This window comes from Streptomyces sp. WMMB 714 (assembly GCF_900090125.1).
Classification (GTDB): Bacteria; Actinomycetota; Actinomycetes; order Streptomycetales; family Streptomycetaceae; genus Streptomyces; species Streptomyces daqingensis.
On record NZ_FMHJ01000003.1, the window covers coordinates 171,959 to 229,629 of the forward strand.

Genomic DNA, 57,671 nt, shown 5'->3' on the forward strand with positions numbered 1-57,671 from the left:
GAAGCTCTACGCGCGTCGACGCAAGTCGGTCATAACGGCCGCTCTCGCTGCTCCCTGCGCCGGGTTGCTGCTGTTCATCGGCGCCCCCGCCCAGGCCGAGCCGCCGGCACCGCCGAGCGCTTCCGAGGCGAAGACCATGCTCGACGGCCTCACCGAGCAGGCCGAGGGCTCGATGGACGGTTACGACCGCGAGAAGTTCCCGCACTGGAGCGACCAGGGCGAGGGATGCGACACCCGCGAAGCCGTCCTCAAGAGGGACGGAACCGGCGTGGAGACGGGCAGCGACTGCCGCCCGACGAGCGGCACTTGGAAGAGCCCGTACGACGGCGGCAGCTGGACGGACCCCTCCGACGTCGACATCGACCACATGGTGCCGCTGGCGGAGGCCTGGACCTCGGGCGCCAGCGAGTGGACGGACACCGAGCGCGAGAAGCTCGCCAACGACCTGGACATCGCGCAGCTGCTCGCGGTCACGGACAACGTGAACCAGTCGAAGAGCGACCGCGACCCCGCCGAGTGGATGCCGCCGGAGTCCGGCTACCACTGCACCTACGCCCGGATGTGGATCTGGGTGAAGGACACCTACGACCTGACCGCGGACTCCGCCGAGAAGGGCGCCCTCACGGAGGCCCTGGGCACCTGCTGACGCAGCGAGCCCCGCTCCAGTCGTAGAGCACTGCTCCAAGGACATCGGCTGTAGAGCAGGACCGTAGCGCGCTGGTGACAGCGCATCGGGCGTGGAGCACTGCTCCGGGTTGCGCCGCTCCCCCAGGGGATCGGATCGCGGTCCGGAGCAGTGCTCTCTTCGTGGAGCGGCGCAGCGAGGCGGGGCGGCGGAGCACTGCTCTCGCCGTGAAGCGATGCGGTGAGGCGATGCGGTGAGGCGGCGCGGCGGAGCACTGCTCCGTCGTAGAGCGGGGCGCTAATGAAGGAGCGGCGCGCTCGTCACGGGCCAGCGCGAATGCTGCAGAGCAGCGCGCACGTCCAAGAGCAACGCTCCACCTCCGACCTGCCGCACACACCGCAGAGCACCGCTCCAACAGGCCCACCAGCCCGTAACGCGAACACCGCCCTCACCACAGAGCAGCGCACACACCCAAGAGCACCGCTCCACCCCCGAACCCCCGCACACACCGCAGAGCACCGCTCCAACAGGCCCACCAGCCACAACCGAGAGCAGTGCTCTCCTCCGCTGCTGACCCCAGGCGGCGCCCCAGAGCAGCGCTCACCTCAGACCGTCGCCCGAGTCCGAGGCACCGGGGGAGGCACCGGAGCGAAGCACCGGGACGGCACCCGGCTTCACCCACCCCCGGCCCCCACCCCCACTCCCGGCACGACCCCTGGGCCGCCACGGCTCGCCCCCCAGCCCCACACCCCGATCAAGGCCGACACCCCACGGCCAAAAGTCACGAAAAAGTACAGAGGAACGTTCCCTGCGTAGGAAACTCGCCGATCTCCTCGGTCGTTCCGTAGCGTTGCAGAGCGACGGAGGGAGAACCCCCATGGTCAGGCTTCGCCTGGGACCGCTGCTGCGCTACCTCGACGAGGACACGGCGACGATCTGGATCGAGACCGACGGCCCGTGCGAGGCGGAGGTCGTCTGCGAGCACGGCGGTGCGGGCGGCAGCGCCCGCACCTGGCAGATCTCGGGCCATCACTACGCCCTGATCACCGTGGTGGGTCTCGAACCGGGCACCGTCACGGCCTACCGCGTACTCCTCGACGGCGCCGAGGTCTGGCCCGAACCCGGCTCGTCCCTCCCGCCGAGCACCATCCGCACGCCCTCACCGGGCACCGGCACCCTCGACGTCGCCTTCGGTTCCTGCCGCTGGGCGGCACGCCCCTCCGCGAGTTCGCACGACCCCGCCGGCCCCGACGCTCTCGACGCCCTCGCGCAGCGCGCCCTCGCGGGCGGCGAACGTCCGGACGTCCTGCTGCTGCTGGGCGACCAGGTCTACGCGGACGAGACCTCGGAACGCGTGCGGGCCGGGCTCGCCGAGCGGCGCGACCTGTCGGAGCCGCCTTGGGAGCAGGTGGCCGACTTCTCCGAGTACACGCTGCTGTACGACGAGTCCTGGCTCGACCGGGAAGTGCGCTGGCTGCTCTCCACGGTGCCGAGCTGCATGATCTTCGACGACCACGACGTGATCGACGATTGGAACACCAGCGACTCCTGGCGCCGCGAGATGCGGGAGACCGGATGGTGGCGCGAGCGCATAGTGAGCGGGCTCGCGTCGTACTGGGTGTACCAGCACCTGGGCAACCTCTCGCCGGGCGAGCTGGCCGAGGACCCGGTCTTCGCCGCGGTGCGGGAGGCGGAGGACGGCACGGCGGCGCTGCGCGAGTTCGCAGCCCGCGCGGACCTGTATCCCGAGAGCGTCCGCTGGAGCTACCGCCGCGACCTGGGCAGGGTCCGCATGATCATGCTCGACACCCGGGCCGGGCGCGTCCTCGACGAGCAGAAGCGCGCGATGCTCGACGAGCGGGAGATGGCGTGGCTGCGCGAGCAGATGCTGACGGCGCTCGACGGCGGCGCCCCGGGGCACGATGCGGCCCACGACGCGGGGCGCGGCACCGGACCCCGCGCCCGGGGCGCCGTCGGCACCGCCGCGGCAGGCGGCGGACAGGGGTACGACCACTTGCTGATCGGCACGTCGCTGCCCTGGCTGCTGCCTCCGGCCATCCACGACGCCGAAGCGTGGAACGCCGCTCTGTGCCGCGGCTCCCGCGGTCCACGCTGGGCACGGCTGGGTGAACGGCTGCGCCGCGAGGCGGACTTGGAGCACTGGGCCGCCTTCCCGGACTCCTTCGACGCCCTGACGGAGCTGTTCCACGAGGTCGCCTCAGCACACGGGGCCCCGGCGACGCTGAGCGTCCTCTCCGGGGACGTGCACCACGCCTACACGAGCGAGCCCCGCTTCGCGGGCACCGTCAACTCGCGTGTCCTGCAGCTGACTTGCTCCCCCATGCACAACAGCATTCCCGCCGTGATGCGCTGGGGTTTCCGCTTCGGCTGGAGCCGGGCCGGACGCTGGCTCGGCCGCGCGCTGGCGCGGCACGGACGCGCCGGGCGCCCGCCGGTCAAGTGGCGGCGCACGGGCGGTCCGTGGTTCGGCAACCAGCTCATGACGCTGCGGCTGAGGGGCCGTTCCGCCGAACTCTCCCTGGAGCAGGCGCGCGCCGTGCCGGAGGGCGCTGACAGCCCCGGCGGGGTGCCCGGCGAAGGCCGCGGCAGCAGTTCGCGGCTGGACTGCGTGTACCGCACGCCGCTCGTCAGCGCCCCCGAAGAAGATCCGCGGGGCATGTGACATCTGAGACAGAGCCGAGATCATTCCCGCACGCCCCGGTCACCACACCGGTGCCGCTCACGCGTACTCTGTCCCGACGCAGTTGAACGCTCGGGGGACGGACGCAAAGGGGACGAACGGGGGAGACAGTGCTGGAAATCCTGGGGTCCGTGACCGGATCCCCATGGATATACGGGGTGATCGCCGTATCCGTCCTGCTGGACGTCTTCGTTCCAGTGCTGCCGAGCGGGGTGCTGGTCGTCGCGGCGGCTACCGCCGTGGCCGGGACCACCGCCGCCGATGCCGCCGGCCTGCCGGGCCATGCGCGCCGTGCCGCGGAGAGCCCGCATCTCCCCGAGATCCTGGCCCTCGTACTGTGCGCCGCGACCGCCTCCGTGGTGGGGGACCTCGTCGCGTACCGCCTCGCCCGGCGGGACGGAGGTCGCTTCGGCAGAGTGCTCTCCCGCTCCCCTCATCTTCGGGCGGCCCAGGAGAAGTTGGGGCACGCTCTGGCGGGCGGCGGAGGCGCGCTGGTCGTACTGGCCCGGTTCGCTCCGGCGGGACGTTCGGTGGTGAGCCTCACCGCGGGTGCCGCTCACCGGCGTGCGAAGGACTTCGTGCCCTGGTCGGCTCTGGCGGGGCTGACGTGGGCCGCGTACAGCGTGAGCCTGGGGTATTTCGGGGGCCGCTGGCTGGGGGCCTCGTGGCTCGGGACGGCCGTGTCGGTGCTGGCGCTGTTCGCGGCGGGGACCCTGGCCGCGTACGTGCTGCGCCGCAGGCCCCGCGGCGACGTCGCCCGCCCGGAAGGAAGCGGCGAACCCGACGCGGAAGGCGAGGAGTTGGAGGCCGCGCAGCCGGTGTGAGGCGCGGCTTCCCGAAGCCGCGGCCACCCGCCCCCGCCCCGGGACGCCACACGCTCCGCGCGTTCCTCTCTCCTCTACGACCCGGGCCCCCGCCCACCGTGGCCCGGCGGCACGACGGTTGACGTCCCCGCGGGAAAACCACGTGCCCCTGCCTCCCCGGGAGACGACGATGAGCAGCATGAGCTCACCACCGGACTCGCGAGGCCCTTCCTGGACGACCCGCGCCGAACGTCCTGGGGACGCCGCAGCCGTGCGGCGCGTCAACCTCGCGGCCTTCGGCACCCCGGACGAAGCCGACCTCGTCGACGCGCTCCGCGAGGACCCCGACGCCTGGCTCCCGCACCTGTCGCACCTGGCCCTCGCCGGGGAGGACGCCGTCGGAACCGCGCTGCTGACCCGGTGCCGCATCGGTGGCTCTCCCGCTCTCGCCCTCGCACCCTGCGCCGTCCTGCCGGAGCATCAGGGGCGCGGCGCGGGCAGCGCGGCCGTCCGCTCCGTTCTGGACGCGGCACGAGCGGCGGGCGAACGCGCTGTCGTCGTCCTCGGACATCCGGCGTACTATCCGCGCTTCGGCTTCACCCCCTGCTCCGGGTTCGGCATCGTGCCCCCACCGGGGCAGGAGTGGCCCGACGACGCGTTCCTGGCGCTCTCCCTCGACGGAGGCGAACTGCCGCGCGGCACGGTGCACTACGCACCGGCGTTCGGGCTCTGACAGCCCCCGGCCGCTCGGGCACGTCGGACGGGCTCGGAGAGGGCGTCCCCGGCGCACCTGCCGCCGGGGAACACCCCCACGGCCCCCCCTGCCGATTCGGCGGAGGGCCCAACCGGTCTGCTCAGCGCCCGTGTTGAGCCAGCACCCGGGTGTACTGCCACGGCTCCTGGATCATCCCGGAGCACGCGTCCTCGGCAGGGTAGGGCCGCGACCCGCACGGACGGTCCCTGTTGACGGACCAGAAGGTGAGCCGCCCCAGCCCGTGCTTGCGTGCGTGCGAGGCGATCGTGCGGAAGTGCTCCGCCGTGATCGTCTCCCCCTCCCCGGTGATCCCGTTCATGGAGGAGACACCGCTGTGCGCGTACGCCTCCTTCTCGGTGTAGCCGTACGCGCTGCGCAGCCGGTCCTTCAGCCCGTCCACCGCCCGCGTGCTGATGAGGCCCATGTCCTCGCCCTTCGCGGACGGGACGAAGGAGAACGGCATGATGCTCCACGCGTCCGGCTCCACCTTCATCGCGGCCGCGCGGTCGATCAGGGAGCGGTCGGGCCCGGAGCGGTAGCTCGGGAGCGTCACGTACACGACGAGGCCCGGATTGGCCTGCTGGACGATGCTGAGCGCTCCCAGCGTCTTCCGCTGCGCGGTCTCGCTGCGGTACGCGCCGGCCTCGATGTCGACGTCGATGGCCTTCAGCCCGTACGCGTCGATCACCTTCTGGTACGCCTCGGCCAGCGCCTCCGCGTCCGCGCAGCTCTGCTCCAGCTTCTTCCCCAGGCCGCCGCCGAAGGACGGCATCACGTCGCCGCCCGCCTTGCGCACGGCCTTCACGGTGCGTTCGTCGACTCCGCCGGTGAGCGGCCGGTACCCGTCCCAGCGCGGGGTGCAGGTCCCCTGGCTGAGGACGAACGCGAGCGTGAACCAGCGGACCCCTGTGGCGGCCATGACGGTCTCGACGTCCGGCGGGCTGCCCCAGCCGAGGGAGAGGTAGGGCGCCACCGCCATCGGCGCGGGCGGCAGGCCGGGAGCCTCCGAGCGCGGCGGCAGCGGCTGGGACTGCCGCACCGGCTGGGGCTGCTGTACCGGCTGGGGCTGCGACCACACCGCCGGGAGATGCTGCCTCTGTTCCGGCCGCGGCGGGGCGGCATGCGGGGTCGCGGCGGCCGTGGTCGAGGCGAGCGCGGCGACCACGAGTGCGGCGACAGCTCCCGTACGGGTCGGACGGCCGCGTCTGTTCGTGCCTCTCCGCCACGTGAGGACTCCCGTTCGGGAGGGCCGCACGCCGTTGGGCGACCGCCGCGCGGCCGGGGCCCGGCGGTGGGAGCGAAGGTCAGTCAGATTCCGTGTTCTCATCCGGTTCCCTCATCTCGGCCTGGGTTTCCCGCCCCGTACCGAGATGGTGATCACACCGGACGATCGACGCCCGCACCCGCGCCGGGCGTGTCCCGCGCCCGGCGCGCACCGCAGCCCCAGCCACCCCCGGCCCGGCCCCCCGTCCGCCCAGCCCCCGTCCACCCTGCTCCGGGGCGTGACGGGCGAGGCCGGACTGGTCACTGGCCCTCGGTCTCGACGATCTCCGAGAAGCCCTCGCCCCGGGTCCAGCGCATCGTGTAGAGGCCGAAGTCGCTGTTGTAGACGAACAGGACCTTGCTGCCCTCGCCGGTGATGGAGGAGTCCTCCCAGCCGTCGAAGTCCTCGGCGACGTCGATGTCCCAGTCCGTGAGGTCCTCCGTGCCGACCCCGGCGAGGGACTCCGTCGGCGGCTCACCGTCATAGCAGAACCGACCGAAGTCCGCGATCAGCGAGACGGTGCCGTCCTTCTCCTGGAGATCGACCCCCTGGCAGCGGTCGGACTCCGTCTCGTAGAGCGTCTGCCACTCGCTCCACTTCTCCGAACCGGCGGTGGTGTGACGCTCCTGTGCGCCCGTCCCCTCGACCAGACGCACATGCACCTTGCGGCCGTCACTCAGCTCGAGCGTCGACTGGAAGTCGTCGTCGGGCGCGGCCGGCCCCTCCTCCTGCGGACCGGCCCCCGCTCCCAGCCCGCCTGCCTCGGCCGGCTTCGGACCGGTCCCGGCGCTCGCCGTGCCGTAGCCCGCTGCCAGCAGACCCAGTGCGGCCAGTACGGCGAGCCCGGCCCTGTGCGCCTTGCGTATCTCCACGGTGCGCTTCCCCTCTTCGACGGTCGGTCGTGGTCGTCCACGCATCCGCAGCGCGCAGGGGCGGATCATGTTCCCCCTCGCCACGGACATCTGCGGAGGACGCGTCCCGCCCGCCCCCGGTTCCCGGCCCGGCCGGGAGGGCGACCGGGCCGGCGCGAACCCCCGCCGGACAGCCCGGCCCTCACTGGCACAGACCGCAACCGCCGTTCCCCGTACGGGACTTCACGACGTCCCGCCCACGTGGATGAGCGCCCCCGGAGAGACGAGATACCCGGACGCCGGTCCCCTCCGCCGCGGCCCTCGGAGCCGCACACGGCTCAGCCGTGCCGTGACGACGAGCCCCCGCCTGGCTCCCTGTTTGCTTCCCCACCACGGCAAGCGCTCGAAGGGCCGTCCGCGCTGCTGCGTGGACGGCCCTTCGGCTGCTGATCAGATGGGTTCTGTGGTGGGCACAACTGGGATCGAACCAGTGACATCTTGCTTGTAAGGCAAGCGCTCTACCGCTGAGCTATGCGCCCGTGGGGATCGAGGCCACAGACTACCCTGTCCCGCCCCACGGGGTACAAACCGCGACCGCCTCCCGACAGGCCGCGACCGCCGCCTTCCCGGTGCCCGCGTGCCGGCCGTGCTCCCCCGCACCGGCGCCCGCGGCAACCCCGTCCCGGCGATCGTGAACGATCCGGCCCGTGTGTTCGTTGGCACGTAGTGGGACAATGGCCTGTGATCCACTGGTGCGCATGGGGATACGGGGAGAGGTTCGGTGGCGGCTATGAGCGGCGGCGGCACACGCCGTTGGGGCTGGGGCAGTGGCCGTACCGAGGATCAGCGGGCCGGAGCGCAGGAGTCCAAGGACGCGGCCGCGGCCGCTTTCTACGAGCTGGACACCGCCCAGCGTGACCTGCGGATCTCGATCGAGACCGTCGCCGCCGTCGACGACTCCCCGGCCGCCCGCAAGGCCGTCTCGGACTTCCAGCAGTTCGGGGCGCGTATCGACCAGGTCAGCCACGAGTACATCACGGCGGTCGACGCCCACGACCTGGACCGCGACGACCTGGACGCCTCCACCGCCGCCCGCGCCCGGGCCGAACTGGACAGGACGCGGCAGGACCTGGAGCGCGTCAAGGGCGAGCTGGAGCGGTTCGGGCAGAGCCTGGGGCCGCTGCTGTCGAAGGCGGAGACCCAGCTGGCGCGCTTGGCGCCCGCTGTCGAGCGGGCCCGGCAGGGGCTGCTCGCGGCGTCGAACGCGCTGGACGCCGTACGCGACGCGGGGCTGAAGGCCGACAGCCTGGCCGCGCGGCTCGCGGCGCTCTCCCCGGAGCTGACGAAGCTCAACGAGGGCGCCGGCCGGCACGGCGTCCAGGACACGCTGCACAGGGCGGACCGCGTGGTGCGCGAGGCGGAGGCCGTGCGCGAGGAGGCGCAGCGGCTGCCCGAGCGGGTGAAGGAGATCGACAAGCGGCTCGCCTCGCTGCGGACCCGTACCCAGGCGCTGCACACGCGGGCGGGCCAGGTCGAGCCGGTCCTCAGTGAGCTGCGGAGGCGTTTCAGCGCCGCGTGCTGGCAGGACCTGCAGCAGGTGCCGGAGCAGGCGGCGCGCTCGGTGCGGCAGGCGGAGGAGAAGCTGGCCGAGGGCCGCAAGGCACGGGACGACCAGCGCTGGGCGGACGCCACGGCGCAGTTGTCGACGGTGCGTGCGCTGCTCAACACGGCGGACGAGGGGATCAAGGCCGCCGGGGACAGGCTGCAGCGGCTCAACGAGGTCTCCTTCGACAAGACGCAGGAAGTGGAGCGGACGCGGTTCGCGATCCGTGACGCGCAGCGGCTGGCGATGGCGGGCCGGAGCACGCCCGATCCGAGGCACGCGGGGCCGCTGGACGACGCCGTGGCGCGGGTGGATCGCGCGGTCGCGTCGCTGTCGGGCCGTCACCCGGACTACTGGCATCTGCTCACCGAACTCGACGCGGTGAAGGAGACGGTGCAGCAGGTCGTCGAGAAGATCCGGGAGGACCGGGCCGCCGGACGGTGAACCGTCCTGCGCCGGCGCAGCCGGTGCGGCGGAGGGCGCGGGATCCGGTCCCGACCGGTCGGGGAACGCTCCGTACAGCCGCGCGGGCCGTTCCGGCTGCCGGATACCATTCCGCCATGCCTCGTTACGAGTACCGCTGCCGCCAGTGCGACACGCAGTTCGAACTGAGCCGCCCCATGGCGGAGTCCGGTGCGCCCGCGAGCTGCCCGGACGGGCACGAGGACACCGTGAAGCTGCTCTCGACCGTCGCGGTCGGCGGCTCGTCGTCCGCACCGGCCGCGAGCGCGGCGCCGGCGGGCGGCGGAGGCGGGTGCTGCGGCGGCGGCTGCTGCGGTTGACCCGCCGCGCCCGCCGCACCCGCCGCGTCCTACGTGCCTCGGCCGTGTGCCCAGTGCGCGGGCCTGGCGAGCCGTCCGGGAATCCTGGTGGAGCCGTCGCCCCTGGCCGAGTCGAGCTGCGGCTGCGTGAGGAAGAGGCTCCCGGTGAGGTCCGCGCCGCCCAGTTCGGCGTCGCGGAGGTCGGCGCCGAGAAGGTCGGCGTCCCTGAGGTCAGCGCCGGTCAGGCGGGCCGCGATGAGGGCGGCGCCGCGCAGTGACGCTCCCCTCAGCTTCGCGTTCGCGAGTGCCGCACCGGTCAGGTCCGCCCCTTTGCGGTCCTTCTTCCTGCCCGGTACGCGCGACCTGGCCTTCTCGCTGGCCCTGAGCAGCAGAGCGCCCGTCCTTTCGCGGTGCGCGGGGACGTCCACGCGCAGAACCTCCTCGGCGCTGCCGCGCGTCAGGCGCTCGACGCGCTCGTACGCGGTGCGCAGCTCCCGCAGCAGCGGCTGTCCGACGGGGAGGTCCGCGGCCTCGGCGAGGTGGAGGAGCAGCTCGTGGAGGTGGCGCATGACGGCGAACACCTCGAACATCTGGGGGGCGAGGGCGGGGTTGTCGCGCCAGTTGCGGGCGCCGTAGGTGACGCGGGAGACCTTCTGGCCCGCGCCGAAGCAGTCGAAGACGGTGCAGCCGGGGAAGCCGCGGTCGCGCAGCTGCGCGTGGATGCCGCAGCCGAAGTCGGGCCGCAGGTTCTCGCACGGCTGTCCGGCGTCCTTGTCGACGGCGAAGTCCGCCGAGGCGGCGAAGGGCAGGGCCACGCAGCACAGCCCGGCGCAGTTCGCGCAGTCGGCCCGCAGTTCGGGGCGCTGCCGGTGCGCGGCGCGGGCGGGACTGTCCTCGGTCACGGGTATCGGCTCCTGCGGGCTCGGCATCGCCGCCGGTCACCGGGTGCGCCGGGCGCGGCGTCGTCCGCCATTCTCGCACCGGGCGCGCGGCGGCCCGGTCCGGGACAGATCCGGGACGGACGGGCAGTCAGGGCACGGCGGCTGCCGCGCGGCACGCGAACTGCGCGGAGATCCCCGCCTATCCGCGGACCCTGGCCACCGCCCCGTAGGAGCCGGCCCGCGGGTCGTCGTCGGCGAGGTCCTGCTCGGTACGGTCCGAACCCCACCGGTGCACGAGCACGATCCCGGGCTCCACCAGCTCCAGCCCCTCGAGCAGCGAGGCCGTCTCGTCGTACGTCCTCAGCCGCAGCGGTACGCCCGCCTGCCGGCGGTACTGCTCGCGCACGGCTTCCATGTCGTCCGGGCTGTGGTCGGCGGTGAGCTGAGTGAGCGTCACGAAGCTGCCGGGGGCCAGTACGGAGGTGAAGCGGCGGATCGTCTCGTGCGCCGCCTCGTCGTCGGCGATGTACGGGAGCAGCCCGACGACGGACAGCGCGACGGGCTCCTCCAGGTCGAGGGTGCCGGTGACCTCCGGGGAGGAGACGACCTTGTCCGTCTCCGTCGCGTCCGCCAGGAGGAAGGCGGTGCGGCCCTGGGGGCTGCTGCTCAGCAGCGCCTGGGCGTGGGCGTGCACCACGGGGTCGTTGTCGACGTAGACGACCCTCGCGGACGGCTCCACGGACTGGACGACCTGGTGCAGGCTGGGCTCGGTGGGGATGCCGGCGCCCAGGTCGAGGAACTGCGTCACGCCCGTGTGGCCGGCGATGTAGCGCGCGGCGCGGAGCATGAAGCCGCGGTTCTCGCGGGCCATCATGGCGACCGACGGCGCGGCGTCGACGGCCTCCTGGGCCGCTGTCCTGTCGGCGGCGAAGTTGGTGCGGCCACCGAGGAAGTAGTCGTACACGCGCGCGGGGTGCAGCCGGTCGGTTCGCGGTTCGCTGCCGGGGGCGGCGCCGGACTGCTCGCGGCTCTCCCCGTCGCCGTCTGCCTCTCCGCGCGTCAGGCTGGCGGGGCGGACGCGGCCGGTGACGTACAGCGCCCAGAGGAGGTCGTGCACCGCCGCCGGTCTGTCCCTGGTCAGGGGCAGGTGGGTCAGCGTCCCGGCCTCCCGCAGCCACCCCCACAGCGTCTCGCCGGTGATGCCCAGTTCGCGGGCGGCCTCCTGTTCGTCGAGCCCGTGGTGCACCCAGGTCGTGACGGCGGACAGCAGCCGCGGGGACAGCCCGGCGAGCACGCCGCTGCCCCACAGGGCCGCGCCCTCCTGGGCGAGGACGGCGCGGACCCCGCCCGCCGGGGGCACCGTCCCGGGCACGGGCGGCGGGAGGCCGGCCAGCCGCAGCGCGAGGTCGAGGGTCACGCGGTCCCCCAGGCGCGTGCGGTCCAGGCCGGTGCGGAACGTCAGCTCGTCGAGCCGGGCCTGGACGGTGTCGGGGTGCAGGCCCAGCAGCCGGCCGGCGCCCGCCGTGCCCATCGTGATCGCCGCCTGGCAGACCTCGAGCAGCCGGCGCCGCTCGACCTCGGCCAGGTTCTCCTCGATCGGCGCGAGCAGCTCACGCGCCCAGGCGCGCGCAGAGGCGTCCAGCAGCTCCGCGAGCGGGGGACGCCCGTCGTGCACAGCCACGCCCCCCGCTGTGCGCCGCGCCGCCTCCACGCTGACCGCGGCGGCTTCGTACAGGCGCGCGGCATGCTCCAGGGGGCCGCTGCCGCTCACCCCCACGGCCCGCTGGGCCTGCGCCTCCGCGACGGGTTCGAGGACGGTCTGTACGGGCGCCTGCGCGCCGTCCCAGATGACGATGATCTGCTCCCGGTCGACGGGGCAGAGCACGGTCAGCGAGCGGCCCCACTGCAGCGCTTCCTCCACTTCGGCGGCGACCTCCTCGCGGTCCTCGCCGGGTGCGATCTCGATGACGGCGAGCTGGACGACACCCGCTGCCGTGAGCCCCGGCGCGAGGGGTTCCACGGCCCGTCCGGCGGACGTCACGTCCCCCACCATCAGGTACTGGAACCCCGACGTCCGGGCGGCCAGCACCGCGGCGCGCAGCCGGTGCTCGCGCTCCGTGACCTCCTGCTCGCGGAGGAGCCCGGCGACCATCACCGCGGTCTCCTCCAGGCCCACCCTTCCCCGCCCGCTCCAGGGCTTGGTGTGGGAGACGACCAGCAGCCGGTGCGGCGGGCCGACGCCCACCGGCCACACCTCGACGTAGCGTCCGTCGGCGGAGCCCCGCACCGGTCCGCGCTCCCGGCCGCGGACCAGTTCCCGCAGCAGCACCGACTGCCGCCGCACCTCTTCCGGCCACGTCTGCTCGCGGTGGCCGTCGACCACCGCCACCCGGGCGCCCGTCTCCCGCTCGATCCACTGGAGCACGGTGTCGGGCCCGCCGCCCTCCGCCATGGCCTCCGCCGCGAGGTGCACGTACTCCTCGATCTGCCGTATCTGGTTCTGGAGCGACGCGACGTGCATGCCGGAGAGGGCCTCCGCGACGCGTACGGGAGTGCCGGGGAAGGTCGGCCTCAGCACCGGCACGAAGCCGCAATCGCCCGGGTCGGGCTCCTCGCCGTCGCCGCACAGGACGACTCCCGCGGCGTCCTCGGCCCGCAGCCGCACCCAGGCCAGGCTGTGGCCGGCGGGAAGCACCATCAGGGCACGGGCGGTGCGCTCGCCGATGGGCGGTCCGTCGGGACCGCACCGCATGACCTTGTCGATGACGCGGCTCGGGTCCTCGGGCGCATCGTCGTTGCAGGCCCACCGCAGCAGCGGCCGCTCGCCCGAAGTCAGATGGCCCAACGTCAGCATGGCTCCAGCGTCCTGCTGACCAGCCGCGATCGCATGTCGAGTCTCGCTGTCCGGACGTTCTCCGGCACCCGCCGGGCTCCGTACGCCGACGCTCGCGGCCCTCGCCGACCGTCACCCAGGAGGCCGGGAGCGACGCGTTGCCGTGGGTATCGGTGCGTTGCGACGCGTTGCGGCGCGTTGCGGTGCGCGCAAGGCCCGCGCAGGCTCCCGGAAGCCGGAATATCGCGCTCCACCGGACTGCTGTCCTGTCCGGCCCCAGCGCCCGTGATCGCTGCCGTGCGCCGTACCGAACGCCGACCACCGAAGGGACGTCCCGTGACCACGCCCCCCACCCAGCCCACCGCCCAGCCCGCCGCTCTGACCGTCTCGGAACTCCGGCCGAGGCTCGGCCATGCGGACGTCATCGACGTGCGCACCCCCGCCGAATACGGCTCCGGGCACATTCCGGGCGCGCTCAACGTCCCCCTCGACCGTCTGGACGAGGCGCTGCCCGCCTTGCGCGCCGCGTCGTCACGCAATCCCCTGGTCGCGGTCTGCGCCTCCGGCAGCCGGTCGGTGACAGCGTGCGCACGGCTCGCGGCGGCGGGCGTCCCCGCCGCCTCGCTCGACGGCGGAACGGACGCCTGGGCGAGCGGCGGCCACCGGCTGGACCGCCCGTCGGACGCAGGCCGGGCCGTGTGGCCCATGGAGCGCCAGGTCCGTCTCGCTGCTGGGTCACTCGTGGTGCTGGGTGTGCTGCTCGACCTGGCCATACCCGGCGCCCGGGTCCTCTCGCTGCTGATCGGGGCGGGGCTGGTCTTCTCCGCGCTCAGCAACACCTGCGGCATGGCGGTGCTGCTCTCCAAGCTCCCGTACAACCGGCGGGCCGGCGGCGGCATGGGCTGGGACGCGACTCTGCGCACCCTGGCGGACGGCCGTACGGGCGGCGGCGCGGGCGCCTGAAGCGGCGCCCGCCTGGTTGCGCGGCCGGACCGGCGGCCGGGGCCGGCCGCACCGGGTGCCCGTGGCGTCAGCCGGCGGCGGGCTCCGTGGCGGCCAGCATCTCGCGTGTGATCCGCTCCCCCGCCGCCACTCCGCGCTCCGTCAGCACCTCGACGTGCGGCGCGGACCAGCCGCTGTCCACGAGTTCACCGTGCCCCGGCATCCAACCGCGCCCGGCTCCGAGCAGCAGGTCGGCGTCCAGCAGCGAGTCGCCCGCGGCGCAGGTGCGTGCCGCCCCGGTACGCCGGGCGATCTCGGCGACGGCTGCGCTCTTCGTCAAGGGACCCGGCACCGCGTAGATCTTCCGTCCCTGCAGTGAGACGGTCCACCCGCACGAACCCGCCCACTCCGCAAGCTCCTTCACCCACGTCAGAGGCAGTCGCGCGCGGTCGACGACGAGATAGGCGAACAAGTCGTCGGCCACGCGCTGCTTGAGCGCCCACTCGCCGTCGCCCGCGGCCCGCCGCAGATGCTCACAGACCTGCCGCAGCGGAGCGCAGCCCTCCAGTTCGCGGCGGACCTGCGCCTGCCAGTCCGGGTCGGACTCGCCGTCGCAGAGGATGTGCCCGCCGTTGGCGCACACCGCGTACCGCGCGGGACCGCCGGGCAGGTGGACGCGCTTGTACTGCTCACGCGTCCTCGTGGTGGTCGGTACGAAGACGCACTGCTCCTGCAGCCGCTCGAGCAGTCGCGCGGCCGTCTCCGTCATGTAGGACAGCGGCTTGTGCCCGTACGTCTCGACGCACAGCAGGCGCGGCGCTTCGGCGTCCGGCATGTCGAGCTTCAGCGCGGCGGCGGAGTAGATCAGCGTCCGGTCGAGGTCGCTCGCGATCAGGACGTTCACTGCGCGGCCCTCCCGTCCGCCCCCGTGGCTCCGCGCGTGTAGCGGGGATGGATCAACCCCACGCAGCTGTACGGCAGTTCCCCCACCTCTTCCACCGGCACCCCGCGCTGTTCCGCGAGCAGCCGCACGTGGTCCAGGTCGGAGCCCGCGCCGTGCCGCGCCAGCACCTTCCACGGCACCCGGCGCAGCAGGACGCGGGTGGTCTCGCCCACGCCCGGCTTGACCAGATTGACGTCCCCGATGCCGTACTCCTCGCTGATCCGTTCCACTGCCCGCCAGCCCGCCCACGTGGGCGCACGGTCCGAGGCGAGCAGCGCCGCGACGTCGCCGGCGACGTCGGTGCGCACCTCGCCGAAGCGCGCCTCGACCGCCTCCAGGAAGAGGCGGGAGACGTCGGCGTCCGCGAGTTCCCGGTAGTACTTCCCGCCGTGGTAGTCGTGCGGGCCGACCAGGTCGGCCCGCAGCACGGTCCGCGAGATCAGGCCGGACACCGTGGAGTTGAGGCAGGCCGACGGTATGAGGAAGTCCTCCCGCGTGCCGTAGGTGCGCACGCAGCCGCCCGGGTCGGCGAGCACCGCGAGTCCGGGGTCGAAGCCCTCGAACGGTTCGAGGGCTTCGGCGAGTTCGCGGGTGATGGCGCCCTTGCCCGTCCAGCCGTCGACGAACACGACGTCCGCGGGGTCGTGGTGGGCGGCGATCCAGCGCAGCGCGTTGGCGTCGATGCCGCGTCCCCGCACGATCGAGACGGCGTAGTGCGGCAGTTCGAGGCCGTGGACCTGCCGCGCCCAGCGCCGCATCAGTACGCCCACGGGGGTGCCCGCGCGGGCGAGGGAGACCAGCACGGGACGGCGGCGCGCGGCCCGGTCCCCGCCCTTCCCGCCGTTGTCGGGGCGGGCGCCCGCCGCGGCCCCTCGCTCCGCGAGCACCGCCTCGGTGACCGTTCCGACCGCGCGGGCCACGCGGGCGGCGGAGGCCTCCAGCGCGCTGTGGAAGAGCCGTTCGTACTCGGGGCTCGGCTGGTACTCCACCGGAAGGGACTCCGCGTAGTGCGCCCCGCCGTTCTGGATGGCCTCCTCCCGTTCCTCCGTCGGCGCTTCGAGCTGCGTGTGGGACATGTCCTGCAGCAGCCAGCCGACGTCCTGGGGCGCGTAGGAGGAGAAGTCCGGGCCCCGCAGCGGCTGTCGCAGCGGTACGTAGGAGGGGAGCACGGCGAGCAGCACCCGGTCCGTGTGATCCGCGAGCCTGCTCAGCAGGCCGTCCGGGGCGTGGAGCGCCGGGGTGTCCGACGCCGAGTCGGTGACGAGGACGACCGCGTCGAAGCGGCGGCGGGCGTCGGCGCCCGGTGCGACGTTGTAGGCGTAGCGCGTGCCCTGGGCTGCGTCGCCGTCCGGTGTCCCGGCCGCTTCGTCGTGCGCGGGGAAGGCGAGGGCCGTGCGTACGGCGTAGGCCGGGTCGTCCAGTGCCAGCACGGGTGAGCGGGTCGTGGTGGAGAAGCGCACCTCTGCCGCCTTCCCGAGCCGTTCCTCCAGGGCGACGGCCAGCCGCAGCGGCGCGTACATCAACTCCTCGCAGCCGAGCACGAGTAGGCGCGGAGCGGCCGTACCGCCGGGCCCCGGGCCCGGCCCCGGCACGGTCCCCGCCCGGGTGAGGGCTTCCGCGAGTCGGCCCGCCATGGCGGGCAGCGCGTCCTCGAGCCGTGCCCGGTGCGCAGGGGTGAAGCCGTGGCGGGCGCCGTCCGGAAGCCCCTGGGGCCAGCGGAGTTCGACACGCTCCGGTTCCGGCTCCGGCTGCCTCGCGGCCGGAGGAGCAGCCGTGGACCGCTCCTCCGGCGGCTCCACCGCCGCCTCCGCCTCGGCCACGAGGCGCTGCCCTCGCTCCAGCACGTCCGCCGGCAGCGACACGCCGCCGCTCGCGAGCGCCACCACGTCGACGCGGGCGCCGAGTTCGGCGGCGAACTTCTCCAGCGCCGCCGCGTCGTCGGACGAGCGCATGTCCGTGAGCGCCACCACCACGTACCGTCCCCGCGGGTGACGGCGGTGCAGTGCCGCGATCGTGTTCCGCACGGTGCGGCCGGTGGAGAACTCGTCGTCGACGAGGACGAGCGGCCCGTCGCCCTCGAGCAGCTCCGGGTCCTCGGGGAGCAGCAGATGGGACGTGGCGTGGCTGTGCTCCTCCTCGAAGCCTCCGGCCGCGGCCACCCCCGCCACCCGGCGCCGCGTGGAGTGCAGGCAGCTCACGCCGCCGATGCCGTCCGCGACGCTGTGGCCCAGCCCCGTCGCCGTCTCGGCGTATCCCAGCACCACCGCCTGCGCGGCGGGAGCGTCGCCCAGCAACTCCCGTACGCGGCGGCCCAGCCGGACGCCGACGCCGTAGACCGTCGCGGGGCTCTCCGGTATGTGCTTGCCGAGAACCCGTGAGACGAGGAGATGCGCCCGCTTCGGGTTGCGGCGGAGCGCCAGGCCCATCAACTCACGCAGGCCCTCGCCGCTCAGCCGCAGATCCAGCCGTTCCGCGACCCACTCGCCGGACCACACCACGTCGCTCATTCCGCCGCCCGTCCCTCTTCCGCAACTCGCCGCCGCACTCCGCGCAATGCCCCAGCCCCCGTACTCGTACTCGTGCTCGTGTTGGTGTTGGTGTTGGTGTTCGTGCTCGCCGCCTCCGTCTGCCTTCCCGCCCGCCGACCGGCCCGTCCGGCCACACCGTCCGCCCGGTCCTGCGCGTACCGCTCCGCCGGCCGTCTCACGGCGCCTCCGTCCGCACGGCATCCGCGTAGCCGGCCGCGCGCGCCCCCGCCGCCAGCACGTCGACGAAGCCCACGCCTTCGCGGGCCACCCCGAACAGTTCGGCGCGCAGCAACGTCCGCTCGGCCCAGGCCCGGTGGGGCTTCACCTCGTTCATCTTGTTCGTGTACGCCGAGCGCAACACACCGCCGCCGCTGCGTTCCGGCCTGAGGATGTCCGTGGCGTCGCTGTACTCCTCCAGGCTCACCACGGACAGCGCGTGGACGGGCGCAACGTGCGAGGGGTGGATGCAGGTCTTGCCCAGCAGGCCGTTCGCCCGGTCCAGTTCGATCTCGCGCAGCAGCCCGTCGATGTCGTGGTCGATGAGCGCGGTACGCAGCTCCTCGGCCCGGCCGGTGAAGATGCTCTGCCGCAGCTGCGGCTTGAAGATGCGTTCCTGCAACCGGAAGTACTCCCACACCGGTCCCGTGACGGTGTAGCCCGTACCGTCCGCCCGTCCCAGCCGGTTCACCACGTCGCCGATGACCGACGCGACGAGCTGCACGTCGTAGGCCGTCATCTCCGGTGTGCGCCGCAGGCCGTAAGCCGAGCAGAAGTCCGTGACGCCGAGCCGCAGCGCCAGCACCCGCTCCCGGTACTTGTCGACCGTGCGGGCTATCCCGGACAGCGTCGCCGCACGCGTCTCCAGATGGAGCAGTTCCGGCGACTCCAGCACGGGCATCGCGAACAGCCGGTGCTCCGTGGCCGATTCGGCCTCGGCGAGGGCTTCCAGGAAGGGAATGCCGCGCTCCTCCGTGAACTTCGGCAGCACGAAACCGGACAGCAACCGGGCAGCGGCCCCCAGACGCGCCACGAGATCCGGGATCTGCCCCGGCTCGCGCACCCGCACGAACAGCAGCGGCAGACCGCCGTCGTCCGACCGGCCGTTCCGGGACGGCTCTTCCCGCGCGGCGAGCGTCTCCAACTGGCGTACGAGGTTCTCCTCACCGGCGGCCACGTCGCCGTCGCCTATGGAGTCCTCGAGGCACAGGACCATCGACACCACTCCGAGCCGTGCCTGCTTGACCACGTCGGCGGCGAGACCGGGGCGGGTCGCCGGGCAGTACAGCGTCGCGCCCAGCGCTGCGGCGAGCGTGCCGCCGGGGGCGTCCGCGGTGAACTCCACCGGTTCGTACTGGAAGAGCCGTTGCCGTACTACCTGTGGAAGATGGCCGAAATGCCGCATGCATGCCCCCGTTTTCCGCCGCGCGGCAACCGGAATGCCGGCGCGGCCGTTGCGAATGGTGCCTCCCTCTGGGCTCGACGGCCCGCGCCGAGTCCCAGGCGCCCACGAAGACAACGGCCCCGCGGCGAGAACCAGCCGCTCATCGTACGTACAGCAGGGGGCAGATAGTTCCACCGAAGGGTGAAAATCACGTTACCGCCAGGTACAGGCATGTGCCCTCGCGTTGTACCGGAGCCGGAACGGAGGGCAGGATGACCTCTATGACGCACGCCATGGTGAAGGGCTCGAACGTTCAGCTGGAGACCGCCGCGGTCCGCGCCGTCCTGTGCTGGAGTTCCGGACCGGGAGTGCCCGACGTCGACGCCTCCGCCCTGCTGCTCGACGAAAGCGGCAAGGTGACCTGCGACGACGACTTCGTCTTCTACAACCAGCCCGAGCACCCCTCCGGCGTCGTACGCCATCTGCCCAAGTCCCAGGAGCCCGGCGGTCTCCGCGACACGATCGAGGCGGACCTCCCCGCCCTCGGTCCGGGAGTGGACCGCGTGCTGATCGCGGCCTCGGCGGACGGCGGCACCTTCGCCGACGTCCGGCAGCTGCGTCTGCTGCTCCTGCCCGCCGGAGCATCCGCCGACAGCGAGCCCCTGCTGCGTTTCGACATCGAACCGGAGACAGGTGCGGAGACGGCGCTGATCTGCGGGGAGGTCTACCGCCGCGGCGACGGGTGGAAGTTCCGCGCCCTCGGCCAGGGTTACGACACCGGCCTCGCCGCACTGACGACGGAGTACGGCGTCACCGTGGAGGACGCGGACGCGGACGGACCGCCGAGCGGTGCGGGCCGGGCGGCGGGATCTGACACGGCGCCGGATACCGCTCCGCCGCCGGCGAGCACCGTTCCCTCGCCCACGCAGCCGGCACAGCCCGTGGCGCCGGACGAGGCGACCGTCCCCGCCGTCATGATGCCGCGGCCGTCCCAGGACCCGGAGCCCGACTTCCCGCTGGTGGCGCCCGCGCCGGCCGCGGCCGCCACGCAGCCCGTCGCCACCCCCATGGCCCCGGCGGGGCCGGGGCCGGCGGCGCCGCCCCACTACGGGCACCCCCAGCCGCCGCAGCAGCCGCCCGCGACTCAACCCGCCTACGGCTACCCGCAGCCCGCCTACGGCTATCCGCAGCCGGACCCCGACTTCACGCTGCCGCCCCAGGGTCCGCAGTTCCAGAACCGCTGACGGTCACGCCTTCCCCGGTCACGCCTTACCCGCCTTGTAGCCGCGGCCCCACTGCAGGCCCCAGCCGTACAGCCGGTCCAGTTCCGCCTGGAATCCGTAGACGTAGCGCACCTCGCGGCGGACCATCAGCTCTCCCTTCTCGTGCTGCATCAGCAGCACCGCGCACGAACGCGCCTGCGGCGCCCGCCTGTCGAGGCTGACCTCGACGCGCGGGCCGCTGCTCGGGAAGAGAGTGAGGACGGCGTGCGTACGGTCGAAGGCCGGGGTCCCGTCGTAGATGTAGACGAAGAACAGCAGCCGCTTGATGTCGTCCTTGTGGTCGAGGTTGACGTAGATCGTCTCGCCGGACGGTGAACCGAAGCGGTCGTCTCCCGTGAGCTTCACGTACGGAGGGGAGTTCCAGTCCCCGAGGAAGTTCCCCAGGGGCTGCACCACGCCCTTGGTGCCGTCCGCCAGTTCGTACATGCAGGCCAGGTCGAGGTCGACGTTGACCATGCCCTGCGTGTGCGCCTGGACCACCTGCGGCTTCAGTGCCTGCAGGGGGTTGCGGAGCGAACCACGCCTGCTCGTTCTGTCATCGAAGTCCGAAGTGCGCATCCGCCAGGACAGGTTGACCCTGAGGCTGCCGCTGTCCGCGCCCTGCTCCGTCAGCGAGACGGCGGACTGACGCTTCGTCAGCTCCACCGAATAGGCCGACGAGCCCATCATCGAGTCGAAACCCGAACTGCGCCGCCGCCTGCTCACACCACTCCGCCAGTTCTCCCACAGGGAGACCATCACGCACCCCCACTCGCACTTCAACTGCCGCGGGGCGGCTCCGAGTCGGGACTCGGAGCCGCCCCGCAAGAAGCGTTCCGCAAACAGGCCTCGATGACACCCGGATCGGTCAGCCCGACCGGCCACCGCGATGGCTCGCCCAGTGGCACGTCACGTCGTGGCGCCGACCTCCTCGCGGTCCGACTAGCCTCCGCCGTTCTCAGCGGCCTCGACGGCCTTGTTGCGGCGCACCGAGGACCAGAACGAGGCCGCGATCAGCCCGACACCGACCAGGCCGGTGACCACCTCGTTGATCTGGAACTTGATGGTGATGAGCAGGATGGCCGCCAGGGCACCGATCGCGTAGTGCGCACCGTGCTCGAGATAGACGTAGTCGTCGAGGGTGCCCTGACGGACGAGGTAGACCGTCAGCGACCTGACGTACATCGCGCCGATACCGAGGCCGAGCGCCATCCAGAAGATGTGGTTGGTGATCGCGAAGGCACCGATGACGCCGTCGAAGGAGAACGACGCGTCCAGCACCTCCAGGTAGAGGAACATGAAGAACGCGGCCTTGCCGGCGAGACCGACAAGGGACGGATCCTTGCCTTCCCGCTTGGCCTGCTCCTCCGCTTCGTGCTCGCGCTCCTCCTCCTCTTCGAGCTTGTTCTCGAAGTGACTGGAGAGACCGCCCACGAGGAGGTACGTGATGAGCCCCGCGACGCCCGAGAGCAGCACTGTGGCGGACTTGTCCGCATGCGCGCCGCCGTGCTGGTGCGCCTCGACGGCGAAGGTCATGGCCGAGACCATCAGCACGATCAGGGCGATGCACACGGAGAGCATGTCCACCTTGCCGAGCTTGGCCAGGGGACGCTCCAGCCAGGCGAGCCACTTGTGCTCGCGGTCCTCGAAGATGAAGTCGAGGAAGATCATCAGCAGGAACATCCCGCCGTAGGCCGCGATGGCCGGGTGGGCGTCCGTGACCAACTGCTCGTACTTGGTGGGGCTGTCCAGCGCGAGCTGCACGGCCTCGATGGGGCCGATCTTGGCACTGATGGCCACGATGACGACCGGGAAGACCAGCCGCATCCCGAAGACCGCGATGAGGATGCCGATGGTGAGGAAGATCTTCTGCCAGAAGGCGTTCATCTTCTTCAGCACACCGGCGTTGACTACGGCGTTGTCGAAGGACAGCGAGATCTCAAGGACGGACAGGATCGCCACCACGGCGAACCCTTGCCACCCCCAGAACAGCGCCGCGAAAGCCAGGCCGACGGCAGTGACGCCGAAGGACCAGCCGAAAGTTTTCAGGACCACTGGGCTACCAATCCGCTTTACGAACAAATGACCTTGGCTTACGAAACATTGACCCCGAAGTCTAGAGCGATGCCTCGCAGCCCAGAGGCGTACCCCTGTCCAACGGCCCGGAACTTCCACTCGCCGCTGTACCGGTAGAGCTCACCGAAGATCATGGCGGTCTCGGCCGAGGCGTCTTCGGTGAGGTCGTAGCGGGCGAGCTCCTGGCCGTCCTCCTGATTGAGGACGCGGATGTAGGCGTCGGTGACCTGCCCGAACGCCTGGTGCCGGTTGTCTGCGTCGTAAATGGAGACCGGAAAGACGATCTTGTCCACGTTCGCGGGAACGAGCCCGAGGTCCACCAGGACCGTCTCGTCGTCCTCGCTGCCCGAGCCGCCCACCAGTTCGTCGCCGGTGTGCTCGACCGATCCCTCGGGACTCTTCAGGTTGTTGTAGAAGACGAAGTACTCGTCGCCCAGCACCTTGCCGTTCGCGCAGAGCAGCGCGCTGGCGTCCAGGTCGAAGGCCGCTCCGGTGGTGGAGCGGGCCCTCCAGCCCAGACCGACCTGGACCTGCCTCAGATTGGGTGCGGCCTTCGAGAGGGAGACGTTTCCCCCCTTGGCGAGCGTGACGCCCATGATCTGTTCCTCTCCCCGATGGCTGGTGCGACCAGTCTGCCGACATCACCAGGCGCCGCACACCTCCCGGTTACGGAAGGCTGCGGCGCCGGTGGCTGCCGGGATCTCTCAGACGTTGACCCCGAAGTCCTGCGCGATTCCCCGCAGGCCCGAGGCGTAACCCTGGCCGATGGCGCGGAACTTCCACTCCGCGCCGTGGCGGTAGAGCTCGCCGAAGACCATGGCCGTCTCCGTCGAGGCGTCCTCGCTGAGGTCGTAACGCGCCAGCTCGTTGTTGTCGGCCTGGTTCACGACCCGGATGTAGGCGTTGCGGACCTGCCCGAAGCTCTGCTGGCGGGTCTCCGCCTCGTAGATGGAGACCGGGAAGACGATCTTCTCGACGTCGGCGGGCACGCCGGCGAGGTTCACCTTGATGACCTCGTCGTCACCCTCGCCCTCACCGGTGAGGTTGTCGCCGGTGTGCTCGACGGAGCCGTCGGGGCTCTTGAGGTTGTTGAAGAAGACGAAGTTCTGGTCATTGCCGACCTTGCCCTCGGCGTTCGCCAGCAGGGCGCTGGCGTCGAGGTCGAAGTCCGAACCTGTGGTGGTACGGGCGTCCCAGCCGAGACCGACGATGACGGCGGTCAGGTTCGGGGCTTCCTTGGTCAGCGAGACGTTGCCGCCCTTGCTGAGGCTGACTCCCACGAGTCCTCCAGGTGTCTGTTCGCACGGAGCACTGCGTGCCCCCGCTGTTTCGGTTGCCTACTGATCAACGAGTGGATCCTGGTGAGCGGTTCCCCCACCCCCAGCCTTCACTCAGAGGTTTTGCAGGGCCTTGGCGTACTCGGTCAGGTCCCGGGCGTCCGGGAGGCCGTTGACGACCGTCCAGCGCACGACGCCCTCCTTGTCGATGATGAAGGTGCCGCGCACCGCGCAGCCCTTCTCCTCGTCGAAGACGCCGAAGGCGCGGGAGACCTCGCCGTGCGGCCAGAAGTCGGAGAGGAGGGGGTACTCCAGGCCTTCCTGGTCCGCGAAGACGCGCAGGGCGAAAGGAGAGTCGTTCGAGACCGCGAGCAGCTGCACGTCGTCGTTGACGAACGTCGGCAACTCGTCACGCAGCGCGCACAGTTCGCCCGTGCAGACGCCCGTGAAGGCGAAGGGGTAGAAGAGCAGAACGACGTTCTTCTTCCCCTTGAAGTCCGAGAGCGAGACGGCCTCGCCGTGCTGGCTCTTCAGCGTGAAGTCCGGTGCCTTGGTTCCGGCCTCGATAGCCATAGGAAGAAGGGACCCTTCTGTGGAGACGGCGTGTTCGTACGTCCCGTCGCGGGGGCCGCAATGGGCACGCGGCCGGTTCCCGTGGGGACTCGCCCCAGTCTTTCACTCTCGGCGACGGAACAGGACGGCCCCCGGCAGCCTTGCCGCCGGGGGCCGTACCTCGGAGTCCGCATGCTCGCCGGAGCGCCGTTACCGCTTGCCTGTGCGAGCGGCCTTGGGAGTCACAAGACGACTGCCGCTCCAGTCCTTGCCCGCGTTGACGGTGCTGGTCTGGGCGAGCCCGGCGGTCTGTGCCGCCTCGCCGATCTCACTCGGCTCCACATAGCCCTCGCGGCCCGTCTTGGGCGTCAGCAGCCAGACCGGAGAACCCGCGTCGATCATCGTGGTGGCGTCCACCAGCGCGTCCGTCAGGTCGCCGTCCTCCTCGCGGAACCACAGCATCACGGCGTCGGCGACGTCGTCATGATCCTCATCGACGAGCTCCGTACCCGTGATGGCCTCGATTCCCTCACGGAGTGCCTGCTCGACGTCGTCGTCGTAGCCGAGCTCCTGGACCACCTGTCCGGGCTGGAAACCCAGCCTTGCGGCGGGGTTGGTCCGCTCCTCCGCGTGGTCCGCGGTCGCGCTCACGGATTGCCTCCTGTCTCTTGCTGGAATGTGCCTTGCGCCCCGCGCGCACGCGAGGCAATGGCCGTAGTCCACACGGGCAGGGCGGATCGCGCAAGTACCCCACCATCCATCCCGCCCAAACGTTGACGTGTCCTCCCACAATGCCCGATGAGCAGTGATTCACACCACAGTGCTCCGGTGACTACGGCCGGGTTCGGCAGTAGTTGTCACGCCTGTTCCGGGCGAGGCACGACCCGGCCCGTCCCGGCGTAGGGTTGCAGATCGGCCGCCCTCTCCGAGCCCCTCCGAGGGCCTGCGGGACGGAACCGGGTTACCTCTCAGTAGAGATGACGTGAGCGCACCGGCGGTACACGATGGAGGCGGCGCGACACCATGCAGAGCAATAACGAACAGCGAAGGAACAGCGTGGCTTCCGGATCCGATCGCAACCCGATCATCATTGGCGGCCTTCCCAGCCAGGTCCCGGATTTCGATCCCGAGGAGACCCAGGAGTGGCTCGACTCGCTCGACGCGGCCGTCGACGAGCGGGGCCGGGGACGTGCCCGCTATCTCATGCTCCGGCTCATCGAGCGCGCACGCGAAAAGCGCGTCGCCGTCCCGGAGATGCGCAGCACGGACTACGTCAACACGATCGCGACGAAGGACGAACCGTTCTTCCCCGGCAACGAGGAGATCGAGCGGAAGGTCCTCAACGCGACCCGGTGGAACGCCGCGGTCATGGTCTCGCGCGCGCAGCGCCCGGGCATCGGCGTGGGCGGCCACATCGCCACCTTCGCCTCGTCGGCGTCGCTCTACGACGTCGGCTTCAACCACTTCTTCCGCGGCAAGGACGAGGGTGACGGCGGGGACCAGGTCTTCTTCCAGGGCCACGCCTCCCCCGGCATCTACGCGCGCGCCTTCCTGCTGGACCGCCTCTCCGAGGCGCAGCTCGACGGGTTCCGCCAGGAGAAGAGCAAGGCACCGGACGGCCTCTCCAGCTATCCCCACCCGCGGTCGATGCCCGACTTCTGGGAGTTCCCCACGGTCTCCATGGGCCTGGGGCCCATCGGTGCGATCTACCAGGCCCGCATGAACCGCTACATGGAGGCGCGCGGCATCGCGGACACCTCCCGGTCCCACGTGTGGGCGTTCCTCGGCGACGGCGAGATGGACGAGCCGGAGTCTCTGGGCCAGCTCTCGCTGGCCGCCCGCGAAGGGCTGGACAACCTCACCTTCGTGATCAACTGCAACCTGCAGCGCCTCGACGGCCCCGTGCGGGGTAACGGGAAGATCATCCAGGAGCTGGAGTCGTACTTCCGGGGCGCCGGCTGGAACGTGATCAAACTGGTCTGGGACCGCTCCTGGGACCCGCTGCTGGCGCAGGACCGCGACGGCGTGCTCGTCAACAAGCTCAACACCACGCCCGACGGCCAGTTCCAGACCTACGCGACGGAGACCGGCGCCTACATCCGCGACCACTTCTTCGGCGGCGACCAGCGGCTCCGGGCGATGGCCGAGAACATGACCGACGACCAGCTTCTGCACCTGGGACGCGGCGGCCACGACCACCGCAAGGTGTACGCGGCGTACAAGGCGGCCAAGGAGCACCAGGGCCAGCCGACGGTGATCCTCGCGCAGACCATCAAGGGCTGGACGCTCGGCCCGAACTTCGAGGGCCGCAACGCCACGCACCAGATGAAGAAGCTGACGGTCGACGACCTCAAGGGCTTCCGCGACCGGCTGCGCCTGCCGATCCCCGACAAGGAGCTGGAGTCGGGCGCACCGCCGTACTACCACCCCGGGCGGGACTCCGAGGAGATCCAGTACATGCACGACCGCCGCCGGGAGCTCGGCGGTTACGTGCCGACCCGGCTGAACCGGGCGAAGCCGCTGAAGCTCCCCGGCGACAAGGCGTACGCGGCGGTCAAGAAGGGCTCCGGACAGCAGCAGATCGCCACCACCATGGCCTTCGTGCGGCTGCTGAAGGACCTCATGCGGGACAAGGAGATCGGCAAGCGCTTCGTGCCGATCGCTCCCGACGAGTACCGCACCTTCGGAATGGACTCGTTCTTCCCCTCGGCGAAGATCTACAACCCGCTGGGCCAGAGCTACGAGTCCGTGGACCGCGAACTGCTGCTCGCCTACAAGGAGTCGCCGACCGGGCAGATGCTGCACGACGGCATCACCGAGGCGGGCTGCACCGCCGCGGCGACCGCTGTCGGCTCCGCGTACGCCACCCACGGCGAGCCGCTGATCCCGATCTACGTCTTCTACTCGATGTTCGGCTTCCAGCGGACCGGCGACCAGTTCTGGCAGATGGCGGACCAGCTGGCCCGCGGCTTCGTCCTTGGCGCGACCGCGGGACGTACGACCCTCACGGGAGAGGGCCTGCAGCACGCGGACGGCCACTCCCAGCTGCTCGCCTCGACGAACCCCGCGGCCGTCTCCTACGACCCGGCGTTCGGTTTCGAGATCGCGCACATCGTCAAGGACGGCCTGCGGCGGATGTACGGCTCCAGCGAGGAGCACCCGCAGGGAGAGGACGTCTTCTACTACCTCACCGTCTACAACGAGCCGATCCGGCAGCCGGCCGAGCCGGAGGACGTGGACGTCGAGGGGATCCTCCAGGGGCTCCACCGCTACAAGGAGGGCACGAAGGGCACCCTCGGCGCCCAGATCCTCGCCTCCGGTGTGGCGGTGCCCTGGGCGCTGGAGGCGCAGCAGATCCTGGCCGACGACTGGAACGTCAAGGCGGACGTCTGGTCGGCGACTTCGTGGAACGAACTGCGCCGCGAGGCGGTGGACGCAGAGGAGCACAATCTGCTGCACCCGGAGGAGGAGCAGCACGTGCCCTACGTGACGCGCAAGCTCCAGAACGCCGAGGGGCCGAAGGTGGCCGTCTCGGACTGGATGCGCTCCGTGCCCGACCAGATCGCCCGCTGGGTCCCCGGCACCTACCACTCGCTGGGTGCGGACGGCTTCGGGTTCGCCGACACCCGCGGCGCGGCGCGGCGCTTCTTCCACATCGACGCGCCGACGATCGTCCTCGCCGTGCTCACCGAGCTGGCGAAGGAGGGGAAGATCGACCGCTCCGCGCTGAAGCAGGCCGTCGACCGCTACAACCTGCTCGACGTCGCTGCGGCGGACCCGGGCCCCGCGGGCGGCGACGCGTAGGACGGACGCAGCACGGCCAGAGGCACCGCTCGTGGTCCGGCGAGAACGCCGGACCACGGCGGTGCTCCGCCGGAGCCCCGGGGAGCGCGCCATTCAGCGCTCCCAGACCTTGAGGGCCCGCACGCGGTACGCGGCCTCGGGTGTCCAGGCTCCGGAGGGGTGGGTGTGGAACTCCCCCGTCTCGGCGCACTCTTCGCTCTGATAGACCGTCACGGGACGGCCTGTGCGGTTCGCGAACGACCGGGCACTCATGCCTTCCGGCAGACGCTCGCAGCTCCCGACCGAGACGGTGCTCAGCTCGTAGGCCCGGCGTTTCCCGCGGAACTCCTGCCTCTCCCAGACGCACATCTCCCCCGCTGCGCACTCCCCCAGCTTCGAGGCGCCCTGGTGCGTCGCCGCTGAACGCGCCACCGGCACCGCCGACGCGGCCGGTGAGGCCGCGAAGCCGCCTCCGAGAGCGGCCGAGAACGCGAGCGCCGCGGCGATGCTCCGGGCCGGACCGGTGCGGCCCGGCCTCGCGGCCCGCCCGGGCTTCGGCCCTGAGATGCGCGTGCTCTTCGCGGACATGCTGATCACTTCCCCCGTCTACGGCCGGACGTGGTCGCCCGGCATCGAGATCAGGATGTTCCGCGACCGGGACCCCCGCCAAGGCAAATCGTCCCGATTCACCGGGAGAGGGGGCGAAGTTGTCCACAAGTGGGGATTCGTCCACAGGTGGCTTCGTCAACAGGCTGCTTCGTCAACAGGCTCCTCAAGCCGTAGACAGAGACAGCGGGGCGCCGGGCCCCGGACTCCGACACGCCGACAGGGCGGAACAGCCAGGCTGTTCCGCCCTGTCCCCGGGACGGCCACTGCCGTCTCCGTCGGGTTCTCCGGCGCGCCGGACGTCAGTGAGCCGCCACGCGCCTCACACGTGCACCGAGGGGCCCGCGTCCGCCGACCCCCGCTTGGTGAAGAAGGCGACTCCCGCGGCGAGTACGGCGACGATGCCGGCGCATGTGAACGCGAGCCCCATGCCGGACATGAAGGAGTCGTGGACGACGCCCTTGACCGCTGCGGCGATCTGCTCGGGCGTCCCCTCCGGGGACGGCGGTACGACTCCGACCTCGGCCGCGCTCTTGAGCTGGCCCTCCTGCGCGGGCGCGAGCGGCGGCAGCTTGGCGTCCGTCCACTTCTCGGGAAGCACCGTGTCCACGCGGGAGGCCATGACGACGCCGAGTACCGCCGTGCCGAGGCTGCCTCCGACCTGCATGGCGGCCTGCTGGAGTCCGCCCGCGACGCCCGCGTGCTCGAGTGGCGCGTTGCCGACGATGACCTCCGTCGCACCGACCATCACCGGGGCCAGGCCGAGGCCCAGCAGGGCGAACCAGAACGAGGTGACCGCGAAGCTGCTGTCCGTCTCCAGCGAGGAGAGGCCGAACATCGCGACCGCGGCGATGACCATGGCCGTGACCAGTGGTCCTCGCGGTCCGACCTTGGAGATCACGGTGCCGGCCAGCGGCGAGGCGACGATCATCATCGCGGTGAGGGGCAGCAGCCGTACGCCGCTGTCGACCGGCGACATGCCGTGGACGTTCTGCAGGTAGAAGGTGACGAAGAAGATGCCGCCCATGAAGCCGAAGGCCATGAGCACCATCAGCACGGTGCCCGCCGTCAGCGGGACCGAGCGGAACATGCTCAGCGGCAGCAGCGGCTCGCTCGCCTTGGACTCCCAGACGCCGAAGACGAGGAACGTGACGAGGGCGCCTGCGAGGAAGCCGAGGGTCGCGGTGTCGCCCCAGCCCCACTCGGGGGCCTTGATGAGCGCCCAGATGAGGCAGAACATCGCGACGGACAGCAGGACGATCCCCGGGAAGTCGAAGGAACGCGGTGCGTTCTCGGCGCGGTGGTCGCGGAGGATCAGCAGGCCCATCACCACCGCGAGGAGCCCGACCGGGATGTTGATGAAGAACACCGACTCCCAGCTGACGTGCTCGACCAGCAGTCCGCCCACGATGGGCCCCGCCGCCGTCGAGGCACCGATGACCGCTCCCCAGATGCCGATGGCCGCGTTGAGCTTCTCCGCGGGGAAGGTGGCGCGCAGCAGCCCGAGCGCGGCGGGCATCAGCAGCGCGCCGAACAGCCCCTGGAGCACCCGGAAGGCGACGACCAGGGAGACGCTGCCGCCCAGTCCGATGGCGCCGGAGGAGGCCGCGAAGCCGACGACGCCGACGAGGAAGGTCTGCCGGTGACCGAACCGGTCGCCGAGCTTGCCCGCCGTGATCAGCGCGACGGCGAGGGCGAGAAGATATCCGTTGGTGATCCACTGGACATCGGCGAGTGACGCCTGGAGGTCCTGCTGGATGGCAGGGTTGGCGATCGCGACGATCGTCCCGTCGAGAGCGACCATGGTGATCCCGATCGCCACGGTGACGAGGGTCAGCCACGGATGGCCGCGAAGGCCCGGACCGGTGCCAGGTATGGCCGTGCCCTCAGGGCGGGGCGGCTCGGCCTGGCCCTTGTCCATGCTGATCTGTGAGCTCATGGCGCGAGGTTAGTGACAGTCGCTGACAATTGACAAACGAAAACGTTCGTCGCTACATGTCGGACTGCTCACACGATTCGTGCGCAGCACACCACTGGGAGGTGGCAAGCGTGACGGGACTGCGAGAGCGCAAGAAGCAGCGAACCCGGGACTCCCTCATCCGCGCCGCCCACGAGCTCTTCGTCGGGCAGGGGTACGAGGCGACGACCGTCGACGAGATCGTCGCCGCCGTGGACGTCTCCCAGCGGACCTTCTTCCGCTACTTCGCGAGCAAGGAAGAGGTGGCGTTCGCACTGCAGACGCTCGTCTCGGAGCGCTACCTGGAGGCGGTGCGCCGCCGCCCGCCCGGCGGCTCCCCCGTACAGGTGCTGCGCAGCACGCTCGACGAGACGTGGGAGAGCATCGGCGAGGCGATCGAGGAGGTCGTCCCCCTGCCGCTGCACATGCAGATGTGGCAGATCATCGAGACGACGCCCTCGCTCGTCGCCGTCCACTTGCGCCATTCCATGGAGATGGAGGAGCGGCTCGCCGCGGAGATCGCCCGGCGCGAGGGCGTGGACCTGGAGGGGGACCCGCGGCCGCGCGTCCTGGTCGCGGCGTTCTCCGGTGTGATGAGGGCGGCCAGCCGCTGCTGGGGATCGGGTGGGGACACCACTGTGCGGGCCGCCCGGCAGAAGGTCGAGACGTACGTGGACCAGCTCGGCCCGGCCCTCGGGCAGGACTGGGGAACGCCCGGAGCGCGCCCCCCGGGCACCGGCGCACGCTCCCAACTGCCCTCCGCCTCCACGCCCCGTACGCCTCCGGAGACCGCACCCTCCAACTGACCGCCGGCCCGTCGCGGCCGCGATCCCGCAGCTCGTCGCGGCCCGCGAATCGACGCGGCCTCTTGGTGGCACCGGACTGACCCGATCAGGCGTGGCGAAACGTGAGATGACTCACGGCACGCACGAGGACTCGGCAGTGTCTCCTAGGGTTGTCGCCCAGTGACTTCCTTCTCCGCCTTCAGCAACCCCCTGTCCGGGCACGGCATCGGATTGCCGCCGGCAGGGTCGCCGGGCGCCAACTTCTGGCGCGGGGCGCTGGCACTCGTGGTGGTGCTCGTCCTCCTCGCGACCACCGGCTGGACGGCGATCCGCGAGCACGACGGCACCCCCGGCCCGTACGCGGCGGCCCTGCTGGCCTGGGAGAAGGGGAGCATCGCCGGGCGGCAGCTGCCGGATCCCGACGACGCGCCGGCCTCCTTGAACCGCTTCTTCCGGTCACTCAGCACGGCGCAGAAGGACCGCCTCGCGGACCGCTACCCGCTCGTGGTGGGCAACCTCGGGGGCGCCCCCGTGAAGCTGCGCTACCAGGCGAACCACAACGCGCTCCTCAAGGCGCGCGACGTGGAGCGCGAACGCGTCTCCGACGAGCGGCTCACCGATCAGGGACGCCACACGGCCGAGCGACGCCTGCACCGCTTCGAGTCCCTGCTGCGTTCCGAACGCCAGATCATCGCCTTCGATCCGACCGGCAGCGGCCGGGCGGCCGAGGTGTTCGGCGATCTCGAGCGGGCGAGGCGGGTGTCGGTCGTCGTCCCGGGCGTCGACACCGACCTGCTGTCCTTCGAGAAGTCCGGCGAGCCGTACTCGGCGCCGGCCGGCATGGCACGCGCCCTGCAGGAGCGGCAGCGGACGGCCGCGCCGCACGTCCCGACCGCGACGATCGCCTGGGCGGACTACACCGCACCCACCGGGCTGGGCGTGGAGGCCGCCTCCGGTCATCTGGCCGAGGACGGCGCGGAGAGGCTCGACAGGTTCGTCGACGGACTGCCCGGCTCACGGATCGCCCTGTTCTGCCACAGCTACGGCTCGGTGGTGTGCGGGGAGGCCGCCGGGGACCTGCCGCCCCGGGTCACCGACATCACCGCGTCGGGAAGCCCCGGCATGCGCGTCGACCACGCCGCCCAGCTCGGCACCCGTGCCCGCGTCTGGGCGGTACGCGACAAGGACGACTGGATCGCCGACGTCCCGCACATGGAGGTCGGCGGTCTCGGCCACGGCGCCGACCCGGTCGCCCCCTCGTTCGGGGCGCGCAGGCTCTCCGCGGTCGATGCGATCGGGCACACCGGCTACTACGTGCCGGGCACCGACAGCCTGGACAACTTCGCCGACATCGCGACAGGCTCGTACGAGGCGGTCAACTGCGCCACGAGCGACCCCGGCTGCCTCGGAGTGACCGCCTGAGCCCTGCCGCAGCAGGGAATTACGCGCGTAGCGCTGAGGAGGGGGACGTGGCGGCAGCTCACGCATACGATGGGCCGCATGGGTGACGTACTGGCTGGAATACACTCCACCTGGGAGTTCGATTCGGACTCCGTGCTCATCCGCTTCGAACGGGGGATCCGCACGCCGAAGCTCTTCCACGTGCTGGGGGAGCGCCGCATCCCGTACGAGGCGCTGAGTCATGTCGAACTCACGCCAGGTGGCAAACGCGGAACCGTCGTGCTGCGCGCCGAGCCCCGCGAAGGCGCCGATCCGCTGGTGGAGGCCGCGGCCGGACAGCTCAAGGACGGATGCGACCCGTACCGGCTGGTGCTGCCCGCCGAACGCGAGACGCTTGCCGAGTACTACGCGACCGAGCTGCGCGCCGTCCTGAACGGGGACGCGGGCAAACCCGCCGAGCACCATCTGGTCGCGGCTCCGCTGCCGCCGCAGAGCTTCAAGGCCTTCGACGGAAAGGCGTCCTTCGACGGGAAGACCGTCTTCTTCCGCTGGTTCTGGACGGGGGCGTCGTCCACCAAATGGAAGGCGGGAGACCAGAGTTTCCAGGTCGGCGATCTGGAGGGCGTCGAGTGGCGGTCGCCCGAGATCGCGGGGGGCCACCTGCGCCTGCTGCCGCGTGAAGGGCGGGCGCCTGACGCCGGCGAACCCGACAAGGACCCTGCCTCGGTGGTCTTCGGCGTCGGCTACGGGCTCGTGCACGAGTCGCTGCCGTTCGCCGCGTCGGTGCTCGAGGCCCTGCGGGCGGCGGAGCCGGAGAGCTCTCCGGTTCCGGTCGCCGCGCCGGCCTCGGCGGCGCCGGGCCAGAACGCGCGCAGCGCCCACCCCGGCCGCTCGGACCCCGCGGACATCGCCGAACGCATCCGGCATCTCGGCGAGCTCCACGAGGCCGGGCTGCTGACGGACGACGAGTTCTCCCAGAAGAAGGCCGACCTGCTGGCAGAGCTCTGAGCCCGAGGCCGGCCATCCGCCGGGGCTCCCCGCCGAGCTACATCCACCAGACCGTCGTCCGAGCCTGCCGGCCCACTGGCCGAGCGCCCGCTCCACCGAGGACACGGTCCTCGCCCCTACTGCGGTAGGGGGCGCATCCGGTACCGCCGTATGACGTACCGGCGGCTCCCCGCCTCTAATCTGAGCGCGCGATGTCCTCCTCCCCGCCTGGTCCGCCGGCAGCCGAACCGGCCCCCGAACCGTTCCGCGAAGCCGGCGGCCAGCAGCCGTCCCGGGCCGCGGAGACGGTGCTGCGCGGGCTGCGCGCCTTCGCCGCCGCACTGACGACACCCGCGCACCCGTGGGGATCGCCCCCCGCACTCCGTTCCGGCGTGCGCACACGACGGCTGGTCCATCTGCTCCTCGCGGCGCTGGTCACCGCGCTGGTCCCGGTCACGACGACGGTCCTCTCCCAGGACTACGGGCTGCCGGGAGCGGTGGCGACGTCCCTGGCCTTCGCGCAGGCCGGACCGCTGCTTCTGGCGGTGAACCGCCCCTTGCAGGCGTGGTGGATCGTGATCAGTGCCGACACCGCAGGCGCGCTGCTCCTGCTGTTCGCCCCGCCCGCCGGCAACTCCTGGCCCTGGCCGGCCACAGTGATCGTCGGCTATCTGGCGCTGTGCCTGGCCCTGGCGCTGCACGAGCGCCGCAACACCCTGATCGCCGTCTGGGCAGTCACGCTCGTCGTGTCGTTCACTCTCGGATCCCTCGCGCAGGACCGCGGCGACGGCACCGACATCCTGCTCACCGTCCTCAGCGGCGTCATCCTGCTGCTGGGCGCCGCCTTTCGCGAACGGGCCGACGCGCAGCGGCGCCTCGCCGAGCAGGAGACGATCAGCGAAGCGGAACGGGGCCGCCGCACGCTGCTGGAGGAGCGGGCGCGCATCGCCCGCGAGCTGCACGACGTCGTCGCCCACCACATGTCCGTCATCACCGTGCAGGCGGACAGTGCGCCCTACAGGCTGAGCGGTCTGCCGCCCGAAGCGCAGGAGGAGTTCGGCTCCATAGCGGCCACTGCGCGCGAATCGCTGTCAGAGATGCGCCGTCTGCTGGGCGTGCTGCGCAGCGAGGAGAGCAACGGCGAGCGCGCGCCCCAGCCGGGGCTCGACCGCCTCGGTCAGCTGGTCGAGGCGACAGTACGTGCGGGTGTGCCGACCGAACTGTCGGTGGCACCGGGGTTGTCCGATCTGCCGCAGGCCGTGCAACTGTCCGCGTACCGCATCGTGCAGGAAGCGCTCGCCAACGTCGTCCGCCACGCGCCGGGTGCGACGGCGCACGTGTTCGTGCGGGGTGCTGCCGCGGACGGGACGCGGGGCGGGGAGAGCAGCCGGGGCGGGGACGCGGGAGAGGTCCTCCACGGGGAGGGGGACGGGGACGGGGGTCAGGGCGGGGTCCGGGACGGGGACCGGGACCGCGGCGGGGAGGAAGCAGTCGGACCCGTCGCCACACTGACCGTGCTCGTCGTCAACGGCCGGTCGCGCCGGCCCGCCGGTCCGCCCCTGGAGGCGGCCGGCACGGGCCACGGGCTCGTCGGCATGCGCGAGCGCGTACGGCTCGTCGGCGGCACCCTCGACGTCGGTCCGCTCCCCGACGGCGGTTTCCGCGTGGCCGCCGGGCTCCCCGTGCTGCCGACGCCACTGACCGGGAAGGACTCCTCACCCTCATGACCACCCGCGTGATCATCGTCGACGACCAGGCCATGGTGCGGGCGGGCTTCGCCGCCCTCCTCTCCGCGCAGCCGGACATCGACGTGGTGGGCGAGGCCGCGGACGGTGCGCAGGGCGTCGAACTGTGCGGCCGTACGCACCCCGACGTGGTGCTCATGGACGTCCGCATGCCGGAGATGGACGGGCTCGAGGCGGCCAGGAGGCTCCTGGACCCCGGTACGGAGGCCGGCACGGACCACCGGCCCAAGGTGCTGATGCTGACCACCTTCGACGTCGACGACTACGTCTACGAGGCACTGCGCACCGGTGCCAGCGGGTTCCTCCTCAAGGACGCCCCGCCGGCCGATCTCATCGCCGCCGTACGGATCGTCGCGGACGGAGAGGCGCTGCTGGCCCCGTCGGTGACCCGGAGGCTGATCGCCGACTTCGCACGTCAGCGGCCGGCTCCGCAGGCCGCGTCCCGGTCCCTGCAGTTGAACGGGCTGACCGACCGGGAGCGGGAGGTCCTGGAGCTGGTCGCACGGGGCCGTTCCAACAGTGAGATCGCCGACACCCTCGTCCTCGCCGAACAGACCGTGAAGACGCACGTGAGCCGCATCTTCACCAAGCTGCGTCTGCGGGACCGCGCGCAGGCGGTGATCTTCGCCTACGAGTCGGGGCTCGTCTCCCCCGGTGGGGGCTGATCTTCCTACCGTTCTGCGGGGTCCAGAGGCATCAGGGTTCCCCCTCCTCCTCCGGGAGGGCCCGTCGGGCTGCCCGATACCCCGGTACTGCCCGCGAGTTGGCTCCCGGGTGTGACGCAGCGCCGCAGACCTCCGCCCGAGTCTGCTCCCACCGAGCCGCCGGGTCCTCCGGCCGCCGCCGGAGGGAGAACCGCGATGAAGCGCCGCCTGAAGAGGGCCCTGACCGCCGCCGCACTCGTGAGCACTGTCGTCGCGGCCACGGCCGGCTGGGCAGCGGGGTCGCGGCAGAGCGCCGTCACCGGGCCGCCGCCGGGGACGGCCGCCTGGCGGGCGGACAGCAGTACGCTCGGCCGTCCGCTGCCCGACCCCGCCGGTGCGGGACCGGCGCACGTCGCGTCGTTCTTCTCCGGCGTCGACCCCGCAGAGCGACGGGCTCTCGCCCGGCGGCACCCGCTCGTCGTGGGAAATCTCGACGGCGCACCGGTCGCACTGCGCTACGCGGCCAATCGCCTCGCGCTCCGGAAGGCAGCAGCACGCCAGCGCGCCCGTTCGACCGATCCGGCGCTCACACTGGAGGACCACGCCCAGGCCCGGCAGAAGGCCGCGCGCTACACGCGGCTCCTCGCCTCCGGCAGGCAGATCCTCGCCTTCGATCCGCGGGGACGGGGCCAGGTCGCCGAGGTCTACGGGGACCTCGCGGCAGCCCGACGCACGGCCGTGATCGTGCCGGGCTCCGACATCGACCTGCGGACCTTCGACAGCAAGGGCGCCAACCGCTACGGCACCCCCGCCGGCATGGCGGCCTCGCTGCGGTCGCAGATGCACGAAACGGCCCCCCGCACGCCTACGGCCGTCATCGCCTGGGTCGGCTACACGACTCCTGTGGGGCTGGGACCGGATGCCGCGACAGGACGCTTGGCCGAGGCGGGCGCCCCCCGTCTGGAACGGTTCCTGCACGGCCTCTCCCGCACGGGCGCGCCCGCACCCTCGCTGTTCTGCCACAGTTACGGATCCGTCGTGTGCGGCAAGGCTGCGGCACACCTGACCAGGAAGGACGCCTCGAACCTGGTCGCGTTCGGCTCCCCCGGCATGCACGCGGCGTCGGCCGCCGGCCTCGGCACCCGCGTACCTGTCTGGGCGGCCCGCGACGCCGCCGACTGGATCGCCCGGATCCCGAACGTCCGGCTGTTCGGCCTCGGCCACGGCGCCGACCCGGCCGACGACGGCTTCGGCGCCCGCGTGGTCTCCTCCGACCGGGCGGAGGGCCACGCGGGCTACCTGGAGCCCGGCACCGATTCGGGCGCCAACTTCGCCGCGATCACGCTCGGTTCATACGACCGCGTGCACTGTGGAGACGGATCGCGGGAGTGTGCGAAGGCCGTCACTGCCGCCCGGCTGAGGTGAACGACATGTCTGCGTAGCGGTCACCCGCCACCTGTCCCGCGATGGGCTCCAGCAACGCCAGTTCGTCCGCGGACAGTTCGATGCGCGTGGCGGCCGTGTTCTCCTCCACCCTGTGCCGCTTGCGGGTCCCCGGGATCGGTACGACCGTCAGACCCTCCCGCAGCCGCGCCTGCTGGTGCACCCACGCCAGGGCGATCTGCCCGGGCGTCGCACCATGCGCGTCGGCGACCCGGCGCACCGGATCGAGCAGCGCCGCGTTGGCTGACGCGTTCTCACCGGTGAAGCGGGGCTGCTGCCGCCGGAAGTCGTCGCCGGTCAGATCCTTCTCGGCGTCGGCGAAGGCGCCGGTGAGGAATCCGCGGCCCAGGGGCGAGTACGGCACGAAAGCGACGCCCAGTTCGCGGGCGGCGTCGACGACACCGTTCTCGACGTCACGGCTGAACAGCGACCACTCCGACTGGACGGCGGCGATGGGGTGGACCGACTGGGCCTCCCGCAGTTCGCCGGCAGTCACCTCGCTCAGCCCGAGATGCCGGACCTTGCCCTTCGCCACCAGTTCGGCCATCGCGCCGACGCTCTCCTCGAGGGGAACCTCCACGTCGCGTCGGTGCATGTAGTAGAGGTCGATCTCCTCGACACCGAGCCGGCGCAGGCTCGCCTCCACGCACTGCCGGATGTACGGGCGGTCGTTGCGGATGGAGCGCTTCGCCGGGTCGGACGGGTCCAGGCTGAGGGCGAACTTGGTGGCGAGCGTGATCTCGTCGCGGTGCGCGCGTACGAAGGGCGAGATGAACTTCTCGTTCTCGCCGGCTCCGTAGAGGTCCGCCGTGTCGTACAGGGTGATGCCCAGCTCCAGGGCGCGCTCCAGCGTGGCCCGTGCCTCGTCGGCGTCCGTGGGCCCGTACGCGAAGCTCATCCCCATGCATCCCAGGCCCTGGACGCCGGTCTCCGGGCCCTGGGCTCCGAGCCGTACCGTGCCGATCGTGCCGCTTCCTTGCGGGTCCGTGGTCATGCGGTCCTCTCCGTGTTCTCCGGCGGGCGCAGTGCCGCATACATGTCGATCTTGTAGTCCAGTACCGCGAGGGTCTCCCGGAGCTCCGCGATCCGGCGCCGTACGTCCTCACGTGTGGCGACGAGCAGCGCGTGCCGCTCCGGGAAGGTGTGCTCGCCCTCGCGGACGAGCTCCGCGTACCTGACCATGTCCGCGACGGGCATCCCCGTGAGCCGCAGCTTGGCGACCAGGCCGAGCCATTCGAGGTCCTTGTCGGTGAACCGGCGCTGCCCCGTGTGCGACCGGTCGACGTGCGGCATCAGTCCGATCCGTTCGTACCACCGCAGGGTGTGGGCGCTCAGCCCGGAGGCCGCCGCGACCTCGCTGATGGTGTAGTGCGTCTGTCCCCCGGGCCGGATGCGGGGCGCTTCCACGGAAGCGCACACGTCCGGTTCGGCTGCTACGTCCGCTGCATCCGTCTCCGTCACAGTCATGCATTGAACGCTACGGACTTCGAGCGCACTCCAAGCAAGCGGTAATTCCCGGCGAGCCCGCTCGCGTTACGCTCGGGAGCCATGAACAGCCTGCGGATGATCGAGAACTGGCCGGTGCCGACCGCTGCGGCCGCTGTCGTCGCCCGGGCGGCGGGCTCCGGAGGCGCCGGGGACGCGGCCGGCGGCACCGCCCGGCCGGTGGTCGCCGGCAGCCACGGCCCGTTGGACCACCGCTTCGCGCTCGCGTCCGTCACCAAGCCGCTCGCCGCCTACGCGGCTCTGATCGCCGTCGAGGAAGGCGCGGTGGAACTCGACGACCCGGCGGGTCCGGCGGGTTCGACCGTCCGCCACCTGCTCGCGCACACGTCCGGCCTGGCCTTCGACGAGGACCGCCCGATGGCCGAGCCGGGCACCCGGCGCCTCTACTCCAACGCCGGCTTCGAAGCGCTGGGCGACCACCTCGCCAAGGTCACCGAGATCCCCTTCCCGCAGTACCTGCACGAGGCCGTCCTGGAACCGCTGGGCATGGCCTCGACGGAGCTGCCCGGCTCCCCCGCCAAGGACGGCGTCTCCACCGCCGGCGACCTCGCACGCTTCGCCGCCGAACTGCTCTCGCCCCGCCTGCTCTCGCCGCAGACCCTCCAGGACGCGACCACGGTGGCCTTCCCGGGGCTCAGGGGCGTACTGCCGGGCTACGGGAACCAGTCGCCCAACGACTGGGGGCTGGGGTTCGAGATCAGGGACGGCAAGTCCCCCCACTGGACGGGTTCTTCGTCCTCGCCCCGCACTTTCGGCCACTTCGGGCAGTCGGGCACGTTCCTGTGGGTCGACCCGGAGGCGGACGCAGCGTGCGTCGCACTCGCCGACCGGGACTTCGGACAGTGGGCCGTGGACGCCTGGCCGCAGTTCACCGACGCAGTGCTCGCCGAACTGCGCGAACAGCGCGACGGCTGACGAGCGGCACACACCGGGCGACACGCACACCCGGGCGTACGGCTGCACGCACGGCCGCACAGTCGAACTGCCGGTGCCCGTACCCGCGGATGACTCACGGGCCGGCCGACTGTCCGCGCGAACGCACGACAGAGGCACGGCAAAGGCAGGTCAGGTCAGGTCAGGTCAGGTCAGGTCAGGTCAGGCAACCGTCGCACTGCGCGTGACGGGTGCGTTCCTGCGGTTCACCCGTAGCCGGGTTCCGCGTGCATCTCCCACATCAGCAGTTCGACGGGCCCGCCCGCCCCCTGCGCTTCCAGATCACGGGCGTCCGTGATGCGCGCGGCGTCACTCTCACCGAGCCTGTACGGCCCTTCGCCCGCGCCCGCCACCTCCGCTGTCCCTCGTACGACGTGGAGGTACACCCAGGCCGCTTCGGGGACGGCCGTGCGCTCGCCGTCCGCCAGCCGCCGGACGTGCAGCACTGCCTCCGTACGCGGCACCGCGAAGGGAGTCCCGTCCGCGATGCCGTGCACCACTTCGTACTCCGGCTCGTACTCCCCGTTTCCGTGCTCCCCGCGTCCGGACGCCCCGCGGCCGCCGTCCCCGTCGGAGTCGCCGCCCCGACCGGCGGTCCCGGGCACGAGCCACATCTGCACGAAGCGCAGCGGCCCCACCCCCGCGTTGCGCTCGGTGTGCCGCACACCGCTGCCCGCGCCCAGCCGCTGGACGTCCCCGGCCCGCACCAGCGAGGTCCTGCCCGTGGAGTCCCGGTGCTCCAGCTCCCCTTCGGCGACCCACGTGACGATCTCGACGTCCCTGTGCGGGTGTTCGCCGAACCCCGCCCCCGGTGCGAGCCGTTCCTCGTTGCAGGCGACCAGCTGCCCGAAGCCGACGTTGTCCGGGTCGTAGAAGCCCGAGAAGGAGAACGCGTGCCGGGTGTCGATCCCCGCCTCCGCGTCGCCGCCCCGATACCGGTCCTCCGCCCGCCACACGTGAAGCATGGACCCACGGTAGACGCCTCCGTGCTGCGCACCGGCGCCCCCGGCCCCACGCCCCCCGGCCGATGAGGCAGGCTTGGCACGTGCCCGAATCGACAGATCCCTCCGCGAACCCGCCGAACGACGACCGTCCGGAACCGTCCGAGCACCCGCACAGCGCGACGCTGAGGCGCCTCGAACAGTCCTCCGGCAAGCTCGCCGCCAACGCGATCACACGCATGGACGAGCAGCTGCCGTGGTACCGCGCGATGCCGCCGGAGAACCGCTCCTGGATCGGGCTCGTCGCCCAGGCGGGCATCGCCGCCTTCACCGAGTGGTTCCGGCACCCGGAAACCCCGCAGGCCATCAGCACCGACGTGTTCGGCACTGCACCGCGCGAGCTGACCCGGGCCATCACGCTCCGCCAGACCGTCGAGATGGTCCGCACGACCATCGAGGTCGTCGAGGCCGCCATCGACGAGGTGGCGGCCCCGGGCGACGAGTCGGTGCTGCGCGAGGCCCTTCTCGTCTACGCACGCGAGATCGCCTTCGCGACGGCGCAGGTCTACGCGCAGGCCGCCGAGGCACGCGGCGCCTGGGACGCCAGGCTCGAATCGCTCGTGGTCAACGCCGTACTGTCCGGCGAGGTCGACGAGGGTGCTGTCTCCCGTGCGGCCGCCCTGGGCTGGAACGCCCCGGAGCACGTCGCGGTCGTCCTCGGCACCGCGCCCGACGGGGACAGCGAGTTGACGGTCGAGGCCATACGACGGGCGGCACGCCACGCCAAGTTGCAGGTCCTCACCGGCGTGCTGGGCAACCGCCTCGTCGTCGTGGCAGGCGGTTCGGACGACCCGCTGCGCGCGGCGAAGTCCCTTATCGGGCCTTTCGCACCGGGCCCGGTGGTGGCCGGCCCTGTCGTCGCGGACCTGCTGTCGGCGACGCGCTCCGCCCAGGCGGCGGCGGCCGGTCTGCGGGCGTGCGCGGCCTGGCAGGACGCGCCCCGCCCGGTCCTCGCGGACGATCTGCTGCCGGAGCGCGCGATGGCCGGTGACCCCAACGCGCGGGACCTCTTGGTGGAGGAGATCTACAGACCGCTGGAAGAGGCGGGCTCTGCGCTCCTGGAGACTCTGAGCGTCTATCTGGAGCAGGCGAGCAGCCTCGAGGGGGCCGCCAGAATGCTCTTCGTGCACCCCAACACCGTCCGCTACCGGCTACGACGTGTGACGGACGTCACCGGCTGGTCACCCTCCGACGTGCGCTCGGCCTTCACGCTCCGTATCGCCCTGATCCTCGGGCGTCTCACCGACTTCGAGAGCCAGCCGTAGCGCCGAGCGCCCGGTTTTGTGGGGGCCCGACAATTTGCCTCCGTGTTCTTCGTACCGCTCCGTACCGGCGCGGACCATGTCCGACAAGGGAGAGTGAAAGGGTGCTCGTACTCGTCGCTCCCGGCCAAGGCGCCCAGAAGCCTGGCCTATTGGCTCCCTGGCTCGAACTCCCCGGCGTGACCGACAAGATCGCGGAGTGGTCGGCCGCCATCGGCATGGATCTCGTCCACTACGGAACAGAGGCCGGCGCGGAGGAGATCCGCGACACCGCGGTCGCCCAGCCGCTGCTCGTCGCCGCGAGTCTGATCTCGGCGGGCGAACTGCTGGAGGGCCGCGATCCGGCCCGGCTGTTCGGCGCCGTCGCCGGTCACAGCGTGGGAGAGCTCGCGGCGGCCTCCGTCGCGGGTGTGCTCTCGCCGACCGACACCATGACGCTCGTACGGGCGCGGGGCACGGCCATGGCCGAGGCGGCCGCGGTCACCGACACCGGCATGTCCGCGGTGCTCGGCGGCGAACCGGACGCGGTCGTGGCGCACTTGGAGAAGCTCGGCCTGACCCCCGCCAACATGAACGGCGCGGGTCAGATCGTCGCGGCAGGCACAGCCGAACAGCTGGCGGAGCTCGCGGCGGACAAGCCGGAGAAGGCGCGGGTCATCCCGCTGAAGGTCGCGGGCGCCTTCCACACCGAGCACATGGCACCGGCGGTGGACGTGCTGGCCCGCGCCGTCGAGGACACCGAGGTCCACGACCCGGCACTGCCCTGCGTATCGAACCTGGACGGCACCGCGGTCACGGACGGCCGGAAGATCGTGCAGCGGCTGGTGGGCCAGATCTCCGCGTCCGTGCGGTGGGACCTGTGCACGGAGACCTTCCAGCAGCTCGGTGTGACCGCCCTCGTCGAGCTCTGCCCGGGCGGCACCCTCACGGGACTGGCCAAGCGCAGCCTCCCCGGCGTCCGCACCCTGGCACTCAAGACACCCGATGATCTCGACGCGGCGCGCGAGCTGATCGCCGAGCACACGCAGACCGCCTGAGCCACAAGGAGCTCGAGAGCATGACCGCGAAGATCAAGCCCGCCAAGGGGTCCCCCTACTCACGCATCCTCGGCGTGGGCGGTTACCGCCCCGTCCGTACGGTGCCGAACGAAGAGATCCTCAAGCACATCGACTCCTCCGACGAGTGGATCCGCTCGCGCTCCGGCATCGCGAGCCGCCACTGGGCCGGCCCGGAGGAGACCGTCGCCGAGATGTCGCTCCACGCGGCGGGCAAGGCCGTCGCCGACGCGGGGATAGATCCTCAGCAGGTCGGGGCCGTGATCATCTCGACCGTCTCGCACTTCAAGCAGACCCCGTCCATCGCGACGGAGGTCACCGACCGCATGGGCGCCGGCAAGGCGGCCGCGTTCGACATCAACGCGGGCTGCGCCGGCTTCGGTTACGGCCTCACTCTCGCGAAGGGCCTGATCGCCGACGGCAGCGCCGACTACGTCGTCGTGATCGGTGCCGAGCGCCTCTCGGACCTGACGGACCTGACGGACCGCTCCACCGCGTTCCTCTTCGGGGACGGCGCGGGAGCCGTCGTCGTGGGCCCCGCCACGGAACCCGGCATCGGCCCGAGCATCTGGGGTTCGGAGGGCGACAAGGCCGACGTCATCAGCCAGACGGTGTCCTGGGACGCCTACCGCGAGGGCGAGGTCGAGAAGTTCCCCGCCATCCGCCAGGAGGGCCAGGCCGTCTTCCGCTGGGCCGTCTACGAGATGGCGAAGGTCGCCCAGCAGGCCCTCGACGCCGCCGGTGTCGAACCGGCGGACCTGGACGTCTTCATCCCGCACCAGGCCAACATGCGGATCATCGACTCGATGGTGAAGACCCTCAAACTGCCGGAGCACGTCACGGTCGCACGTGACGTGGAGACGACCGGCAACACCTCGGCCGCCTCGATCCCGCTCGCTATGGAGCGGCTGCTGGCGACCGGGCAAGCGAAGAGCGGTGACACAGCGCTCGTCATCGGCTTCGGGGCAGGTCTCGTCTACGCAGCAACGGTCGTTACCCTCCCCTAGGCAAAGATCCACACATCCGTACAGCGCCGTACGCACCGTGTGAGACCGCGCAGGACACACCTTGCGGGACACCGCGAGGAAACGCAGAAGACCGAACGTCGAAAGCACCCGAAGGAGCGCCGACATGGCCGCCACGCAGGAAGAGATCGTCGAGGGTCTCGCCGAGATCGTGAACGAGATCGCCGGTATCCCGACCGAGGACGTCCAGCGGGACAAGTCCTTCACCGACGACCTGGACGTCGACTCGCTGTCCATGGTCGAGGTGGTCGTCGCCGCCGAGGAGCGTTTCGGCGTCAAGATCCCGGACGACGACGTGAAGGACCTCAAGACCGTCGGCGACGCGACCGACTACATCCTCAAGCACCAGAGCTGAGACAACCGCTCACGCGTTTGTCGCCACCCGCCGCGCGCCCCGGCAGACCCTTTCCGGGGCGCGGGTGGGGTGGCCCGCACGGCTCACCTCTACCAGTGGAGACAGAATCCAGTGAATACGACCCATCACTCCGTGGTCGTCACCGGTATCGGCGCAACCACACCGCTGGGTGGCGACAGCGCATCGACGTGGGAAGGTCTGCTCGCCGGACGTTCCGGGGTCGGCCCTCTCACCCATGACTGGGCGGCGGACCTGCCCGTCCGTATCGCCGCCGAGATCGCGGTGGAACCCACCGAGACCATCCCGCGTCCGCAGGCCCGCAAGCTGGACCGTTCGGCGCAGTTCGCGCTGATCGCGGCCCGCGAGGCCTGGGCGGACGCCGGCTACTCCGGCAGGGCCGGGGAGGATGCCCAGCTGCCCCCGGAACGGCTGGGGGCCGTCGTCGCCTCCGGCATCGGCGGCGTCACCACCCTGCTCGGGCAGTACGACGTGCTGCGGGAGAAGGGCGTACGCCGCGTCTCGCCGCACACCGTCCCGATGCTGATGCCGAACAGCCCCAGCGCCAACGTCGGTCTGGAGGTCAACGCACGCGCGGGCGTCCACACGCCGGTCAGCGCCTGCGCCTCCGGCTCCGAGGCGATCGGGTACGCCATGGAGATGATCCGCACGGGCCGGGCCGACGTCGTCGTCGCCGGCGGCACCGAGGCGGCCATACACCCCCTGCCGATCGTCGCCTTCGGCAACATGATGGCGATGTCGAAGGACAACGAGAACCCCGAGGGGGCCTCGCGCCCGTACGACGCCGACCGCAACGGCTTCGTGATGGGCGAGGGCGCGGGCGTCGTCGTGCTGGAGTCCGCCGAGCACGCGAAGAAGCGCGGCGCCAAGATCTACGCCGAGGCCATCGGCCAGGGCATCTCGGCCGACAGCCACCACATCACGCAGCCGGAGCCCAACGGCAACGGCATCGCGCTGGCCCTGCAGAACCTGATGGACCAGACGGACCTCAAGCCCGCCGAGATCATGCACATCAACGCGCACGCGACGTCGACCCCGCTGGGCGACATCGCCGAACTGAAGGCGCTGCGCAAGGTCTTCGGCGACGACGTGGACCACATGGCCATCTCCGCCACCAAGTCGATGACGGGTCACCTGCTGGGCGGTGCGGGCGGTATCGAGACCGTCGCCTCGATCCTCGCGCTGAAGAACCGGACGGCGCCGCCGACCATCAACCTGAACAACCCCGACCCGGAGGCCGACGCCGACATCGTCGGCGGCGAGCCGCGTCCCCTCCCCGAGGGCACGATCGCCGCGCTGAACAACTCCTTCGGGTTCGGCGGCCACAACGTCGTCCTGGCGTTCCGCACGGTCTGACACGGGCAGGGCGGACGGTCCGTCCAGCCGGCACGCGGTAAGGGGCGGCTCCCAGAGGGGCTGCCCCTTACCGCGTGCTCACGTCCGGGCCTCCGCCGGCTCCCGGCCCGTCGCCGTCGAAGCTGGCGAAGTACGAGGCCGCCATGTCCTCGCCACCGTGGCCCTGTTCAGCGGCACGGCGAAACCTCTCCGCCCCCGCCGCCGCCACGTCCATCCGCACCCCTGCCCGTTCGCCGGCGCTGACGACGAGCCGGGCGTCCTTCGCCGCGGTGTCGACAGCGAAGCTGGGTGCGAAGTCGCCGGACCGTACGGCCTGGGCCTTCAGCCGCAGATACCCCATGTCCAGCGGGCCGCCCCCGACCGCGTCGAGGAAGCCCTGCGGGTCCACCCCCAGACCGTCCGCCAGGGCGAGCGCCTCGGCGACACCGTGAGTGACGGTCAGCACCCAGCTGTTGCAGACGAGCTTCAGACGGGTCGCGGCACCGGGCTCCTCCCCCACCCAGACGGTACGTGTGCCCACGGCCTCGAGCACCGGCGCCAGTCCGGACCTCGCCTCCCGGGGGCCGGCCGCCAGCACCACCAGCTCCCCCGCCTCCGCGGGCTGCCGCGTACCGAGGACCGGCGCGTCGACGAAGGTGAGCCGGTACTCCCGGGCGAGCTCGGCGAGCGCCGGCAGGCCGTCCACCCCTGCGGTCGTGCTCTGGAGCCACACCTGGCCGGCCCGGAGTCCTGGGGCGGCGGCGCGGACGATCTCGGCTGTGACGGGCCCGTCGTGGAGCATCGTCAGCACGACGTCGGCGTTCTCGACGGCCTCGCGGGGGTCGGCGGCGATGCGGGCGCCCTCGGCGGCCAGCGGTTCCGCCTTCGCGCTGGTGCGGTTCCACACGCGCACGGCCAGGCCGGCACGGCAGAGGTTGCGGGCCATCGCGGCGCCCATGATGCCGGTGCCGAGCACGGCCACGGACGTCCGGTCGGAGATGTCGGGAAGGTCAGGGAGGTCAGGAAGGTCGGCCATGGAGGCACGCTAACGGAGCGTGCCGTTCCGGAGCGTCAGACGACCTGGTGGAGCCAGCGCACCGGGGCACCCTCACCGGCGTAGCGGAAGGGCTCCAGCTCGTCGTCCCAGGGCTTGCCCAGCAACTTCGCGACCTCCGCCTCGAGTTCGCTCTCGCCGCGGGAGGCGCGGTTCATGGCCGCCCGCAGCCGGTCCTCCGGGACGAGGATGTCTCCGTGCATGCCGGTGACGGCGTGGAAGATGCCGAGCTCGGGCGTGGAGCTGTAGCGCTCGCCCTCCGCCGCCGCGCAGGGCTCGGCGGTGACCTCGAACCTCAGCAGATGCCAGCCGCGCAGCGCGGACGCGAGCTTCGACGCCGTACCCGGGTCCCCCTGCCAGGAGAACTCCGCGCGCCAGGTACCGGGAGAGGCCGGCTGTCTGATCCAGTCGAGATTGACGCGGGTGCCGAGGACGCCTGCCACGGCCCATTCGACGTGCGGGCACAGCGCGCGGGGAGCGGAGTGCACGTACAGAACTCCACGTGTCGTCACCGGGACCTCCAGTGCGGTTCGAGGGGCGGGCGTCGTCGCCGAGTGCCTCGACTGCCTACCGGTCATGCGCCGGGGTCAGCGCCTGACTTCCTGCACCACGGTCACTTCGTCGATCCAGCACCGTGGTTACGAATAGTAAACACCATAGGCGCCAATTCTCCCTGAAAGGGACAGGAAGTGACGCGGTGTAATGTTCAGCTGTCGCTGAACGCGCACTCCGGCCTCCGTCACACTGAGAATCCGGCAGTGGAGCACGGGAGCAAAGCTACCGCGCACCGGGGACGTCCGGTGCCGTACGAACGGGCCCAACAGCGCGAAATCGAGGGGCAGATGCAGATCGGACGCCCGGAGGAAGACCCGGCGGGAGCAGCCGGCACCCGGATAACCCGTCGTGGGCGACTCGCGGTGCTCGCCGCCGCTCTCCTCGCGCTCGTCGGCGGGCTCGTCGCGGCGGTCTCGTTCGGCAGTGGTAGCGGGAGCGATACGGGGCAGCGCTCCCCCGGCTCCGCGCGCCCCTCTCCGTCGCCCACTCCCCCCTGGGACCGGACCCCCGGGTCGATCGCCGCCGTCGGGGACTCCATCACCCAGGGGTTCGACGCCTGCAACCTGCTGGCGGACTGCGCGAAGGCGTCCTGGGTCACCGGCACCGATCCGGCAGTGGAGAGTCTCGCCCAGCGGCTCATCGACGACGCACCCTCGCGCCGCTCCTGGAACTTCGCGGTCAGCGGTTCGGTGATGGCGGACCTGCCCGCACAGATGGAACAGGCCGCGCGGCGGGACCCCGATCTGGTGACGGTGCTCGCGGGTGCGAACGACGCCTGCCGTCCCACACCCGCGCAGATGACGCCCACGGCCGAGTTCCGCGCCGGCTTCCGCGAGGCGCTGGCCACGCTGCGCCGGGCGCACCCCGAGGCGTACGTCTATGTGGCGAGCGTGCCGAACCTCAAGCGGCTGTGGTCCCAGGGACGCGGGGATGCCTGGGGCGAGCAGGTCTGGAAGCTGGGGATCTGCCAGTCCATGCTGCGCGACCCGAGGTCGACGACCGCGGCGGCCGAGCAGCGCCGGCATGATGTCCACGAGCGGGTCATCGCGTACAACGCGGCCCTGAGAGCCGAGTGCGCGAAGATGGCGCGCTGCCGCTACGACGGCGGCGCGGTCTTCGACTACCGGTTCACCAGGACGGAACTCAGCCGCTGGGACTGGTTCCACCCCAGCAAGGCCGGACAGCGCAAGCTCGCGGATCTCGCCTACCGCGGCATCACGGCACGCCGCCCTCCGCAGGCGGATCGGGCGTCGCGCTAACCGCGGCTTTCCCCGCCCGGAGCGGTGGCGCGCCTTCACCGTCCGTCCACGGGTCACACAGAACGGCCCTGGCAGCACCCATTGACGCCGGTCACATGCATCAATACATTCGCATCGGCATTTCGAACGCAGTCCGAAATCTCGAACACCGTATGTGAAGGGCCGTCTGCCGTGCGCATCACCGGAATCAGCACCCACGTCGTCGGAACGCCCTGGCGCAACCTCACCTACGTCCAGGTCCACACCGACGAGGGCCTCACCGGGGTCGGCGAGACGCGGATGCTCGGCCGCACCGACGCACTGGTGGGATACCTGCGCGAGGCGGAGGCCAACCACGTCCGCGGCTCCGATCCGTTCGCCGTCGAGGACCTCGTCCGGCGGATGAAGTACGGCGACTACGGCCGGGCCGGCGAGATCGTCATGTCCGGCATCGCCTGCGTGGAGACGGCCTGCTGGGACATCAAGGGCAAGGCGCTGGGCGTTCCGGTCTGGCAGCTGCTCGGCGGGAGGGTCACGGACCGCGTCAAGGCTTACGCGAACGGCTGGTACACCACGGAACGCACCCCGGAGGCGTACCACAAGGCCGCGCAGGCGGTCGTCGAACGGGGTTACCGGGCCCTGAAGATCGACCCGTTCGGGACGGGACATCTCGAACTGGACGACGAGGAAACGCGGTACGCGGTGTCGCTGATCGAGGCCGTGCGGGACGCGATCGGGCCGGAGACCGAGCTGATGCTGGAGATGCACGGACGCTTCAGCCCCGCCACCGCCGTGCGGCTCGCCCGCGAGATGGCACCGTTCCGCCCCGCGTGGCTGGAGGAGCCGGTGCCGCCGGAGAACCTCAAGGCGCTGGCGAAGGTCGCGGGGAAGGTCGAGCTGCCGGTGGCGACGGGTGAGCGCATCCACGACCGCATCGAGTTCCGCGAACTGTTCGAGTCGCAGGCCGCCGACATCATCCAGCCGGACGTCGGGCACATCGGCGGCATCCTCGAGACGCGCAAGCTCGCCGCCACCGCGGAGACGCACTACACGCTCGTCGCGCCGCACAACGTCGGCGGTCCGGTGCTCACCTCGGCCTCTCTCCAAGTGGCGGGGTGCACACCGAACTTCAAGATCCTCGAGCACTTCAACGACTTCGCGGACGCCGAGATCAAGAAGGTGGTGAAGGGCGCGCCGGAAGTCGTCGACGGCTACTTCAGCCTTCCGGACGCGCCCGGCCTCGGCGTCGAACTGGATACCGACGCGGCAGCCGAATTCCCGCAGCAGCAGGCGCGGTTCGACCTGTGGGCCGAAGGCTGGGAGAAGCGCGACCCGCGGGGCGGCCGGAGCGCGGAGGCATGACGCCCGCTCCGCAGGACATGAGGTCAGTGGTCGTCGACGAGCCCGGTGCGCACCGCCTGGTCACCCTCCCCCGGCCGTCTCCCGGCCCTGGCGAGGTGCGCGTCGCCGTCCACGCGGCAGGGATCTGCGCGAGCGACCGCGAGGTGTACGACGGCACCCGCGCCGAGGGGTACGTGCGCTATCCGGTCACACCTGGTCACGAATGGTCCGGAACGGTCGAGGCTGTCGGAGAGGGCGTCGACCCGCAGCTGACGGGCCGCAGAACTGTGGCGGAGGGGTTCCGTACCTGCATGCGGTGCGCGCGCTGCCGGGAAGGAGCGACCAGCCTGTGCACCGCCGGGTACGACGAGACGGGTTTCACCAGGCCCGGGGCGTTCGCCGACACGGTCGCAGTGCCCGCGAGGCTGCTGCATCTCCTTCCGGACGAGGCCGACTTGAGGGCCGCGGCCCTGCTGGAGCCCGCGGCGGTGGTGGCAGCGGCCGTCCTCGCCGCCGGGCCCCGTCCGGGCGAGCGGATCGCCGTCGTCGGTGCGGGGACGCTGGGGCTGCTCGCGGTACAGCTGCTCGCCGCGTACACGCCCGCCCGGCTGACCGCCGTGGATCCCCGCGCGCAGCGGGCCGGGCAGGCCCTGTCGATGGGTGCGACGGACGCCCGTACGCCGGACGGCGGGGACAGCCGGTGCCCGCCCCCGGACGGCGGCTACGACCTGGTCGTCGAGACGGCGGGCGCGCCGGGCACCGCGCACGACGCGTGCCTGCTCGCGCGGCGCGGCGGGCGCGTCGTACTCACCGGCATGTTCGAGGCCGGCGCGCAGGGCATCGACCCGGTGCATCTGTCCGTGAGCCAGCTGACGATCCGTTCGGTCTTCGGAGCGTCCTCTGCCGCGTGGTCCTTCGCGGTGCGGACGTTCACCGAAGGACTGCTCGATCCCGCGCCGTTGATCACACACGAACTGCCGCTGACGTCGTTCGGCGAAGCCGTCGGGCTTGTCGGCAGCGGCGATCCGGCTGTCGGGAAGGTGCTGCTGCGGCCCTAGAGGTCCGCCGGCCGTGCAGGCCGCCGGACAGACCACTGCGAAGACCACCGCCCGGAACACCGTCCGAGAAACCGACCCACTGTCCGTACCGGAGACGAACCGAACGACCGCGAACCACGGGAGCACTGTGCCCACCGCATCCTTCAGCCCACGACGCCCCGGTGCCGACGCCATGAGCACCGTCGGCATGCGCGGCCCGGCGCCCGAACCCGCCGACGCGTCGCCGCACTCCTTCCCCGACGGCGGCACGTGGCGGACCGAGATCCCCTCCTGCGAAGGCCCGGAGGCGCTGGCCGCGGTGCTGCGGGAGGCCGCGGCACTGGACGTGCCCGTGCACCGCATCAGCCAGGGCAGCGGCGTATGGATGCTGACCGACGCGGAGATCACGGAGATGGTGGACGCGTGCGCGCAGCACGACATCGAGCTGTGCCTGTTCACGGGGCCGCGCGGCACCTGGGACGTCGGAGCGTCCACGCGCACCGACTCCGGGGGCGGCGGCCTGCGGGCCCGGGGACACGACGCCCTCGCCGGCTGCGTCGAGGACGCCCTGCGTGCGGCCGAACTCGGCGTGCGCTGCCTGCTGGTGGCCGACGAGGGGGTCCTCTGGGTGCTGCACCGGCTGAGGGCGGAGGGCACGCTGCCCGCCGACACCACCCTCAAGGTCTCGGCGCTGATCGGGCCGGTGAACCCCGCGTCGTACAGCGTGTTCGAGCGCCTCGGGGCCGACTCGATCAACGTCCCCTCCGACCTGACGCTGCAGCAGCTGACCGAGATACGCCGGGTGAGCGCCGCGCCGATGGACTTCTACCTGGAGGCACCGGACGACCTGGGCGGCTACGTGCGGATGTACGAGGCGGCCGAGCTGATACGGCGAGGCGCGCCCATCTACCTCAAATTCGGCCTCAGCAAGGCTCCGGGCATCTATCCCTACGGAGCACATCTGCGCGGCCTGACCCTCGACTCGGCACGCGAACGGGTCCGGCGGGGACGGCTGGCGCTCGACATGCTCGCGCGGCTCGGTGCTGACGGCGGAATGTCACCGACGGGCTCCCGGCACCCCGGCGAACTCCAGCGATTCCCCCTTCCGGAGAGGAACTGACCATGGGCACCCGCACACCCGTCCACATATCCGCGGTACGGCGACGAGCGCGGTCCGGGCGCGGACCACGCCGGCGGACGGCGCCGCTCGCGGCCGCGGCCGCCGTCGCGCTGCTCGCCGGATCGCTCGCCGCGTGCGGCCAGGAGGCCAAGGGCGGCAGCCGCTACAAGGCCGAGAAGGGCAAGGGCGGCACCGTCGGGCTGGCCATGCCGACCAAGTCCTCCGAACGCTGGATAGCCGACGGCCGGAACATGGCGCGGCAGTTCAAGGCCGCCGGGTACAAGGCGGACCTGCAGTACGGCGACGACAAGGTGGAGAACCAGGTCGCCCAGATCGAGAACATGATCGCCAAGGGGCACAGGCTGCTCGTCGTCGCAGCGATCGACGGTTCGGCGCTGACCGACGTGCTGCGGCGGGCGAAGGAGGCGGACGTCCCCGTCATCTCCTACGACAGGCTGCTGCTGGGGACCGAGAACGTCGACTACTACGCGTCCTTCGACAACGAGCGCGTCGGCGAACTGCAGGGCGGCTACATCGTCGACAAGCTGAAGCTGGACGAGAAGAAGGACGAGAAGTTCAACGTCGAGCTCTTCGCGGGCTCGCCGGACGACAACAACACCAAGTTCTTCTGGGACGGCGCCATGAAGGTGCTCCGTCCGTACATCGAGAAGGGCCGGCTCGTCGTCCGCAGCAAGCAGACGAAGCTGAACCAGACGACCACTCTGCGGTGGGACGGCGGCACGGCGCAGAAGCGCATGGACGACCTGCTGAGCAAGAACTACGGCTCCGAAGAGGTCGACGCGGTGCTCTCCCCCTACGACGGCATCTCGATCGGCATCCTCTCCGCGCTCAAGAGCGCCGGGTACGGCACCGGCGACAAGCCCTATCCGGTCGTCACCGGGCAGGACGCGGAGCTGGCGTCGGTGAAGTCGATCCTGCGCGGCCAGCAGACGCAGACCGTCTACAAGGACACCCGCAAACTCGCCCGGCAGGCGGTGCAGATGGGCGACGCGGTGCTCACCGGCAAGAAGCCGGAGGTCAACGACACCAAGACCTACGACAACGGCAAGAAGGTCGTTCCCGCGTATCTGCTGAAGCCCGTGAGCATCGACAAGTCCAACACGCAGCGGCTGGTCGACGACGGCTACTACACGGCGGGACAGCTCAAGTGACGGCCGCGGCGGAGCAGTTCGAGCAGGGGCCCGGGGCGGACGGGGCGACGGCCGGGCGCCCGGTCCTGGAGATGCGGGGGATCAGCAAGTCCTTCCCCGGCGTGAAGGCGCTCTCCGACGTCAATCTGACTGTGCGCGCGGGCGAGATCCATGCGATCTGCGGTGAGAACGGCGCGGGCAAGTCCACGCTGGTGAAGGTGCTCAGCGGCGTGCATCCGCACGGGAGTTACGAGGGCGAGATCCTCTTCGGGGGCGAGCCCTGCGCGTTCAAGGACATCCGCGCGAGCGAGCAGCGCGGCATCGTCATCATCCACCAGGAGCTCGCCCTGATCCCCTACCTCTCCCTCGCGGAGAACATCTTCCTCGGCAACGAGCACGCCAGGCGCGGCATCATCAGCTGGAGCGAGACGCTGCGCCGCGCCGACGCGCTGCTCAAACGCGTCGGCCTGCCCGACAAGCCGCAGACGCGCATCGCGGACATCGGCGTCGGCAAGCAGCAGCTCGTGGAGATCGCCAAGGCGCTCTCGAAGGAGGTCGAGCTGCTGATCCTCGACGAGCCGACCGCCGCGCTCAACGACGAGGACAGCCGCAAGCTCCTCGAACTGATCGGGGAGCTGCGCGCACAGGGCATCGCCTGCATCGTCATCTCGCACAAGCTGAACGAGATCCGCCAGATCGCGGACTCGGTGACGATCCTGCGCGACGGCCGCACGATCGAGACGCTCAGGGTCCGCGAACGCCCAGGCGACGAACCGGAGATCTCCGAGGACCGCATCATCCGCGGCATGGTGGGCCGCGACCTCGACCAGCGCTTCCCGCCCCGCACGGGATACGAGGGCGAGGACGCCGGTACCGTCGCACTCTCCGTGAGCGACTGGACAGTACGGCACCCCATCGACCATCAGCGCAAGGTCGTGGACGGCGTCTCGCTGCAGGTGCGGCGCGGCGAGATCGTCGGCATCGCCGGTCTGATGGGAGCCGGACGCACCGAGCTGGCGATGAACCTCTTCGGGCGCTCGTACGGGCTGTACGAGCGAGGCACTGTGCGCGTCGACGGCCGGGAAGTGCAGACCCGGACCGTCCCGGAAGCCATCGGCCACGGGATCGCGTACGTCACCGAGGACCGCAAGACGTACGGGCTCAACCTCATCGAGGACATCAACCGCAACATCTCCCTCGCCTCTCTGACAGGGCTCGCACGGCGCGGCGTTGTCGACGAGCACGCCGAGCGGCGGGTCGCCGAGGGATACCTGCGCTCGATGAACATCAAGGCGCCGAACGTCCACGAGCAGGTACAGCGGCTGAGCGGCGGCAACCAGCAGAAAGTCGTCCTCAGCAAGTGGATCCACGCGGATCCCGAGGTGCTCATCCTGGACGAGCCGACGCGGGGCATCGACGTCGGCGCGAAGTACGAGATCTACACGGTCATCGACGGACTCGCGGCGCAGGGCAAAGCGGTCGTCTTCATCTCCTCCGAACTGCCGGAGCTGCTGGGGATGTGCGACCGCATCTACACCATGGCCGCCGGCCGGCTCACCGGCGAGGTCTCCCGCGAGGACGCCACGCAGGAAGTCCTGATGCGGCACATGACCGAAACGCTGGACACCGGCACCGGCACCGGCACCGGCACAGGGACTGCCGTCGGCGGCGATGCCGGTCCCGGTCCCGGTCCCGGTACGACGAACGGCAACACCGGTGCGTCCAGCACCAGTTCGAGCGACACGAGCAGCGAGGACCGCACCGGCACCTCGCCGGGCAGCACGAGCACTTCCGACAGCAGCATCAGCGGCACGAGTGACAAGAGCTGAGGGGCCGAGCCATGACGACACCAACGCAGACCCGTGACCGCTCCGGCGACGGGCCCGGACGGCCGAGCGAACGGCAGGAGCCCGGCAGGTCCCCGGCCGGCGCGCTGCTGCTGGAGACCGTCCGCAACAACATGCGCCAGTACGGGATGCTCGTCGCACTGGCACTCATCGTCGTGCTGTTCCAGATATGGACAGACGGGTCGCTGCTGCTGCCCAACAACGTCTCCAACATCGTCCAGCAGAACAGCTACATCCTGATTCTGGCCATGGGCATGATGATGGTGATCATCGCCGGCCACATCGATCTGTCCGTGGGTTCGCTGGCCGCGTTCGTCGGTGCCGCGGCGGCGGTGATGATGGTCAGGCACGACATGCCGTGGGTGCTGGCGCTCGTCCTGTCGTTGCTGATCGGCGCTGCCGCCGGGGCGTGGCAGGGGTTCTGGATCGCGTACGTGGGGATTCCGTCCTTCATCGTGACGCTCGCCGGGATGCTGCTCTTCCGGGGCGGGACGCAGATCCTCCTGGAGGGGCAGTCCATCGCGCCGTTCCCCCGGGGGTTCCAGGAGATCGCGCAGGGCTTCATACCGGAGATGGGCCCGTACACGCAGTACCACAACCCGACGCTGCTCATCGGCCTCGTGGTCATCGCCTTCGTGCTCTTCCAGGAGTGGCGCGACCGGAGGCGCCAGCTTGCGTACGAGCTGGAGGTGCTGCCCTTCAACCTCTGGCTGCTCAAGTGCGCCGCGATCGTCGCCGCGGTCGTGGCCTTCACCCTGACCCTGGCCAGCTACCACGGTGTGCCGGTCGTGCTGCTCATCATGTGCGTCCTGCTCATCGGACTGGGCTTCGTGATGCGCAACGCCGTCGTGGGACGCCATGTGTACGCGCTGGGCGGCAACAAGGCCGCGGCGAAGCTCTCCGGCGTGAAGGACAAGCGCGTCACGTTCCTGGTCTTCGTCAACATGGGCGTACTGGCCGCGCTCGCGGGGTGCGTGTACGCGGCCCGGCTCAACGCGGGCACCCCGCAGGCGGGCATCAACTTCGAGCTGGAAGCGATCGCCGCGGCGTTCATCGGGGGTGCGTCGATGAGCGGCGGCGTGGGGACCGTGCTGGGCGCGGTGATCGGCGGTCTCGTGCTGGGCGTGCTGAACAACGGCATGTCGCTGGTCGGCATCGGCACCGACTACCAGCAGGTCATCAAGGGGCTGGTGCTGCTCGCCGCGGTCGGCTTCGACGTGTGGAACAAGCGGAAGGTGGGCTCCTAGGCGTGTCGTTCGGACCTAGGGCGTGACGATCTCGCCCTGGCCCGCGGCGAGAGGCGGACACGGCGGCGGGCCGGCGGCACGGGCACGGGCACGGCCCGGGAGCCGCCGGTCCGTCCTTCCGACGTTTCCGAACAGAAGAAGCCGTGAGCCATCATGACCTGTGGCAACGCACATGCCTTCGGCGGTGTGCGGTCCGGCGGGCTCGGCGTTCGGCCACGCGCGTCCGGGACGACCGGCCGCAGGCCGGCCACGCCGCACGCCCGTAACCGGTACGACAGGGAAAGTGGACTGCATGAGGGACCCGCGCAAGGAGGACTTCGGGAAGCTGGAGGACGGAACCGCCGTCGACCGGTGGACTGTCGAGAACGGCGGCGTGCTTCTCCGCGTCCTGTCCTACGGCGGGACCGTGCAGGCTCTGGAAGTGCCCGACCGCCGCGGGGAGCGCGCGAACATCGCGCTCGGCTTCGGCGACCTCGGCTCCTACGTCGCCGCCTCCCCCTACTTCGGCGCGCTCATAGGCCGTTACGGCAACCGTGTCGCGAACGGCAGGTTCACGCTCGACGGCACGGACTACGTCCTCCCCGTCAACGACGGCCCCAACAGCCTGCACGGGGGGAAGAAGGGCTTCGACAAGCGGGTGTGGCGGGTCGAACCGTTTCAGCAGGGCGACGCCTGCGGGCTCACCCTCACCCGTACCAGCGAGAGCGGCGAGGAGGGCTACCCGGGCGAGCTCGCCCTGCGCGTCGACTACACCCTCACCGCACGCGGCGAGTTCCGCGTCGACTACGAGGCGGCCACGGACGCACCGACCGTCGTCAACCTCACGAACCACACGTACTTCAACCTCGCGGGCGAGGGCTCGGGGGACGTCTACGGACACCTGCTGGAGATCGCCGCGTCCTGCTACACCCCGGTCGGCGAGACGCTGATCCCGACCGGGAAGCTCGCCGGAGTGGAGGGCGGGCCCTTCGACTTCCGGCTGGCGAAACCCATCGGGGAGGACCTCCGGGTAGCGGACCAGCAGCTTCTGTACGGGCTGGGTTACGACCACAACTTCGTACTGGACAAGGGCACCACCCCGGACCCCGAACACGCGGTCGCCGTCTCCGATCCGCGGACCGGACGGACGATGCGCATCGCCACGACCGAACCCGGCGTCCAGCTCTACAGCGGCAACCAGCTCGACGGCAGCCTCGCGGGCAC

Annotated in this window: 49 protein-coding genes and 1 tRNA gene (2 of these 50 running past the window's edge); 29 read left to right on the forward strand and 21 right to left on the reverse strand. The window is 71.3% G+C overall.

Annotated features, from left to right (window positions below):
• The 4 genes from H181DRAFT_RS06120 to H181DRAFT_RS06135 all read left to right on the forward strand — a co-directional run.
• On the forward strand, nt 1-646 hold the 3' portion of the coding sequence (locus tag H181DRAFT_RS06120) for an HNH endonuclease family protein (RefSeq protein ID WP_045863209.1). 20 nt of this gene lie to the left of the window's left edge; only the last 646 of its 666 coding nucleotides appear in the window; the start codon falls outside the window, past its left edge; the stop codon is at nt 644-646.
• Between the two features lie 856 nt (nt 647-1,502).
• Nucleotides 1,503-3,308: an alkaline phosphatase D family protein gene (locus tag H181DRAFT_RS06125; protein WP_074467735.1), complete on the forward strand. Its 1,806-nt coding sequence runs from the start codon at nt 1,503-1,505 to the stop codon at nt 3,306-3,308.
• Between the two features lie 128 nt (nt 3,309-3,436).
• A complete protein-coding gene (locus tag H181DRAFT_RS06130) occupies nt 3,437-4,150 on the forward strand; it encodes a DedA family protein (RefSeq protein WP_045863210.1) in 714 nt (237 codons plus the stop codon).
• A gap of 178 nt (nt 4,151-4,328) precedes the next feature.
• Nucleotides 4,329-4,862: a GNAT family N-acetyltransferase gene (locus tag H181DRAFT_RS06135; RefSeq protein ID WP_045863493.1), complete on the forward strand. Its 534-nt coding sequence runs from the start codon at nt 4,329-4,331 to the stop codon at nt 4,860-4,862.
• A 121-nt stretch (nt 4,863-4,983) separates the two neighbouring features.
• Here H181DRAFT_RS06135 and H181DRAFT_RS06140 read toward each other — a convergent pair whose 3' ends face one another.
• From H181DRAFT_RS06140 to H181DRAFT_RS06150, 3 genes are all read right to left on the reverse strand, one after another.
• Nucleotides 4,984-5,922: a chitinase gene (locus H181DRAFT_RS06140; protein WP_368073255.1), complete on the reverse strand. Its 939-nt coding sequence runs from the start codon at nt 5,920-5,922 to the stop codon at nt 4,984-4,986.
• A gap of 485 nt (nt 5,923-6,407) precedes the next feature.
• Nucleotides 6,408-7,019, reverse strand: coding sequence for a hypothetical protein (locus H181DRAFT_RS06145; RefSeq protein ID WP_052708476.1), 612 nt, complete (start codon nt 7,017-7,019; stop codon nt 6,408-6,410).
• A gap of 443 nt (nt 7,020-7,462) precedes the next feature.
• Nucleotides 7,463-7,537: transfer RNA gene (locus H181DRAFT_RS06150), tRNA-Val, on the reverse strand.
• Between the two features lie 242 nt (nt 7,538-7,779).
• On the opposite strand from H181DRAFT_RS06150, the gene H181DRAFT_RS06155 reads away from it, so the two are divergent.
• Both H181DRAFT_RS06155 and H181DRAFT_RS06160 read left to right on the forward strand, forming a co-directional pair.
• A complete protein-coding gene (locus H181DRAFT_RS06155; RefSeq protein WP_045863213.1) occupies nt 7,780-9,045 on the forward strand; it encodes a coiled-coil domain-containing protein in 1,266 nt (421 codons plus the stop codon).
• 116 nt (nt 9,046-9,161) lie between these two features.
• Entirely contained in the window at nt 9,162-9,383 is a 222-nt protein-coding gene (locus H181DRAFT_RS06160) for an FmdB family zinc ribbon protein (RefSeq protein ID WP_045863214.1), read from the forward strand.
• A gap of 29 nt (nt 9,384-9,412) precedes the next feature.
• Here the strand turns inward: H181DRAFT_RS06160 and H181DRAFT_RS06165 are convergent, their stop codons facing one another.
• Together H181DRAFT_RS06165 and H181DRAFT_RS30130 are read right to left on the reverse strand one after the other, a co-directional pair.
• The gene (locus tag H181DRAFT_RS06165; RefSeq protein ID WP_254666727.1) at nt 9,413-10,264 is read right to left on the reverse strand and encodes a pentapeptide repeat-containing protein; all 852 of its coding nucleotides are present in this window, start codon (nt 10,262-10,264) and stop codon (nt 9,413-9,415) included.
• Nucleotides 10,265-10,442: 178 nt separating this feature from the next.
• Nucleotides 10,443-13,097 (reverse strand): SAM-dependent methyltransferase, encoded by a 2,655-nt coding sequence (locus H181DRAFT_RS30130; RefSeq protein WP_052708477.1) that lies wholly within the window; start codon nt 13,095-13,097, stop codon nt 10,443-10,445.
• A 357-nt stretch (nt 13,098-13,454) separates the two neighbouring features.
• On the opposite strand from H181DRAFT_RS30130, the gene H181DRAFT_RS29800 reads away from it, so the two are divergent.
• Complete coding sequence (locus tag H181DRAFT_RS29800) at nt 13,455-14,039, forward strand: rhodanese-like domain-containing protein (protein ID WP_254666750.1); 585 nt, start codon at nt 13,455-13,457, stop codon at nt 14,037-14,039.
• A 67-nt stretch (nt 14,040-14,106) separates the two neighbouring features.
• Here the strand turns inward: H181DRAFT_RS29800 and H181DRAFT_RS06180 are convergent, their stop codons facing one another.
• The 3 genes from H181DRAFT_RS06180 to H181DRAFT_RS06190 form a co-directional block, all read right to left on the reverse strand.
• Complete coding sequence (locus H181DRAFT_RS06180) at nt 14,107-14,922, reverse strand: HAD family hydrolase (RefSeq protein ID WP_045863217.1); 816 nt, start codon at nt 14,920-14,922, stop codon at nt 14,107-14,109.
• On the reverse strand, nt 14,919-17,468 hold the full coding sequence (locus H181DRAFT_RS06185; protein ID WP_045863218.1) for a phosphoribosyltransferase: 2,550 nt from the start codon (nt 17,466-17,468) through the stop codon (nt 14,919-14,921). Before H181DRAFT_RS06185 ends, H181DRAFT_RS06180 begins: the two co-directional genes overlap by 4 nt.
• A 196-nt stretch (nt 17,469-17,664) precedes the next feature.
• Nucleotides 17,665-18,891 carry an HpcH/HpaI aldolase/citrate lyase family protein gene (locus H181DRAFT_RS06190; RefSeq protein ID WP_045863219.1) on the reverse strand — a complete coding sequence of 409 codons (1,227 nt, stop codon included), beginning with the start codon at nt 18,889-18,891 and terminating at the stop codon, nt 17,665-17,667.
• A gap of 260 nt (nt 18,892-19,151) precedes the next feature.
• On the opposite strand from H181DRAFT_RS06190, the gene H181DRAFT_RS06195 reads away from it, so the two are divergent.
• Nucleotides 19,152-20,114 carry a TerD family protein gene (locus H181DRAFT_RS06195; RefSeq protein ID WP_045863220.1) on the forward strand — a complete coding sequence of 321 codons (963 nt, stop codon included), beginning with the start codon at nt 19,152-19,154 and terminating at the stop codon, nt 20,112-20,114.
• Between the two features lie 18 nt (nt 20,115-20,132).
• On the opposite strand, the gene H181DRAFT_RS06200 is transcribed toward H181DRAFT_RS06195, so the two are convergent.
• The 6 genes from H181DRAFT_RS06200 to H181DRAFT_RS06225 form a co-directional block, all read right to left on the reverse strand.
• Nucleotides 20,133-20,891: a TerD family protein gene (locus H181DRAFT_RS06200; protein ID WP_045863221.1), complete on the reverse strand. Its 759-nt coding sequence runs from the start codon at nt 20,889-20,891 to the stop codon at nt 20,133-20,135.
• A gap of 183 nt (nt 20,892-21,074) precedes the next feature.
• Complete coding sequence (locus tag H181DRAFT_RS06205; protein ID WP_045863222.1) at nt 21,075-22,187, reverse strand: DUF475 domain-containing protein; 1,113 nt, start codon at nt 22,185-22,187, stop codon at nt 21,075-21,077.
• Nucleotides 22,188-22,225: 38 nt separating this feature from the next.
• The gene (locus H181DRAFT_RS06210; RefSeq protein WP_045863223.1) at nt 22,226-22,804 is read right to left on the reverse strand and encodes a TerD family protein; all 579 of its coding nucleotides are present in this window, start codon (nt 22,802-22,804) and stop codon (nt 22,226-22,228) included.
• 108 nt (nt 22,805-22,912) lie between these two features.
• A complete protein-coding gene (locus tag H181DRAFT_RS06215; RefSeq protein ID WP_045863224.1) occupies nt 22,913-23,488 on the reverse strand; it encodes a TerD family protein in 576 nt (191 codons plus the stop codon).
• A 111-nt stretch (nt 23,489-23,599) separates the two neighbouring features.
• Nucleotides 23,600-24,058, reverse strand: coding sequence for a peroxiredoxin (locus H181DRAFT_RS06220; protein ID WP_045863225.1), 459 nt, complete (start codon nt 24,056-24,058; stop codon nt 23,600-23,602).
• A gap of 189 nt (nt 24,059-24,247) precedes the next feature.
• The gene (locus H181DRAFT_RS06225) at nt 24,248-24,688 is read right to left on the reverse strand and encodes a DUF3052 domain-containing protein (RefSeq protein WP_045863226.1); all 441 of its coding nucleotides are present in this window, start codon (nt 24,686-24,688) and stop codon (nt 24,248-24,250) included.
• A gap of 405 nt (nt 24,689-25,093) precedes the next feature.
• Between H181DRAFT_RS06225 and aceE the strand changes: the two genes are divergently transcribed.
• Nucleotides 25,094-27,841: a pyruvate dehydrogenase (acetyl-transferring), homodimeric type gene (gene aceE, locus H181DRAFT_RS06230; protein WP_045863227.1), complete on the forward strand. Its 2,748-nt coding sequence runs from the start codon at nt 25,094-25,096 to the stop codon at nt 27,839-27,841.
• 93 nt (nt 27,842-27,934) lie between these two features.
• On the opposite strand, the gene H181DRAFT_RS29640 is transcribed toward aceE, so the two are convergent.
• Nucleotides 27,935-28,408 (reverse strand): peptidase inhibitor family I36 protein, encoded by a 474-nt coding sequence (locus H181DRAFT_RS29640; protein WP_078895535.1) that lies wholly within the window; start codon nt 28,406-28,408, stop codon nt 27,935-27,937.
• Nucleotides 28,409-28,748: 340 nt separating this feature from the next.
• On the reverse strand, nt 28,749-30,365 hold the full coding sequence (locus tag H181DRAFT_RS06240; protein WP_045863228.1) for an MFS transporter: 1,617 nt from the start codon (nt 30,363-30,365) through the stop codon (nt 28,749-28,751).
• A gap of 110 nt (nt 30,366-30,475) precedes the next feature.
• Here H181DRAFT_RS06240 and H181DRAFT_RS06245 point away from each other — a divergent pair, with 110 nt between their 5' ends.
• The 6 genes from H181DRAFT_RS06245 to H181DRAFT_RS06270 all read left to right on the forward strand — a co-directional run bounded on the left by H181DRAFT_RS06245 (nt 30,476) and on the right by H181DRAFT_RS06270 (nt 37,370).
• The gene (locus H181DRAFT_RS06245; RefSeq protein WP_045863229.1) at nt 30,476-31,189 is read left to right on the forward strand and encodes a TetR/AcrR family transcriptional regulator; all 714 of its coding nucleotides are present in this window, start codon (nt 30,476-30,478) and stop codon (nt 31,187-31,189) included.
• A 210-nt stretch (nt 31,190-31,399) separates the two neighbouring features.
• Nucleotides 31,400-32,590, forward strand: coding sequence for an alpha/beta hydrolase (locus tag H181DRAFT_RS06250; RefSeq protein WP_045863497.1), 1,191 nt, complete (start codon nt 31,400-31,402; stop codon nt 32,588-32,590).
• A gap of 78 nt (nt 32,591-32,668) precedes the next feature.
• Nucleotides 32,669-33,577 carry a DUF4429 domain-containing protein gene (locus tag H181DRAFT_RS06255; RefSeq protein WP_045863498.1) on the forward strand — a complete coding sequence of 303 codons (909 nt, stop codon included), beginning with the start codon at nt 32,669-32,671 and terminating at the stop codon, nt 33,575-33,577.
• A gap of 191 nt (nt 33,578-33,768) precedes the next feature.
• Entirely contained in the window at nt 33,769-35,283 is a 1,515-nt protein-coding gene (locus H181DRAFT_RS06260; RefSeq protein ID WP_074467736.1) for a sensor histidine kinase, read from the forward strand.
• Nucleotides 35,280-35,966 carry a response regulator gene (locus tag H181DRAFT_RS06265; RefSeq protein ID WP_045863230.1) on the forward strand — a complete coding sequence of 229 codons (687 nt, stop codon included), beginning with the start codon at nt 35,280-35,282 and terminating at the stop codon, nt 35,964-35,966. Before H181DRAFT_RS06260 ends, H181DRAFT_RS06265 begins: the two co-directional genes overlap by 4 nt.
• Before the next feature lie 195 nt (nt 35,967-36,161).
• Complete coding sequence (locus H181DRAFT_RS06270; RefSeq protein WP_045863231.1) at nt 36,162-37,370, forward strand: alpha/beta hydrolase; 1,209 nt, start codon at nt 36,162-36,164, stop codon at nt 37,368-37,370.
• Here H181DRAFT_RS06270 and H181DRAFT_RS06275 read toward each other — a convergent pair.
• Entirely contained in the window at nt 37,348-38,382 is a 1,035-nt protein-coding gene (locus tag H181DRAFT_RS06275; RefSeq protein ID WP_045863232.1) for an aldo/keto reductase, read from the reverse strand. The genes H181DRAFT_RS06270 and H181DRAFT_RS06275 overlap by 23 nt on opposite strands.
• Nucleotides 38,379-38,855, reverse strand: a complete 477-nt coding sequence (locus H181DRAFT_RS06280) for a MerR family transcriptional regulator (RefSeq protein ID WP_045863233.1) — start codon at nt 38,853-38,855, stop codon at nt 38,379-38,381. The genes H181DRAFT_RS06275 and H181DRAFT_RS06280 overlap by 4 nt, the downstream gene beginning before the upstream one ends.
• Nucleotides 38,856-38,936: 81 nt before the next feature.
• Here H181DRAFT_RS06280 and H181DRAFT_RS06285 point away from each other — a divergent pair, with 81 nt between their 5' ends.
• Nucleotides 38,937-39,809: a serine hydrolase domain-containing protein gene (locus tag H181DRAFT_RS06285; RefSeq protein ID WP_045863234.1), complete on the forward strand. Its 873-nt coding sequence runs from the start codon at nt 38,937-38,939 to the stop codon at nt 39,807-39,809.
• Nucleotides 39,810-40,033: 224 nt separating this feature from the next.
• Here the strand turns inward: H181DRAFT_RS06285 and H181DRAFT_RS06290 are convergent, their stop codons facing one another.
• Entirely contained in the window at nt 40,034-40,792 is a 759-nt protein-coding gene (locus tag H181DRAFT_RS06290) for a pirin family protein (protein WP_045863235.1), read from the reverse strand.
• A 161-nt stretch (nt 40,793-40,953) separates the two neighbouring features.
• Between H181DRAFT_RS06290 and H181DRAFT_RS06295 the strand changes: the two genes are divergently transcribed.
• The 5 genes from H181DRAFT_RS06295 to fabF all read left to right on the forward strand — a co-directional run bounded on the left by H181DRAFT_RS06295 (nt 40,954) and on the right by fabF (nt 45,899).
• Nucleotides 40,954-42,093 carry a PucR family transcriptional regulator gene (locus H181DRAFT_RS06295; protein WP_107068700.1) on the forward strand — a complete coding sequence of 380 codons (1,140 nt, stop codon included), beginning with the start codon at nt 40,954-40,956 and terminating at the stop codon, nt 42,091-42,093.
• Between the two features lie 101 nt (nt 42,094-42,194).
• Nucleotides 42,195-43,127, forward strand: coding sequence for an ACP S-malonyltransferase (locus tag H181DRAFT_RS06300; protein ID WP_045863237.1), 933 nt, complete (start codon nt 42,195-42,197; stop codon nt 43,125-43,127).
• Between the two features lie 20 nt (nt 43,128-43,147).
• Entirely contained in the window at nt 43,148-44,152 is a 1,005-nt protein-coding gene (locus H181DRAFT_RS06305; protein WP_045863238.1) for a ketoacyl-ACP synthase III, read from the forward strand.
• 124 nt (nt 44,153-44,276) lie between these two features.
• Nucleotides 44,277-44,525, forward strand: a complete 249-nt coding sequence (locus H181DRAFT_RS06310; RefSeq protein ID WP_045863239.1) for an acyl carrier protein — start codon at nt 44,277-44,279, stop codon at nt 44,523-44,525.
• A 111-nt stretch (nt 44,526-44,636) separates the two neighbouring features.
• Complete coding sequence (fabF, locus tag H181DRAFT_RS06315; RefSeq protein WP_045863240.1) at nt 44,637-45,899, forward strand: beta-ketoacyl-ACP synthase II; 1,263 nt, start codon at nt 44,637-44,639, stop codon at nt 45,897-45,899.
• Nucleotides 45,900-45,966: 67 nt separating this feature from the next.
• Here fabF and H181DRAFT_RS06320 read toward each other — a convergent pair whose 3' ends face one another.
• Together H181DRAFT_RS06320 and H181DRAFT_RS06325 are read right to left on the reverse strand one after the other, a co-directional pair.
• A complete protein-coding gene (locus tag H181DRAFT_RS06320) occupies nt 45,967-46,878 on the reverse strand; it encodes an NAD(P)-dependent oxidoreductase (protein ID WP_045863500.1) in 912 nt (303 codons plus the stop codon).
• Nucleotides 46,879-46,949: 71 nt separating this feature from the next.
• Nucleotides 46,950-47,444, reverse strand: coding sequence for a DUF3145 domain-containing protein (locus H181DRAFT_RS06325; RefSeq protein ID WP_045863241.1), 495 nt, complete (start codon nt 47,442-47,444; stop codon nt 46,950-46,952).
• Nucleotides 47,445-47,732: 288 nt separating this feature from the next.
• On the opposite strand from H181DRAFT_RS06325, the gene H181DRAFT_RS06330 reads away from it, so the two are divergent.
• The 8 genes from H181DRAFT_RS06330 to H181DRAFT_RS06365 form a co-directional block, all read left to right on the forward strand.
• A complete protein-coding gene (locus H181DRAFT_RS06330) occupies nt 47,733-48,746 on the forward strand; it encodes an SGNH/GDSL hydrolase family protein (protein WP_254666728.1) in 1,014 nt (337 codons plus the stop codon).
• Nucleotides 48,747-48,917: 171 nt separating this feature from the next.
• Complete coding sequence (locus tag H181DRAFT_RS06335; protein ID WP_045863242.1) at nt 48,918-50,087, forward strand: mandelate racemase/muconate lactonizing enzyme family protein; 1,170 nt, start codon at nt 48,918-48,920, stop codon at nt 50,085-50,087.
• Entirely contained in the window at nt 50,084-51,124 is a 1,041-nt protein-coding gene (locus H181DRAFT_RS06340; protein WP_045863243.1) for a zinc-dependent alcohol dehydrogenase, read from the forward strand. The genes H181DRAFT_RS06335 and H181DRAFT_RS06340 overlap by 4 nt, the downstream gene beginning before the upstream one ends.
• A 172-nt stretch (nt 51,125-51,296) precedes the next feature.
• Complete coding sequence (locus H181DRAFT_RS06345) at nt 51,297-52,223, forward strand: hypothetical protein (RefSeq protein ID WP_045863244.1); 927 nt, start codon at nt 51,297-51,299, stop codon at nt 52,221-52,223.
• 2 nt (nt 52,224-52,225) lie between these two features.
• On the forward strand, nt 52,226-53,395 hold the full coding sequence (gene chvE, locus H181DRAFT_RS06350; protein ID WP_078895537.1) for a multiple monosaccharide ABC transporter substrate-binding protein: 1,170 nt from the start codon (nt 52,226-52,228) through the stop codon (nt 53,393-53,395).
• Nucleotides 53,396-53,466: 71 nt separating this feature from the next.
• The gene (mmsA, locus tag H181DRAFT_RS06355; protein WP_175439728.1) at nt 53,467-55,203 is read left to right on the forward strand and encodes a multiple monosaccharide ABC transporter ATP-binding protein; all 1,737 of its coding nucleotides are present in this window, start codon (nt 53,467-53,469) and stop codon (nt 55,201-55,203) included.
• Between the two features lie 11 nt (nt 55,204-55,214).
• A complete protein-coding gene (mmsB, locus tag H181DRAFT_RS06360; protein ID WP_045863245.1) occupies nt 55,215-56,468 on the forward strand; it encodes a multiple monosaccharide ABC transporter permease in 1,254 nt (417 codons plus the stop codon).
• A gap of 292 nt (nt 56,469-56,760) precedes the next feature.
• Nucleotides 56,761-57,671, forward strand: partial view of an aldose epimerase family protein gene (locus H181DRAFT_RS06365; RefSeq protein WP_254666729.1) — the 5' portion only. Its footprint extends 151 nt past the window's final position; only the first 911 of its 1,062 coding nucleotides appear in the window; its start codon is at nt 56,761-56,763; its stop codon lies beyond the right edge, outside the window.

Bases quoted from the DNA above. Each gene is read 5' to 3' on its own strand.
- H181DRAFT_RS06125 (WP_074467735.1), top strand. From the start codon at position 1,503: ATGGTCAGGCTTCGCCTGGGACCGCTGCTGCGCTACCTCGACGAGGAC.
- H181DRAFT_RS06135 (WP_045863493.1), top strand. From the start codon at position 4,329: ATGAGCTCACCACCGGACTCGCGAGGCCCTTCCTGGACGACCCGCGCC.
- H181DRAFT_RS06160 (WP_045863214.1), top strand. From the start codon at position 9,162: ATGCCTCGTTACGAGTACCGCTGCCGCCAGTGCGACACGCAGTTCGAA.
- H181DRAFT_RS30130 (WP_052708477.1), bottom strand. From the start codon at position 13,097: ATGCTGACGTTGGGCCATCTGACTTCGGGCGAGCGGCCGCTGCTGCGG.
- H181DRAFT_RS06185 (WP_045863218.1), bottom strand. From the start codon at position 17,468: ATGAGCGACGTGGTGTGGTCCGGCGAGTGGGTCGCGGAACGGCTGGAT.
- H181DRAFT_RS06190 (WP_045863219.1), bottom strand. From the start codon at position 18,891: ATGCGGCATTTCGGCCATCTTCCACAGGTAGTACGGCAACGGCTCTTC.
- H181DRAFT_RS06195 (WP_045863220.1), top strand. From the start codon at position 19,152: ATGACGCACGCCATGGTGAAGGGCTCGAACGTTCAGCTGGAGACCGCC.
- H181DRAFT_RS06200 (WP_045863221.1), bottom strand. From the start codon at position 20,891: ATGGTCTCCCTGTGGGAGAACTGGCGGAGTGGTGTGAGCAGGCGGCGG.
- H181DRAFT_RS06210 (WP_045863223.1), bottom strand. From the start codon at position 22,804: ATGGGCGTCACGCTCGCCAAGGGGGGAAACGTCTCCCTCTCGAAGGCC.
- H181DRAFT_RS06220 (WP_045863225.1), bottom strand. From the start codon at position 24,058: ATGGCTATCGAGGCCGGAACCAAGGCACCGGACTTCACGCTGAAGAGC.
- H181DRAFT_RS29640 (WP_078895535.1), bottom strand. From the start codon at position 28,408: ATGTCCGCGAAGAGCACGCGCATCTCAGGGCCGAAGCCCGGGCGGGCC.
- H181DRAFT_RS06240 (WP_045863228.1), bottom strand. From the start codon at position 30,365: ATGAGCTCACAGATCAGCATGGACAAGGGCCAGGCCGAGCCGCCCCGC.
- H181DRAFT_RS06255 (WP_045863498.1), top strand. From the start codon at position 32,669: ATGGGTGACGTACTGGCTGGAATACACTCCACCTGGGAGTTCGATTCG.
- H181DRAFT_RS06260 (WP_074467736.1), top strand. From the start codon at position 33,769: ATGTCCTCCTCCCCGCCTGGTCCGCCGGCAGCCGAACCGGCCCCCGAA.
- H181DRAFT_RS06265 (WP_045863230.1), top strand. From the start codon at position 35,280: ATGACCACCCGCGTGATCATCGTCGACGACCAGGCCATGGTGCGGGCG.
- H181DRAFT_RS06270 (WP_045863231.1), top strand. From the start codon at position 36,162: ATGAAGCGCCGCCTGAAGAGGGCCCTGACCGCCGCCGCACTCGTGAGC.
- H181DRAFT_RS06275 (WP_045863232.1), bottom strand. From the start codon at position 38,382: ATGACCACGGACCCGCAAGGAAGCGGCACGATCGGCACGGTACGGCTC.
- H181DRAFT_RS06280 (WP_045863233.1), bottom strand. From the start codon at position 38,855: ATGACTGTGACGGAGACGGATGCAGCGGACGTAGCAGCCGAACCGGAC.
- H181DRAFT_RS06285 (WP_045863234.1), top strand. From the start codon at position 38,937: ATGAACAGCCTGCGGATGATCGAGAACTGGCCGGTGCCGACCGCTGCG.
- H181DRAFT_RS06290 (WP_045863235.1), bottom strand. From the start codon at position 40,792: ATGCTTCACGTGTGGCGGGCGGAGGACCGGTATCGGGGCGGCGACGCG.
- H181DRAFT_RS06305 (WP_045863238.1), top strand. From the start codon at position 43,148: ATGACCGCGAAGATCAAGCCCGCCAAGGGGTCCCCCTACTCACGCATC.
- H181DRAFT_RS06310 (WP_045863239.1), top strand. From the start codon at position 44,277: ATGGCCGCCACGCAGGAAGAGATCGTCGAGGGTCTCGCCGAGATCGTG.
- H181DRAFT_RS06340 (WP_045863243.1), top strand. From the start codon at position 50,084: ATGACGCCCGCTCCGCAGGACATGAGGTCAGTGGTCGTCGACGAGCCC.
- H181DRAFT_RS06345 (WP_045863244.1), top strand. From the start codon at position 51,297: ATGAGCACCGTCGGCATGCGCGGCCCGGCGCCCGAACCCGCCGACGCG.
- chvE (WP_078895537.1), top strand. From the start codon at position 52,226: ATGGGCACCCGCACACCCGTCCACATATCCGCGGTACGGCGACGAGCG.
- mmsA (WP_175439728.1), top strand. From the start codon at position 53,467: ATGCGGGGGATCAGCAAGTCCTTCCCCGGCGTGAAGGCGCTCTCCGAC.
- mmsB (WP_045863245.1), top strand. From the start codon at position 55,215: ATGACGACACCAACGCAGACCCGTGACCGCTCCGGCGACGGGCCCGGA.